55 protein-coding genes and 3 tRNA genes (1 of these 58 only partly in view) are annotated in these 56,208 nt (G+C 61.0%); 29 read left to right on the forward strand and 29 right to left on the reverse strand.

Annotated elements, in window-relative coordinates:
* Positions 1–243 precede the first annotated feature (243 nt).
* From C0V97_RS00005 to C0V97_RS00015, 3 genes are read right to left on the reverse strand one after another with little or no spacing between them, the layout of a single operon-like run.
* Positions 244–912 (reverse strand): DUF799 domain-containing protein, encoded by a 669-nt coding sequence (locus tag C0V97_RS00005; RefSeq protein ID WP_127099496.1) that lies wholly within the window; start codon positions 910–912, stop codon positions 244–246.
* Positions 909–1,334 (reverse strand): DUF4810 domain-containing protein, encoded by a 426-nt coding sequence (locus C0V97_RS00010; protein ID WP_127099498.1) that lies wholly within the window; start codon positions 1,332–1,334, stop codon positions 909–911. The genes C0V97_RS00005 and C0V97_RS00010 overlap by 4 nt, the downstream gene beginning before the upstream one ends.
* A gap of 52 nt (positions 1,335–1,386) precedes the next feature.
* Entirely contained in the window at positions 1,387–2,049 is a 663-nt protein-coding gene (locus C0V97_RS00015) for a CsgG/HfaB family protein (protein WP_127099500.1), read from the reverse strand.
* A gap of 265 nt (positions 2,050–2,314) precedes the next feature.
* Between C0V97_RS00015 and C0V97_RS00020 the strand changes: the two genes are divergently transcribed.
* Together C0V97_RS00020 and C0V97_RS00025 are read left to right on the forward strand one after the other, a co-directional pair.
* Positions 2,315–3,421, forward strand: coding sequence for a DUF563 domain-containing protein (locus tag C0V97_RS00020; protein WP_127099502.1), 1,107 nt, complete (start codon positions 2,315–2,317; stop codon positions 3,419–3,421).
* 84 nt (positions 3,422–3,505) lie between these two features.
* Positions 3,506–4,459, forward strand: coding sequence for an SIS domain-containing protein (locus C0V97_RS00025; RefSeq protein WP_127099504.1), 954 nt, complete (start codon positions 3,506–3,508; stop codon positions 4,457–4,459).
* A 47-nt stretch (positions 4,460–4,506) separates the two neighbouring features.
* On the opposite strand, the gene C0V97_RS00030 is transcribed toward C0V97_RS00025, so the two are convergent.
* From C0V97_RS00030 to rfaD, 4 genes are read right to left on the reverse strand one after another with little or no spacing between them, the layout of a single operon-like run.
* Positions 4,507–5,493 carry a hypothetical protein gene (locus C0V97_RS00030; protein WP_127099506.1) on the reverse strand — a complete coding sequence of 329 codons (987 nt, stop codon included), beginning with the start codon at positions 5,491–5,493 and terminating at the stop codon, positions 4,507–4,509.
* On the reverse strand, positions 5,490–6,287 hold the full coding sequence (gene pgeF, locus C0V97_RS00035) for a peptidoglycan editing factor PgeF (protein WP_127099508.1): 798 nt from the start codon (positions 6,285–6,287) through the stop codon (positions 5,490–5,492). Before pgeF ends, C0V97_RS00030 begins: the two co-directional genes overlap by 4 nt.
* Positions 6,280–7,113, reverse strand: a complete 834-nt coding sequence (gene lgt, locus C0V97_RS00040) for a prolipoprotein diacylglyceryl transferase (protein WP_127099510.1) — start codon at positions 7,111–7,113, stop codon at positions 6,280–6,282. Before lgt ends, pgeF begins: the two co-directional genes overlap by 8 nt.
* An 8-nt stretch (positions 7,114–7,121) precedes the next feature.
* Positions 7,122–8,102 carry an ADP-glyceromanno-heptose 6-epimerase gene (rfaD, locus tag C0V97_RS00045; RefSeq protein ID WP_127099512.1) on the reverse strand — a complete coding sequence of 327 codons (981 nt, stop codon included), beginning with the start codon at positions 8,100–8,102 and terminating at the stop codon, positions 7,122–7,124.
* Between the two features lie 206 nt (positions 8,103–8,308).
* On the opposite strand from rfaD, the gene C0V97_RS00050 reads away from it, so the two are divergent.
* The 5 genes from C0V97_RS00050 (at position 8,309) to C0V97_RS00070 (ending at position 10,898) form a co-directional block, all read left to right on the forward strand.
* Positions 8,309–8,593, forward strand: coding sequence for an accessory factor UbiK family protein (locus C0V97_RS00050; RefSeq protein WP_127099514.1), 285 nt, complete (start codon positions 8,309–8,311; stop codon positions 8,591–8,593).
* Between the two features lie 159 nt (positions 8,594–8,752).
* Positions 8,753–9,259, forward strand: coding sequence for a YbjN domain-containing protein (locus C0V97_RS00055; RefSeq protein ID WP_127099516.1), 507 nt, complete (start codon positions 8,753–8,755; stop codon positions 9,257–9,259).
* Positions 9,256–10,050, forward strand: a complete 795-nt coding sequence (proC, locus tag C0V97_RS00060; protein WP_255424142.1) for a pyrroline-5-carboxylate reductase — start codon at positions 9,256–9,258, stop codon at positions 10,048–10,050. Before C0V97_RS00055 ends, proC begins: the two co-directional genes overlap by 4 nt.
* 87 nt (positions 10,051–10,137) lie before the next feature.
* Positions 10,138–10,776, forward strand: coding sequence for a TetR family transcriptional regulator (locus C0V97_RS00065; RefSeq protein WP_127099518.1), 639 nt, complete (start codon positions 10,138–10,140; stop codon positions 10,774–10,776).
* A 47-nt stretch (positions 10,777–10,823) separates the two neighbouring features.
* Positions 10,824–10,898 (forward strand) — tRNA-Gln (locus C0V97_RS00070).
* 518 nt (positions 10,899–11,416) lie between these two features.
* Here C0V97_RS00070 and C0V97_RS00075 read toward each other — a convergent pair.
* The 6 genes from C0V97_RS00075 to mnmE form a co-directional block, all read right to left on the reverse strand.
* Positions 11,417–11,492: transfer RNA gene (locus C0V97_RS00075), tRNA-Lys, on the reverse strand.
* 91 nt (positions 11,493–11,583) lie between these two features.
* Complete coding sequence (locus tag C0V97_RS00080; protein WP_127099520.1) at positions 11,584–12,465, reverse strand: ParB/RepB/Spo0J family partition protein; 882 nt, start codon at positions 12,463–12,465, stop codon at positions 11,584–11,586.
* Entirely contained in the window at positions 12,462–13,274 is an 813-nt protein-coding gene (locus tag C0V97_RS00085) for a ParA family protein (protein ID WP_127099522.1), read from the reverse strand. Before C0V97_RS00085 ends, C0V97_RS00080 begins: the two co-directional genes overlap by 4 nt.
* A complete protein-coding gene (gene rsmG / locus C0V97_RS00090; RefSeq protein ID WP_127099524.1) occupies positions 13,264–13,845 on the reverse strand; it encodes a 16S rRNA (guanine(527)-N(7))-methyltransferase RsmG in 582 nt (193 codons plus the stop codon). Before rsmG ends, C0V97_RS00085 begins: the two co-directional genes overlap by 11 nt.
* Positions 13,842–15,698, reverse strand: coding sequence for a tRNA uridine-5-carboxymethylaminomethyl(34) synthesis enzyme MnmG (gene mnmG / locus C0V97_RS00095; protein WP_127099526.1), 1,857 nt, complete (start codon positions 15,696–15,698; stop codon positions 13,842–13,844). The genes rsmG and mnmG overlap by 4 nt, the downstream gene beginning before the upstream one ends.
* Positions 15,699–15,705: 7 nt before the next feature.
* Complete coding sequence (mnmE, locus tag C0V97_RS00100; protein ID WP_127099528.1) at positions 15,706–17,010, reverse strand: tRNA uridine-5-carboxymethylaminomethyl(34) synthesis GTPase MnmE; 1,305 nt, start codon at positions 17,008–17,010, stop codon at positions 15,706–15,708.
* A 13-nt stretch (positions 17,011–17,023) separates the two neighbouring features.
* Between mnmE and C0V97_RS00105 the strand changes: the two genes are divergently transcribed.
* Positions 17,024–17,473: a methylated-DNA--[protein]-cysteine S-methyltransferase gene (locus C0V97_RS00105; protein WP_127099530.1), complete on the forward strand. Its 450-nt coding sequence runs from the start codon at positions 17,024–17,026 to the stop codon at positions 17,471–17,473.
* A 272-nt stretch (positions 17,474–17,745) separates the two neighbouring features.
* Here the strand turns inward: C0V97_RS00105 and rho are convergent, their stop codons facing one another.
* The 3 genes from rho to C0V97_RS00120 all read right to left on the reverse strand — a co-directional run bounded on the left by rho (position 17,746) and on the right by C0V97_RS00120 (position 20,795).
* Positions 17,746–19,041 carry a transcription termination factor Rho gene (gene rho, locus C0V97_RS00110; protein WP_127099532.1) on the reverse strand — a complete coding sequence of 432 codons (1,296 nt, stop codon included), beginning with the start codon at positions 19,039–19,041 and terminating at the stop codon, positions 17,746–17,748.
* Between the two features lie 243 nt (positions 19,042–19,284).
* Positions 19,285–19,812 carry a hypothetical protein gene (locus tag C0V97_RS00115; protein ID WP_127099534.1) on the reverse strand — a complete coding sequence of 176 codons (528 nt, stop codon included), beginning with the start codon at positions 19,810–19,812 and terminating at the stop codon, positions 19,285–19,287.
* On the reverse strand, positions 19,809–20,795 hold the full coding sequence (locus tag C0V97_RS00120) for a magnesium transporter CorA family protein (protein WP_127099536.1): 987 nt from the start codon (positions 20,793–20,795) through the stop codon (positions 19,809–19,811). Before C0V97_RS00120 ends, C0V97_RS00115 begins: the two co-directional genes overlap by 4 nt.
* A gap of 125 nt (positions 20,796–20,920) precedes the next feature.
* Between C0V97_RS00120 and trpB the strand changes: the two genes are divergently transcribed.
* A complete protein-coding gene (gene trpB, locus C0V97_RS00125) occupies positions 20,921–22,147 on the forward strand; it encodes a tryptophan synthase subunit beta (RefSeq protein WP_127099538.1) in 1,227 nt (408 codons plus the stop codon).
* On the forward strand, positions 22,144–22,959 hold the full coding sequence (gene trpA, locus C0V97_RS00130) for a tryptophan synthase subunit alpha (RefSeq protein ID WP_127099540.1): 816 nt from the start codon (positions 22,144–22,146) through the stop codon (positions 22,957–22,959). The genes trpB and trpA overlap by 4 nt, the downstream gene beginning before the upstream one ends.
* 97 nt (positions 22,960–23,056) lie before the next feature.
* Here the strand turns inward: trpA and C0V97_RS00135 are convergent, their stop codons facing one another.
* Positions 23,057–23,626, reverse strand: a complete 570-nt coding sequence (locus C0V97_RS00135) for an HdeD family acid-resistance protein (protein ID WP_127099542.1) — start codon at positions 23,624–23,626, stop codon at positions 23,057–23,059.
* A gap of 285 nt (positions 23,627–23,911) precedes the next feature.
* On the opposite strand from C0V97_RS00135, the gene C0V97_RS00140 reads away from it, so the two are divergent.
* Complete coding sequence (locus C0V97_RS00140) at positions 23,912–24,991, forward strand: lysophospholipid acyltransferase family protein (protein WP_370264737.1); 1,080 nt, start codon at positions 23,912–23,914, stop codon at positions 24,989–24,991.
* Here the strand turns inward: C0V97_RS00140 and C0V97_RS00145 are convergent.
* The gene (locus tag C0V97_RS00145) at positions 24,964–27,138 is read right to left on the reverse strand and encodes a TonB-dependent siderophore receptor (protein ID WP_127099546.1); all 2,175 of its coding nucleotides are present in this window, start codon (positions 27,136–27,138) and stop codon (positions 24,964–24,966) included. The two genes, C0V97_RS00140 and C0V97_RS00145, sit on opposite strands and share 28 nt — an antisense overlap.
* 288 nt (positions 27,139–27,426) lie before the next feature.
* On the opposite strand from C0V97_RS00145, the gene C0V97_RS00150 reads away from it, so the two are divergent.
* Positions 27,427–28,053, forward strand: coding sequence for a preprotein translocase subunit YajC (locus C0V97_RS00150; protein ID WP_127099548.1), 627 nt, complete (start codon positions 27,427–27,429; stop codon positions 28,051–28,053).
* 248 nt (positions 28,054–28,301) lie between these two features.
* On the opposite strand, the gene C0V97_RS18230 is transcribed toward C0V97_RS00150, so the two are convergent.
* A complete protein-coding gene (locus tag C0V97_RS18230) occupies positions 28,302–28,472 on the reverse strand; it encodes a hypothetical protein (protein WP_158625306.1) in 171 nt (56 codons plus the stop codon).
* Positions 28,469–29,614, reverse strand: coding sequence for an Mrp/NBP35 family ATP-binding protein (locus C0V97_RS00155; RefSeq protein WP_127099550.1), 1,146 nt, complete (start codon positions 29,612–29,614; stop codon positions 28,469–28,471). Before C0V97_RS00155 ends, C0V97_RS18230 begins: the two co-directional genes overlap by 4 nt.
* A gap of 142 nt (positions 29,615–29,756) precedes the next feature.
* Between C0V97_RS00155 and C0V97_RS00160 the strand changes: the two genes are divergently transcribed.
* From C0V97_RS00160 to mdoH, 6 genes are all read left to right on the forward strand, one after another.
* Positions 29,757–30,956: an OpgC family protein gene (locus tag C0V97_RS00160; RefSeq protein WP_127099552.1), complete on the forward strand. Its 1,200-nt coding sequence runs from the start codon at positions 29,757–29,759 to the stop codon at positions 30,954–30,956.
* Between the two features lie 19 nt (positions 30,957–30,975).
* The gene (locus tag C0V97_RS00165; protein ID WP_127099554.1) at positions 30,976–32,526 is read left to right on the forward strand and encodes a Do family serine endopeptidase; all 1,551 of its coding nucleotides are present in this window, start codon (positions 30,976–30,978) and stop codon (positions 32,524–32,526) included.
* A 3-nt stretch (positions 32,527–32,529) separates the two neighbouring features.
* Positions 32,530–33,585 (forward strand): aromatic acid exporter family protein, encoded by a 1,056-nt coding sequence (locus C0V97_RS00170; RefSeq protein ID WP_127099556.1) that lies wholly within the window; start codon positions 32,530–32,532, stop codon positions 33,583–33,585.
* A 166-nt stretch (positions 33,586–33,751) separates the two neighbouring features.
* Positions 33,752–35,215: a mannitol dehydrogenase family protein gene (locus C0V97_RS00175; protein WP_127099558.1), complete on the forward strand. Its 1,464-nt coding sequence runs from the start codon at positions 33,752–33,754 to the stop codon at positions 35,213–35,215.
* A gap of 135 nt (positions 35,216–35,350) precedes the next feature.
* Positions 35,351–36,874, forward strand: a complete 1,524-nt coding sequence (locus C0V97_RS00180; RefSeq protein ID WP_127099560.1) for a glucan biosynthesis protein — start codon at positions 35,351–35,353, stop codon at positions 36,872–36,874.
* Positions 36,850–39,027, forward strand: a complete 2,178-nt coding sequence (gene mdoH / locus C0V97_RS00185; RefSeq protein ID WP_127099562.1) for a glucans biosynthesis glucosyltransferase MdoH — start codon at positions 36,850–36,852, stop codon at positions 39,025–39,027. The genes C0V97_RS00180 and mdoH overlap by 25 nt, the downstream gene beginning before the upstream one ends.
* A gap of 194 nt (positions 39,028–39,221) precedes the next feature.
* Here the strand turns inward: mdoH and C0V97_RS00190 are convergent, their stop codons facing one another.
* A complete protein-coding gene (locus C0V97_RS00190) occupies positions 39,222–39,752 on the reverse strand; it encodes a DUF2501 domain-containing protein (RefSeq protein WP_127099564.1) in 531 nt (176 codons plus the stop codon).
* A 238-nt stretch (positions 39,753–39,990) separates the two neighbouring features.
* On the opposite strand from C0V97_RS00190, the gene C0V97_RS00195 reads away from it, so the two are divergent.
* A complete protein-coding gene (locus C0V97_RS00195) occupies positions 39,991–42,078 on the forward strand; it encodes a S9 family peptidase (RefSeq protein ID WP_127099566.1) in 2,088 nt (695 codons plus the stop codon).
* A gap of 64 nt (positions 42,079–42,142) precedes the next feature.
* On the opposite strand, the gene C0V97_RS00200 is transcribed toward C0V97_RS00195, so the two are convergent.
* Positions 42,143–42,535 (reverse strand): hypothetical protein, encoded by a 393-nt coding sequence (locus C0V97_RS00200; protein WP_127099568.1) that lies wholly within the window; start codon positions 42,533–42,535, stop codon positions 42,143–42,145.
* A 167-nt stretch (positions 42,536–42,702) separates the two neighbouring features.
* On the opposite strand from C0V97_RS00200, the gene ykgO reads away from it, so the two are divergent.
* The 3 genes from ykgO to C0V97_RS00215 all read left to right on the forward strand — a co-directional run bounded on the left by ykgO (position 42,703) and on the right by C0V97_RS00215 (position 43,856).
* The gene (ykgO, locus tag C0V97_RS00205; RefSeq protein ID WP_025886195.1) at positions 42,703–42,828 is read left to right on the forward strand and encodes a type B 50S ribosomal protein L36; all 126 of its coding nucleotides are present in this window, start codon (positions 42,703–42,705) and stop codon (positions 42,826–42,828) included.
* A gap of 40 nt (positions 42,829–42,868) precedes the next feature.
* The gene (locus C0V97_RS00210) at positions 42,869–43,531 is read left to right on the forward strand and encodes a tetratricopeptide repeat protein (RefSeq protein WP_233581865.1); all 663 of its coding nucleotides are present in this window, start codon (positions 42,869–42,871) and stop codon (positions 43,529–43,531) included.
* Between the two features lie 70 nt (positions 43,532–43,601).
* A complete protein-coding gene (locus tag C0V97_RS00215; RefSeq protein ID WP_127099572.1) occupies positions 43,602–43,856 on the forward strand; it encodes a hypothetical protein in 255 nt (84 codons plus the stop codon).
* 142 nt (positions 43,857–43,998) lie between these two features.
* Here C0V97_RS00215 and C0V97_RS00220 read toward each other — a convergent pair whose 3' ends face one another.
* A complete protein-coding gene (locus tag C0V97_RS00220; protein WP_127099574.1) occupies positions 43,999–46,233 on the reverse strand; it encodes a primosomal protein N' in 2,235 nt (744 codons plus the stop codon).
* 56 nt (positions 46,234–46,289) lie between these two features.
* Here C0V97_RS00220 and C0V97_RS00225 point away from each other — a divergent pair, with 56 nt between their 5' ends.
* Positions 46,290–47,225, forward strand: coding sequence for a tyrosine recombinase XerC (locus C0V97_RS00225; RefSeq protein ID WP_127099576.1), 936 nt, complete (start codon positions 46,290–46,292; stop codon positions 47,223–47,225).
* A 2-nt stretch (positions 47,226–47,227) separates the two neighbouring features.
* Positions 47,228–48,154: a retroviral-like aspartic protease family protein gene (locus C0V97_RS00230; RefSeq protein ID WP_233581828.1), complete on the forward strand. Its 927-nt coding sequence runs from the start codon at positions 47,228–47,230 to the stop codon at positions 48,152–48,154.
* A 54-nt stretch (positions 48,155–48,208) separates the two neighbouring features.
* Here the strand turns inward: C0V97_RS00230 and C0V97_RS00235 are convergent.
* Positions 48,209–48,284, reverse strand: a tRNA-Ala gene (locus tag C0V97_RS00235).
* A gap of 134 nt (positions 48,285–48,418) precedes the next feature.
* On the opposite strand from C0V97_RS00235, the gene C0V97_RS00240 reads away from it, so the two are divergent.
* Positions 48,419–48,727 (forward strand): YggT family protein, encoded by a 309-nt coding sequence (locus tag C0V97_RS00240; protein ID WP_336762771.1) that lies wholly within the window; start codon positions 48,419–48,421, stop codon positions 48,725–48,727.
* Between the two features lie 144 nt (positions 48,728–48,871).
* Here C0V97_RS00240 and C0V97_RS00245 read toward each other — a convergent pair whose 3' ends face one another.
* The 3 genes from C0V97_RS00245 to C0V97_RS00255 all read right to left on the reverse strand — a co-directional run bounded on the left by C0V97_RS00245 (position 48,872) and on the right by C0V97_RS00255 (position 51,447).
* On the reverse strand, positions 48,872–49,648 hold the full coding sequence (locus C0V97_RS00245; protein WP_158625308.1) for an IclR family transcriptional regulator: 777 nt from the start codon (positions 49,646–49,648) through the stop codon (positions 48,872–48,874).
* Positions 49,649–49,841: 193 nt separating this feature from the next.
* Complete coding sequence (locus tag C0V97_RS00250) at positions 49,842–50,657, reverse strand: glutaminyl-peptide cyclotransferase (RefSeq protein ID WP_127099580.1); 816 nt, start codon at positions 50,655–50,657, stop codon at positions 49,842–49,844.
* A gap of 100 nt (positions 50,658–50,757) precedes the next feature.
* Positions 50,758–51,447: a TetR/AcrR family transcriptional regulator gene (locus C0V97_RS00255; RefSeq protein ID WP_233581829.1), complete on the reverse strand. Its 690-nt coding sequence runs from the start codon at positions 51,445–51,447 to the stop codon at positions 50,758–50,760.
* Positions 51,448–51,703: 256 nt separating this feature from the next.
* Here C0V97_RS00255 and fbaA point away from each other — a divergent pair, with 256 nt between their 5' ends.
* The 4 genes from fbaA (at position 51,704) to speE (ending at position 54,739) form a co-directional block, all read left to right on the forward strand.
* Positions 51,704–52,813, forward strand: a complete 1,110-nt coding sequence (gene fbaA, locus C0V97_RS00260) for a class II fructose-bisphosphate aldolase (protein ID WP_127099582.1) — start codon at positions 51,704–51,706, stop codon at positions 52,811–52,813.
* Positions 52,814–52,818: 5 nt separating this feature from the next.
* A complete protein-coding gene (locus C0V97_RS00265; protein ID WP_127099584.1) occupies positions 52,819–53,136 on the forward strand; it encodes a hypothetical protein in 318 nt (105 codons plus the stop codon).
* 173 nt (positions 53,137–53,309) lie between these two features.
* Complete coding sequence (speD, locus tag C0V97_RS00270) at positions 53,310–53,786, forward strand: adenosylmethionine decarboxylase (RefSeq protein WP_127099586.1); 477 nt, start codon at positions 53,310–53,312, stop codon at positions 53,784–53,786.
* 83 nt (positions 53,787–53,869) lie between these two features.
* Entirely contained in the window at positions 53,870–54,739 is an 870-nt protein-coding gene (gene speE, locus C0V97_RS00275; RefSeq protein ID WP_127099588.1) for a polyamine aminopropyltransferase, read from the forward strand.
* A gap of 259 nt (positions 54,740–54,998) precedes the next feature.
* Here the strand turns inward: speE and C0V97_RS00280 are convergent, their stop codons facing one another.
* Together C0V97_RS00280 and C0V97_RS00285 are read right to left on the reverse strand one after the other, a co-directional pair.
* On the reverse strand, positions 54,999–55,307 hold the full coding sequence (locus C0V97_RS00280) for a hypothetical protein (protein ID WP_233581830.1): 309 nt from the start codon (positions 55,305–55,307) through the stop codon (positions 54,999–55,001).
* Positions 55,304–56,208: the 3' portion of an SDR family oxidoreductase gene (locus C0V97_RS00285; protein ID WP_127099590.1), read on the reverse strand. The gene runs 46 nt beyond the window's last position; the window shows 905 of its 951 coding nt (coding positions 47–951); the start codon falls outside the window, past its right edge — the gene reads right to left on this strand; it ends in the stop codon at positions 55,304–55,306. The genes C0V97_RS00280 and C0V97_RS00285 overlap by 4 nt, the downstream gene beginning before the upstream one ends.

The following is a 56,208-nucleotide window of genomic DNA, read 5'->3' on the forward strand; positions in this document are numbered from 1 at the left end:
AGGGTATCTGCYCGCCCGTCCCGATACCGCCATACCCGTCCCCCCCCGTCTACACTCCATTCCTTGAAGAAAGGACCGCCAATCGCCTTGAGTGCGGAGCGAATATCAGCGGGCGGGAAACTCCCCGTACCATTTTCGGCTTTGGGGTCGACCTTCTGCAGGAGAATAGATCTACTCATGATCGAGCCTCCCCCCAAAAAAAACCCCCGCCCCTGATACCGGGGTGAGGGGGTTCCAGCTGTGTCAGTCAGTACCATATTTCACCGAACGCGGCCCATAAAGCAGACCATCGGGCGGCCCGACCTTCAGAAGACGGTTGGCTGCTGTGCCGGCTTCGACAAAACTCTCATCCGTCAGGCTATCAACAACCTGATTGATAGCCGCATTAACGAGCACACCGATCAGACCACCAGCTCCGGAATTCTGATTCTTCTCAGCGCTCGAAGCCGTTCCGGTTCCAGTCCAGAGCACTGAGCCGGTCTTCAGATCTACGAGCTTCGCACTGGCTGTCACGACGGTATTGCTGTTGATCACGTGATAGACCGAGCCGTAATCGGTGATGGTGGTGTACAGCACGGCATCGGCGCCATAAATCGTACGCAGCTTTTCAGCAGGGACCTGAATGATTTCATCAGGAACACTCAATCCGTTCTGTCGGAATGTCTCGGTCTCGAGCGTTACGGGAATGACGTAATAACCGCCCTCGGCCAGCGGCAGTGACATCTGCGACAGCAGACCATTGGTAGCCTTGATATCGGGCGTATGATTGACCGGCGGCAAAACGAGAATGGTACGCGGCTTCGCAGCCTTGAAAGCGGTGTAATCGGGAGCTTTGACCTGTGAGGCACAGGCTGTAACGGCAAAGCAGAGCGCCAGCGCGGCAAAACGACCCATCAAAGAAAAAGTCTTCATGACGACACCTTCGTATTTTGAGGCGCACTGACATTCTGAGTCTGGGGCGAATTGGAAGACGAGCCTGGGGCCTGACCGAGATTCTTCAGCAGGAAGTCCATATAGGTGGTGGCTTCAGGAAAAAGCGTCTTTTCCTGAGTGAATTCCTGCTGCGCCAGATCGGTCTTGCCCTCTGCGGCATAAAGCAGGCCGAGATGGGCATGAAAGCCGGGCGGAACCGAGAGCCCCTTGGCGCGCGCCTTCTCCATGTCTTTTTCCATGACGGTAATTTGGGCCAGCGGATCGGTCTTGCCCTGAAGGTAGAGATATTGCTGAGCCTGAAAATTCTGCCAGCTATAGAGCGGCGGCGTTGACTGCCCGGAGCAGGCAGCCAGAACTCCTGGCAGCGCTATGCCTGCCAGAATTCTTGCGTAACGAGACATGGTTTGGAAATCCATTTATTGGTTTTGTAAGTGGGATCGAAGTCACAGAGAGTCAGTGAATCTGACCCGAATCGACCTCCTGTGCGAAATGATTCACCGCGTCCTGAATGGCCAGGTCGAGCACCTTGCCATTGAGCGTCGAGTCATAGCTCGCTGTACTGCCGAACCCGATCACCTCGCGATCGGAGAGGCTGTATTCGGCCGAACCCTCGCTCGTCGCAACAATCTGCGACGTCAGGGGATTGACGATCTGAAGGCTCACCTTGGCATAGGCAATCTGGCTATGGCCGCGCCCCGCAATGCCAAAAAGCTGCATATCCCCGACTTCCTTGCGACCGAAAGCAGTCACATCCCCAGTCACCAGATACTGCGCGCCCTGAATGGATTGACCCTGCTTGAGAAATCCAGCCTCCTGTTTCCCCTCGGCCAGATTATCGCGATCCATCACTGAAAACCGGCCTGATTGCTGCAGGCGCGTCAGCAAGATGGTTCGTGCCTGGTTACCCAGACGATCGATCCCATCCGAGAAGATACCGTTCATGTAATTAGAACGATTGGCAAATTTTCCTGCGGCAATCGGGACGCGCGGCCCATTATAAGCTGTCTGCGCAACCTGAACCGGCGGCACGGGCAGAGTACGGGAAGACTCGGTGGCGCAGGCACTCAGTAACAGAGTGGATGCGAGAATACCGTGTAGTGCAAAAATGATGCGCATCAGCCCTAGCCCTCATATCGTTATTGAAAGGTCAATAATCGAACATTCGGCACAGTTCTTCCCATAATCGACATGATCATGAAATAGTGAAATGGCCGATATAAGCGTCTGGTCTGAAAAGAAGTCTCCCTGAACTCTCAGTGAACAGATCATGACGGCTCCGTTATGCATCGGGGACCCTGAAGCCACGATGATTTGTATTGTCTCCACTATGTGACAGGCGCTGAATGTGTTGTCTCCATGAAGCAATCTGGCCCCCGATGACATGTCGACCCATTCTGAAAAGTCCTGTGGCGACGTCATCGGGCGGTCGCTCGTCATACCGGCAAAACCGAGCTCGACCGTTCATGAGAGTGCAATCCTGCGCCACAACTCGCTCTATACGATGGCAGGGATCCTGATCGCCCCGTCCACCTATTGCGCCGGAGAGACTATCGCGGGTGCCTTCAATTTCCACGTTTTCGCCCCCAGTATTATCGCGCTGGAGTCACCTGCGCGGGAGATCCCGGAATTCCCCGAGGGCGCGCGCTGCTTCTGGCTCGGCTATTTCCACGACCACTTCGGTCATTTCCTGACGAGTACGCTGCAGCGCCTCTGGCGATTGCGCCATCATCGGCATAGACCGGACTGGTATATCGCGCCCAATTACAGGCCAATGGACGACGAAAACAGCTTCATCAACGTCTTTCTCGACAATATGGGCATTGACCGAACGCGCATCATTGCGCCGCCAGAAAACACGCTCCTTCATCAGGTCGAGATCCCCGAGCCCGCCTTTGTCGAAAACGCCCATTGTCATGCGCTCTGGGCGCCATTCATGCGTGATCTCGGACGCCGCATTCTGGGAAGAAGCCGTCTTCCCCCCAAAGGGAACCCTGTCTTTCTCTCCCGGAGCCACGCAGGCGCGACGACACGGCGCTATGAAGGCGACGATATCCTGTGCGCACTCCTCTCTCCCATTGGAGTCGAGATCTGCCAGCCGGAGACATTATCGGTCAAAGATCAGCTCGCCTTGTGGGAGAGCCACACCGTCTTCATCGGGTTTTCAGGGTCAGCGTTCATGAATGCCGCCTTTTTCGAAAACAAGACGGTCATCATACTGAACCACGACACCTACATCTTTGGTACACAGCGGATGATCGACGCCGTGTGCCACCATCATGCCCTTTATCTCGATGTCTCCGCCTTTCTGCGCGCCGATGATGTCGAGCCAAACCACTACCGCATCACCGATCCAGCTGGGCTGGCACATCACGTCGTCATGGCGTGGCGGCGCGAAGCGCAGGCTTGTCGACCCGATGTCCAGGGCATTTGCGCGCTTCCGACGCTCCCAGATCAGCGTCGCCCCATCGCAACATCCGGTCTGGCTTGACCAGAAGCCCCGCTCTGCCTGACAGATTGACATATCGGGGTGATGACAAATCAGCGTGCCCCTCCATCGGAAAGGAACAACGCCATGAACGCAACCGAACGCGGCATAAGAGAGCAGTTCCCGCTCTGGGCGAAGGCCGATCTCGACGGGGCAAGGCCCTCAGCCGATAAAGTGCAGGTGGTCGTTGGCTGTGGTACTTCCGTGCATATTGCAGACTCCATCGCAGTCTGCCTGAACGCTCATGGTCATCAGAGCCGCGCGGTGCCAGGCAATGAATGGACACGCCGCCCGCATGATTATGTGCCCGAAGCGGTGGCCGCTGAAATCATCGCGCTTTCACGGAGCGGCGAGTCGACCGAAACCGTGGCCGCTGCCAGGGCAAGCCAGTCGGCCGGTCAGCGCGTGACCGCCATCACGTGTGCGGGGGGCAGCGCACTTTGCGACCATGCCGATAGCGTGATCGCTGCCGAGACCCATGCAGAAGAAGGCATTGTCATGACGGCATCGGCCAGTCTGATGCTTCTTCTGGGGATGCGCTACGCCGGAATTGCGCTCGGATCCCCCACGATCGAGGCCGCGCGTCGCCTGCTTGAGGCCGCCGACAGCACCCTGCCTGAACTGATCGACGGGCGTACGCATTTCGTGTTTCTCGGGGGTGGCGCTTTCTACGGTGTGGCACGTGAAGGGGCCCTGAAAATGCAGGAAATGAGCCTGAGCCAGAGCGAAGCGCACCATCCTCTGGAATATCGTCACGGGCCGATCAGCCTGATCGACGAGCGCTCCCTGGTCATCATGATGTATCATCCGGACACGCTTGAGGAAGAGGGCCTGCTGGCGCGTGACCTGCTGTCTAAAGGCGCGAAAGTACTGGGGCTGGGGGGCCCGGGCACAATCAGCCTTCCTGTCGAGGGGGAACCCGGCACTGGGCCGCTGGTCTGCCTGCCGGTTCTGCAGCTCCTGGGCGAATATGTGGCGCGTAGCAAGAATCTCGACACGCTGGCCCCACGCCATTTGACCAAGGTCGTAACCATCGGCTGAGCGAGCCCCCCTCAGGGGCGTCTGCCATCGAGAGACGCCCGCTACCCTCAGCCCTGCCGGGCCGCGATCCTGCTTTTCGCGCTGCCACTCCCCTGCTCCGGCGGTAACGGCTTGTGGTCGCGTCCGGAGTAGTTGGTGATGATCTGATGCACGGCTCCCGCCGCCTCCGATGCGGCAACCATCGCGACATCGCCCCAGGGGCCGTCGAGGGAGTGCGCATCGATATCATGAAGCTGGGTCGCCGCCCCGGCTTCCTTGCCGTCAGCCGCGACAGTGCGCCAGACGATCTCGATATGCTGCAATGGGTGCCCCGTATTGCCCGCAGGGCCATCGCTCAGCGTCACGATTCCCTCAACAGTGTAATCGGCCGCCTTCGGGTCGCGGTCCAATTTGTCATGCTGGTCCGGAAAACTGGCGACGAAAGAGCGTGCGAGTGTGACATTGCCATCACCCGGGGCCCCACGCACACCCTTGAAAAACACCTTGGCCGGGCGGCGTTTGAGGCTATGCGGGTCGGCCTGCATCATGGCTGCCTGGATACCGGTCAATACGGTGCTGATCTGCGGGGCAGAGGATGAGGCCAGGGATTCCAGGAGCTTCGGCTCGCCCTGCGCCCAGGCCGAGGCAGGAACCGGCGCAGCATCCCAATGTCCACGTGGTTCGCCGGAAGGCATCATGACCTCGTAATGCGGTGTGACCTGGTCTCCCTGCATCGTGGCCGAAAGGCGCAGCCACCAGTCCCCCGGTTTGGCTGGTTGAGCCACAGCAGGAAGCGACTGCTCAACGAGTTGTGACGCTACATCCTTCGCCCATAATGCCGAGGCAGCATTGTCCAGCAGCGAGGCGGATGGCGTCGGCACGGCGAGGCGGGGCGGCGGCGTGGTCAACGCAAGACGACGCCCCTCCGGCCCCGGATCACCGAAGGGATGCGGCATGTCGACGCAACCGCCAAGCAGCATCACAGAACCCAGAAGACCGAGTCCGATGCGCCAGGAGTGCCTTGGCGAGAAATGCCGAGGAAAAAGAGAGATCATCCGCCAAGTCTCCCTGCACGTATGGCCGAGATCTGATGCCCGATCGCCCCACCTCCGGCGAGAGTACGCCGCCTGTGGCTGAAGAAGCGCGCCACATCGGGCAACGTATCCAGTCCGAGGCGTGAAATCCGGCGCAGACCCGCACGGCGCAACCTGTGCAGGCAGTAGCCGGACAGATCGAACTGATAATGCCCGGGCCGCACACCCGCAGTGAAAAACTCTCCTGCTCCGGAAGAAGCGGTGAGCACGGATGCGCGCATTTCTGCCCCGACCTCGTAGCTGTTCTGGGCGATGCAGGGGCCGACACAGGCGATGATCTCTCCCGCACCCAGACGCGCCATCGCCTCGATCGTGGCTTCGAGCACACCGCCCACCGCGCCGCGCCACCCGGCATGGGCTGCGCCCACCACGCGCCCATCGGTGCTCGCGAAAAGAACCGGACCGCAATCGGCGGTGATCACGCCCAGTGCCAGATCCTCGCGATCGCTTACCAGCGCATCGGCTTTCGGCCCGCGCCCGGTCTGCCATACCGGCGTATCGCGGGTCATCACCACCACGTCGGCGGAGTGGGTCTGTGTCAGGCCCAGAAGCGCCCCGGAACCGACCCCCAGAAACCCGGCCACCCGGCCGCGATTCTGGGCAATATTCACTGCATCATCGGCCGAAGCGAGCGAGCAGTTCAGCGTATCGTACGGTGCAGGGGATACCCCGCCTCTGCGCGTGAAAAACCCATGGCGCAAAAAGGCGAGAGGGTCCGACTGCAAGACCCAGCCACGGGGTGCCTGATCAGCCATAAAACCTGTCTCCCTGAAGGCTATGCGGATGGCGTATGCCGAAAGCCATGAGCCAGAGCCCGGCCAGCGCCATGGGAATGCACAACACCTGCCCCATGGTCACACCGAAAGGCAGGAAACCGATGAATGCGTCTGGCTCGCGGAACAACTCGCAGAAGCTGCGCGCCATCGCATAGCCGAAAAGAAAAAGACCCGACAGGAAACCGTAGCGCACCCGCACCCAGGGACGGCTTGCCGCCACCAGCATGACACTGAGCAGCAGCAGGCCCTCGGTCAGGGCTTCGTAGAGCTGAGAGGGATGCCGGGCTATCGGACCGCCCGTGGGGAAAACCATGGCCCAGGGCAGCCAGTCCGGTGCCGGGCGTCCCCAGAGTTCCCCATTGATGAAATTCGCACAGCGCCCAAGACCGAGTCCAAGCGGCACGACGATGGTGATGCGATCAGAGAAGGAGAGAAAACTGAGCCCGTTCCGCCAGGTGAACCAGGCCAGCGCGAGTATCACGCCAAGCGCCCCGCCATGGAAGGACATCCCCCCCTGCCAGACCTGCAGGATGGAGAGCGGGTGCGTCAGGTAAAAGCCGGGTTTGTAAAAGAGGATATAACCGAGCCGCCCTCCCAGCACGACGCCAAGCATGGCCCAGAAGGCAAAATCATCCACCTGCTCTCGTGTGGCGGCCTGGGGCGCAAGCGCGCAAAGTCGGACGGCGATTTTCCACCCGATGAGGATCGAAAGAATATAGGCGAGCGCGTACCAGTGGATGGCCAGCGGCCCGAGATGAAGCGCGATCGGGTCGAATTGCGGCAGGATGATCGGATGGGCGGCCATGCGGGTCTTTACAGATAGGGGTCGGGCGTCGCGAGAAAGTCGCGCACATAGCGGGTGATACCCGCCTCGAGCGTTGTGAAAGGCTTGTCATACCCCGCTTCGCGCAGGCGCGTCATGTCGGCGCAGGTATAGGACTGGTACTGGCCCTGAAGGGCCTCGGGCATGTCGATGAATTCGATACGGCGCGGCACACCGGCCGCATCGCACACGGCATTGGCCAGATCGACATAGCTGCGTGCCGTGCCGGTACCGCAATTGAACAACCCGCTGACCTGCTTGTGGTCATAAAGCCAGAGCATGATGTCGATCAGATCGCCCACCCAGATGAAGTCGCGCGCCTGCGCGCCGTCATCGAGATCGGGACGGTCGGAGCGGAACAGCCTTGCCGGACCGCCACGCATCACCTCGTCATACTTGACCTTCACGACCGAGATCATCGAGCCCTTGTGGTACTCGTTCGGCCCGTAGACATTGAAGAACTTGAGCCCCGCCCATTGCCGGGGCATCGGATCACCGGATTCGAGGCGCTTGAAAAGGTGCTGGTCGAAGACATGCTTGGACCAGCCATACAGGTTCATCGGCTTCAGCGTCGCAAGGGAATCGGGCGCGTCCGAAAACAATTCAGGCCTGTCCGCCGCCCCATAGGTCGCCGCCGATGAGGCATAGAAGAACGGCACGTCACGCTGGGCGCACCAGTCAAGCAGGGACTCCGACAATGCGACATTGGTCTGCCATACCAGATCACCATCACGCGCGGTCGTGCTGCTGATCGCGCCCATATGGAACACGGCCTTGATGTCCGTGCTATTCGCCAGATAGGAGTCGAGCGCATCCGGGCTGATCAGGAGATCGGGCGCATGCTTGGCAAGATTGCGCCATTTTCCCTGGTCGCGAAGGCGGTCCACAACCGCGACAGCCTCACCACGCGCCTTGAGCGCAGCGACCAGGCACGAACCAATAAATCCGGCGCCGCCGGTGACGATCATCATGGAACCTGTATAAGACGCCGCAACGCAACCTCCAAGCCACACCAGCCGGAGAAAAACGCGGCTCCGGCATCCCGACAGACCAGAGCCGCGTTGCAGCCGACAGGTGTGAGAGTCAGTCTGGGGCGACCCTACGCTCCTCTGGCCGCGCCGGGGGCATTATCACCGCCTGCCACACAGCGGGCGACAGGACAGACAAGGATACCACCATGGCAGACCGGCCCCGTTTTTTCGATGATCTCGCAGGCGTTGCCGGGGGCGCATTCTCGGCCCTGACCGGTCTGCGTGAAGAGCTTCATGCCATGGTGCGCGCCCGCATCGATGAGGCCCTTTCCTCGCTCGATCTCGTACGTCGTGACGAGTTGGATGTGGCACGCGAACTCGCGACGCGCGCGCGCATGGCGCAGGAAGATGCCGATGCCCGTCTGGCCCGTATCGAGGAGCGCCTGGCCGATCTGGAAAAGGCCGTGACCGCTCCCACAGCGCACGGCTGATCATGAGGGATGCCAGCATCCTTGCAACGGAGGCCGGGCATCCGTAACGTGACCTGATATGACGATTCGCGGCGCCGATAACCGCGGATTTTCATATCGTTGCAGACATCCTGATACGCGTCGCCAAGCCACGCGCATCACCGGCCCAGGGAGTCCCGAATGCCTGCTCTATCCTTCTCCTCCTCCTCGCATCAGGATACCAACCCGCTCGACGTCATGGAGCAGATCGTCTGCGGCCATGACTGGGCGTTCGACCGCCGGACCGATTCGGAAATGGCGGCCGAAGCACCGGGCAAATGGTGCGATTACGGACTCTATTTTTCGTGGTCGCGCGAGATTGCCGCCATGAACTTTACCTGCACCTTCGACCTGCGGGCTCCCGCCAATCGCCGCAAGGCCTTGTACGAACTGATTGCGCTTGCCAATGAACGCCTCTGGATCGGGCATTTCAGCCTCGACCTCGAGACGGGAACACCGGTCTTTCGGCATTCCGTCCTGCTGCGCGGCGCGACAAGCCTTGCCGCAGAAAGCATGGAAGACATGATCGATATCGCTATTACGGAATGCGAGCGGTTCTATCCCGCGTTCCAGTTCACCCTCTGGAGTGGCAAATCCCCCGCTGAAGCGCTGGAAGCCGCCATGCTCGATTGTGCAGGTGAAGCGTGAGCCTGCCCTCTCTTCTGCTGGTTGGCTGTGGCAAGATGGGCGGCGCCTTGTGGCAGGGATGGCTGGAGCAGGGGCTTGCCCCCTCCATCATCCTTGACCGCCGTTGCGATGCCCCTCCTGCCCCGCATCGTGTCGTGCGCACCGCCGGTGAAATTCCGAGCGATTTCAAACCGGCTATCATCATCCTGGCCGTCAAGCCGGCGGGTATGGAAGAGGCCCTCGCGTCGCTTCGCCCCGTTCTGGACGGTGCTATCGTGATTTCGATGCTGGCGGCCAGAACGGTCGAAAGCCTTCGTGCTGCATGCGGAGACGCCCAGAGCCGCATCGTGCGCGCCATGCCCAACACCCCGGCCGCCATTGGCAAGGGCGTCACCGGCGTTTGCAGTTCTGATCTGGATGACGCCCAGCGCGCCCTGTGCACAAGCCTGCTCTCTGCTGTGGGCGATGTCGCCTGGGTGGACAACGAGGAACAGCTTGAGGCGCTCACACCGATCTCGGGTTGCGGGCCAGCCTATGTATTCCTGCTGGCCGAGTTGCTGGAGAAAGAAGCGCTACGCGTCGGGTTACCCCCCGAGACGGCACGGCTGATTGCGCGCGGCACCGTTTCGGGCGCGGGAGCGCTTCTTGCTGCCTCCGGTGAGGAGAGTGAAACGCTGCGCAAGAACGTGACGAGCCCCAACGGTGTTACGGCCAAGGCGCTTGAAGTCCTCATGGCGCCGCATGCGTGGCCGGCCACCATGAGTGAGGCCATCGACAATGCCATGAAGCGGTCACGGGAAATGGCCTCCTGAGTCGAAAACCCTGCCATATTCCTGTCATTCGATTGTCACGACACGCCCATAGGGTATTATCGCGCCCAGAATGACAGGAACGGTTTTATGACGGATATCGATCGCGAGGAATTTGATCTGGCTTTGCTGGAGGCAGGCTTCGGCCTTGCCGCAGAAAAGGGCTGGCAGCGTTTCTCTCTGGTCGAGGCCGCTCAGCGCGCGGGCTTGCCTATCGATGAAGTTCGCGCCCGCTTTCCCTTCCGTCACAGCTTCCTGTTCCGCCTTGGCCGTCTGGCCGATGAATCGGCCTTCCGCGATGACGGGCTGAGCGGCTCGGTGCGCGAACGCGTCTTCGATCTGTTCATGCGACGCTTCGATGTGTTCCAGCAATATCGCGAGGGAATCCGGGCCGTCTTGCAGGCCCTGCCGACAGACCCGGCACTGACGCTGCTTCTGGGCGCCGCCACGCTCGACACCATGCGCTGGATGGCAGAGGTCGCGGGCGTGGAATGCAGCGGCTTTTCTGGCACGATCAGACTGAATGCCCTGGCAGGCGTATGGGGATTTGCCCTGCGCGCCTGGGAAAAGGATGAAAGCGCCGATCTCTCCCAGACCATGGCTGCGCTCGATCAGGCTCTGGACAAGGCAGAACGCTACGGCGCGCTCAAGCCCTCGTCGGGCCGCCTGATGGAAGAGGCCGAAAGCCGCACGGGCATTGCAGATCATCCGCTCGAACTCGAAACATAATGGCTTTACGTCTGCCAGCTTGCAGACTAAAAAGCCCCTCAGCGCGATGGGATGTAGCCAAGCGGTAAGGCAGCGGATTTTGATTCCGCCATTCGGAGGTTCGATCCCTCCCATCCCAGCCAGCGCATCGTTTTCCTAAAAATCAGACGACCTCCGTTCCCCTGTACGGCCTTGTCCCGTTTGCCACGGGCTTTTACGTGGCTTGGCCTCACACTGGCCGTGAAAGGTCTAGGCTGCGCGTCAGAGCGTCAGAGCGTCAGAGCGTCAGAGCGTCAGAGCGTCAGAGCGTCAGAGCGTCAGAGCGTCAGAGCGTCAGAGCGTCAGAGCGTCAGAGCGTCAGAGCGTCAGAGCGTCAGAGCGTCAGAGCGTCAGAGCGTCAGAGCGTCAGAGCGTCAGAGCGCATCGTTGAGCACTCGGCGACGGTCAAGTCTACCTCCCATGAAGGGAGTATAATCAACTGCGTTCGCGCCCTCCCATATCGGCGGAGAGAAGTACCACAGGAAACTTGCCGACCAAGCCTCCCCGTCGACGCGTCGCGCGTTCGCGACACACAGGCGGCCCCAATCAGGCGACTCGCGCAGGGAACGGCGCAAGAAGCGTAATCTCATTCGAATTTTCAGGAAGGGTACCGGCGGGGCAATGGTGGGCACACAAGGGCTCGAACCTTGGACCCGCTGATTAAGAGTCAGCTGCTCTACCAACTGAGCTATGTGCCCATAGCCCCGCTCCGGTGAGAGGGCTTCTAACAAGAGGCGGAACAGGCATCAAGAGGAAAAATGCACTATTCCGCATACGTAATCAAATCCTCTATTTCTCGGGCGAAAGCAGACGCATAAGCGTATCGAACTGATCGAGACTGCGATAATCCAGACGCAGCGAACCACCCTTGCCGTTGAACTCGATCTTCACCTTGAGACCCAGCCGCGTTGCCAGATCGCGCTCCAGGCGCACGAGCTCGTTGTCTCGCGGCGGCTTGGCCTCTTCCTGCTCCGTCCTGGGCGTTTGACGGGCCAGGGCTTCCGTCTGACGCACGTTCAGACCACGGGCGATCACGATATCCGCCGCCGCGCAGGGGTCAGGATGGGCCAGAAGAGCGCGTGCATGACCGGCACTCAGCAGCCCGTCGCGCACTTTCTGGCGCACGGCCTCCGGCAGGTTCAACAGACGCAGGATATTGCCGATATGCGGGCGCGACTTGCCCACTGCCCCGGCAAGCTCTTCCTGCGTCAGAGCATAATCGGTCAGAAGCCGCTGAAGTCCCTCTGCTTCTTCGATCGCGTTCAGATCGGCGCGCTGCAAATTCTCGACAAGGGCGGCGGCCATGGCATCGGCGTCATCAAGCATCCGCACATGCACAGGGACTTCATGCAGCCCCGCGCGTTGCGAGGCGCGCCAGCGCCGCTCGCCTGCGATAATCTGATAGCGCCCCTTCTGCTCCGGATCCGGACGCACAAGGATAGGCTGCAACACCCCCCGACTGCGGATCGAATCCGCAAGTTCGTTCAGCCGCCCCTCATCCATATCGACACGGGGCTGGAACGGTCCAGGCGCCAGAAGATCGACCCCGAGCAGGGACGGATTAGGGGCAGCTTCGTGAGACGGGCCGGGGGTACGCGGCAGTTCAATGGCCTGATCCCCCAGAAGGGCGGCGAGACCACGGCCCAGGCGAGGCGCCGGTTTCTTGCTCATGATGAGATCCCTTCCTGATGGGCAATGCCCAGGCGGGCTGCCACTTCCTGCGCGAGAGCCAGATAGGCCTGCGCCCCGCTGCTGCGACGGTCATACTCGAGAACCGAGTACCCATGGCTCTGCGCCTCGGAAATCTTGATATTGCGTGGGATCAGCGTTTCGAGCACCTGCTCGCCAAAGAAATTGCGCGCATCTGCCGCAACCAGCTCGGACAGATTGTTGCGTCGGTCATACATGGTCAGGATAATCCCCGCGACATGCAGATCCGCATTGAAGGCGCGACGCACGCGATCGACCGTACGGACAATCTGGCTGATCCCCTCGAGCGCGAAGAACTCGCATTGCAGCGGGATCAATACCGCATCTGAAGCAACCAGCGCGTTCAGCGTCAGCAGACCAAGGCTGGGCGGGCAATCGATCAGGATAACGTCATACCGATCCGAGAGCGCCTCGAGCGTGTCACGGATACGGAATTCGCGCCGGTCGCTGCCAATCAGTTCGAGTTCCGCCCCGGCCAGATCGGTATTCGCCACGATGATGTCGAGATTCGCCGTCCCGGTCGGGCGCGGCAGTTTCTCTGGCGGGGCCTCCTGCATCAGGGCGGCATAGCTACCGATCTGACGAGCATTGTAATCGACCCCCAGACCGGTCGACGCATTCCCCTGCGGGTCGATATCGACCAGCAGGACGCGCTGCGAACTGGCAAGCGCTGCGGCCAGATTGATCGCTGTTGTGGTCTTGCCCACACCCCCCTTCTGGTTGGTGACGGCGAGGATACGGGCCTTCTTGCCCGTGTCGTTATTCGACACGTTTGATATCGCTTATCTCGATGATGGCGCCCCCTGAGGCGGCGCGATTGTCCAGAATTCTGTGCTGCATGTGCCAGCACCGCTCGGCTTCGGTCAACTCGTCGGGCAGATTTTTTCCCTTGAGAAACAGGGCTTTTCCCTCCGGAAGCAGAAAGGGCGTGCTCCATTCCAGCAATTGTGAAAGCGAGGCCAGAGCACGCGCGGTCACGTAGGCGGCTGGCGGCACCTCGGCCTGCTCGATGCGTTTGGGCACCACCTGCGCCCTCACGCCACAGGCGCGTGCTGCCTCGCGCAGAAAAGCACATTTGCGCTGATCGGATTCGACCATCACCATCTCGGCATCGCAGGCGATACCAATCATGAGCGCCGGGAATCCGCCGCCCGACCCGAGATCGATCACCCTCGCTCCCTGAGCGATAAAAGGAACGAGGCGCAGAGAATCCTCGATATGCCGCTCCCAGAGATGGGGCATGTCACGGGGGCTGACTAGATTAATGCGGGCGTTCCATTTTTCCAGAAGCGCTGCAAAAACCTCCAGCCGTTCTCTTGTTTCACGTGAAACCGCACTCATGCCGCAGCCCTCACATGCGCCAGCAAGGCAATCATGGCGGCAGGCGTCACACCCGGGACGCGCTGAGCTGCTGCGAAATTCTCAGGCCTTGCGAGAGACAGGCGTTCTTTCATCTCGCTGCTCAGCCCCCCAATCCGCGCGTAGTCAAGGTCGGCAGGAAGGGCAATCTGCGCCTCATTGGCCAACTGCCTGATCTCGCGCTCCTGACGCTGAAGATAACCGCCATAGCGCGCCTCTGTCTCGACATGGCGACGAATACGCAATGGCAGCGCGCCAAACCAAGGTGCCAGTCTAAACGCCGCTGACTCATCGGCCTGACCAGCCAGCACATCCAGAAGCGAGCGACGTCGCCCGTCCTGCGATACCGTGATACCCTGCGCCGCCAGATCCTGAGGTGCGTGAAGTGCCTCGCGTGCCTGATCCATGGCGCGCTCGATCGCCGCCTGATCCTGATCGAGTTTTGCCGCACGCTCGGCGCCAACGCAGCCCATCGCCACACCAATCCCCGTGAGACGCAAATCGGCATTATCGGCCCGCAGGCTTAGGCGATACTCGGCGCGCGAGGTAAACATGCGGTAAGGCTCGGAAACACCCTGCAAGGTCAGGTCATCCAGCATCACGCCGAGATAGGCCTGATCGCGCCCAAGCACGAGCGGCGCGCTCCCCGCTGTAAAACGCGCGGCATTCAACCCTGCCAGCAAGCCTTGGGCGCCTGCCTCCTCATAACCGGTGGTACCGTTGATCTGACCGGCCAGATACAACCCGGCCAGCGCATTCAGCGCCAGGCTCGGCGACAGTTCACGTGGATCGACATAGTCATATTCGACCGCATAACCCGGCGTCACGATCCGCGCTTTCTCGAGCCCCGGAATCGAGGCGATCATCATCGCCTGGATGTCGGCAGGAAGGCTCGTCGAGATGCCGTTCGGATAGACCAGATCACCGCCGGGATTACCCAGCAGACCCTCGGGCTCGAGGAAGATCTGATGCCCTTCCTTCTCGCCGAAACGCACGATCTTGTCCTCGATCGACGGGCAATAGCGCGGTCCTTTCCCGGCAATCGCGCCGCCATAAAGCGCAGAGAGCGCCAGATTGTCGCGGATGATCCGATGCGTCTCTGGCGTCGTGCTCGTGATGCGGCACGAGATCTGCTCGGTGGTGATGCGCTGCGTGAGGCGACTGAACGGCTCGGGCAGCGCATCACCCTTGTCCTCTGCCAGCGACTCCCAGTCTATGCTCTCACGCGCCAATCGGGCTGGTGTCCCCGTCTTGAGACGCCCCATACGCAGCCCGAGCGCTTCCAGACGCGCACCCAGAAGCGCTGCCGGTCGCTCACCGATACGCCCGGCCTGTTCCTGTCTGTGCCCGATATGGATCACGCCCCGCAGGAACGTCCCGCTGGTGACGACCACGGCCCCACAATGAATGACACGCCCATCGGCACACACCACGCCAGTGACGCGCTTGTCTTCAACCACGAGATCGGCCACCTCACCCGCCTCGATGGCAAGGTTCGGCGTTTCGGCCAGAAGCGCCTGAATGGCATTGCGGTAAAGATATCGATCTGCCTGGGCCCGAGGCCCATGGACCGCCGGACCTTTCGAGCGATTCAAGAGCTTGAAGTGAATCCCGGCACGATCGGCGGCGCGCCCCATCAGTCCATCGAGCGCGTCGATTTCACGCACCAGATGTCCCTTGCCTATGCCTCCGATGGCCGGGTTGCACGACATGGCCCCGATCATTTCCGGCTTCTGGGTCAGCAGGAGTGTCCGCGCGCCAAAACGTGCCGAGGCAGCTGCCGCCTCGCTTCCCGCATGCCCCCCACCGATGACGACAACATCAAACTCGCTCACACGCGCCTCATTTTCCAATACAGAATTGTCCGAATATCACATCCAGCAAGGACTCGACATCAACTTGTCCCGTCAGGCGGCCCAGCGCCCGCATGGCCAGACGCAGCGCTTCTCCCCGTACTTCCGGCCAGGATGCCTGACGCGCCTGGTCGAGATGAAACAGGGCCTCCTCGATACCTGCGCGATGGCGCGCGCGCGTAAGCGGCGCCCCCACGCCGGAGACGAGGGTCTTGATGCGCGCAGCCAGGGCCGCCTCGAAGGCGGGCATCCCCTCGCCCGTCTTAACGCTGAGCCCCAGCGTACCCTCCGGCGCCGGGCTCACATCGGTCTTGTTGCCGATCAATAAAGCGTCCGCTCTGAGAGGGGCTTCGCCCTCTCCCGCCATGACATGCACGACGAGGTCGGCATGTTCCACGTGAAACATCGCACGCTTGATGCCTTCGGCCTCGATCTCATCCTCAGTCTCCCGCAGCCCCGCCGTATCGACCAGACGCAGGCGCACCCCGTGAAACAGCCAGTCGATGGCGATTACGTCACGCGTGGTCCCGGCGCGATGCGTGACGATCGCCGCGTCATACCCCGCGAGATGGTTCAGCAGGCTCGACTTGCCCACATTGGGCGCGCCCGCAATCACCACCGTCAGGCCTCGACGCACAATCTCACCCCGCTTGTCAGACAGATGTGCCTGCAAGGCATCGCGCAATGCATCGAGCCGACGCGTCAGGGCTTGCTCGACCTCTTCCGGCAGATCTTCATCCGGAAAATCGATCAGCGCTTCCTGATGGGCGAGCAAGGTCTTGAGCGTTTCACTCCATCCCTCATAAACGCGGCTCAACGCGCCATCCGCCTGCGCCAGCGCCTGTTGACGCTGGCTGTCACTCTCGGCCTCTACCAGATCGGCAATCGCCTCAGCCTGAAGCAGGTCGAGCCTCCCGGCCTGAACCGCTCGCCGCGTGAACTCACCTGCCTCGGCCGGTCGCGCCCCCAGCGCGGTCAGCGCCAGCGCCACACGATCGATCACGGCCGGACCCGCATGAAGATGCAACTCGAACCCATCCTCCCCGGTATAGGAGCGCGGTCCAGGCAGCCAAAGCACCATTGCATCGTCCAGATGCTCACCCTCGTGATGCAGGGCGCGAAGCCCCGCATGACGCGGTTGTGGCACCCGTCCACCGCACAGGGCTGCAAGCACCTCTTGAGCGCCGGGGCCACTTGCGCGCATGATGGCGATCGCCGCCCGCCCGGCACCCGTCGCCAGAGCGAAGATTACCTCACCCTTGCGTCCCGCCCGGCTTTCCGTCGCGTCAACCATGTGAATTCCTTCTATGCCCCAGCTCTCTTTTCATTCTCCCCTCGGCCCCCTGACCCTTAGTGAAGACGAGGGCGCTATTGTTGCCCTCGACTGGGGATGGGGCCGCGATCAGGAAAAGACGCCCCTTCTTACTCGCGCCCACACGATGCTGGAACGCTATTTCGACGGCGAAGCGGAAAGTTTCGATCTGCCCCTCGCCCCTTGGGGCACCCCCTATCGCAAGACCGTCTGGGCCGCCCTGCGCGATGTGCCCTACGGCCAGACAATCAGCTATGCCGACCTCGCTGCCAAGGCCGGAGGCTCGGCCCGCTCCATTGGGGGCGCCATGGCCCACAACCCCATCCCCATCCTGATCCCCTGCCACCGCGTTCTCGGCAAGACCCATCTGGGCGGCTATTCAGGCGAAGGCGGCCTGGACGACAAGCGCTATCTCCTGAAACTGGAAGGCGTCACGCTCTCATAAACCGGAGAGGTTCTGCGGGGCGGAGCCCCATGAAGGGAGGTTCTTGCAGCTGGAAACCTCCGCGGGGCGCTGCCCCGCTCCCCGGAAAGGGGCGCGCCCCTTTCATCCCGGTTCATCCCGGTTTAGTCAAACAGGTTTCCAAAGGACGACCGTCCTTTGGCGGGGTATGGGGCGGAGCCCCATGATGACGACCTCCATCATCGAGATCGGCCCATAAAAAAAACCGCCGGAAGCGTGGGCCTCCGGCGGTTTTTCATGATCCGGAAAGCGGATCAGTTGTTCATGGCGTCGAAGAAGTCCTGGTTCGTCTTGCTGTATTTCAACTTGTCGAGCAGGAAGTCCATCGCGTCCATCGTGCCCATGGGCGAGAGGATGCGACGCAGCACCCACATCTTCGAGAGCGAAGCACGATCCACGAGGAGCTCTTCCTTACGCGTACCCGACTTGGTGATGTCGATGGCGGGGAAGGTACGCTTGTCAGCCAGCTTGCGATCGAGGATGAGTTCGGAGTTACCCGTGCCCTTGAACTCTTCGAAGATCACCTCGTCCATACGGCTGCCCGTGTCGATGAGCGCGGTGGCGATGATGGTGAGCGAACCGCCCTCCTCAATGTTACGTGCCGCGCCGAAGAAGCGCTTGGGGCGCTGCAGGGCATTGGCATCCACACCGCCGGTCAGCACCTTGCCCGACGACGGGACAACAGTGTTGTAAGCGCGCGCCAGACGGGTGATCGAGTCGAGCAGGATCACGACGTCACGCTTGTGCTCGACCAGCCGCTTGGCCTTTTCGAGCACCATTTCAGTTACCTGCACGTGGCGGGTCGCGGGCTCATCGAAGGTGGAGGACACGACCTCGCCGCGTACCGAGCGGGCCATGTCCGTCACTTCCTCGGGGCGCTCATCGATCAGAAGAACGATCAGGAACACATCGGGATGGTTGGCGGAGATGGACGAAGCGATACTTTGCAGCATCACGGTCTTACCGGTGCGCGGCGGGGCCACGATCAGGGCGCGCTGGCCCATGCCGATAGGGGCCACGAGATCGATCACGCGCGGTGTATAATCGCGCTGATCCTTCTTGCCCTTGCCGGTTGGCTGAGGCTCCGGTGCACCCACCTGCTCGACTTCCATACGCAGGCGACGCTCGGGATAGAGCGGCGTCAGATTGTCGAAGTTGATGCGCTGACGAACCGAGTCCGGTTCTTCGAAGTTGATCGAGTTGACCTTGAGCAGCGAGAAGTAGCGCTCGCCATCGCGCGGGGCGCGAATCTGACCCTCAACCGTGTCACCTGGGCGCAGCCCGAAACGACGCACCTGAGCGGGGGAGATATAGATATCGTCAGGGCCAGGGAGGTAATTGGCTTCAGGCGAACGAAGAAAGCCGAAGCCGTCTGGCAGGATCTCCAGAGTGCCTTCGCCGTAAATGGCCTGCTCATTATCCGCCAGGGTCTTGAGAATGGCGAACATGATGTCCTGCTTGCGCATCGACGATGCGTTTTCGATCTGCAGTTCTTCAGCATAGGCCAGCAGATCGGCAGGGGTTTTTTTCTTGAGTTCAGCAAGATGCATGAAAAGCGCCTTAGATGGGCTATAGTCTACTGCCGGGGAGACGGAAGCCGTATCCGTGACAGATGATCGGTCGCGAAAGAATGCCCCGTCAGATGGGCCGCAGAACGGGCCCGACGATGAGCGAAGACGAAAGGTCTTGAGAAAGGCCGCAGCGTACGGAAAACGTACGGCTCTTGCGGCCCAATCTAATGAGAAATAACGGTTTCTGTCAATAGTCCCGATCTATACCGCGGCAAGGCCCTCTCAACCGCGCCAGGGCTTCATCATATATTGCCCTGTAGTCGCGCCCGTTTCGGCCAAACCCGGGATCAGGAACAGCAGCGGCGATGCTGGCACATGCTCGGCATAGGCACCGGAAATCAGATTGGGCGCACACTGCCCCTCCAGCCGGAGCGGCGTTGGGAGGGCAATATCGATCTGGCAGGAAACCGGCCCTGGCCCCTGCGGCGCCTGGGTCAGCTTGCCAGAAAGCGGTGCAGCCTGAAGGGGGCGGTTATCGGCATCGAGCGCGATGAACTCCCCCCTGAGCGTCGCGCCTTCCAGATGATAGCCAATCAGCACGCGGGTGGGCTGCCTGCCTGCATAGCCCGGAGCCTGACGAAATCCGAGCGGAAAGGCGCTGCCCCCCTCGTAACGGAGCGGCTCCCTAGCGAGGCGATCCAGCACGGCCTGCGCCTGTTGCGTATCAGGCTGGGACGCAGGACGCGCCAGAGCCTGAGAAGCGACGCAGGTAAAGGAGAGAAGGGAGAGAGAAAGAACGAGCCGGTTCACTTTGAACGATCTCCAAACCATCCGCGGCGCCAGAAAATGAACAGAGGCAGAAGCACCGAGGCAAGCATCAGGCATAACGCATAGAAATAGCCGTAATGCCACTCGAGTTCCGGCATGATCTTGAAATTCATGCCGTAAATACCGGCAAGCAGCGTAGGCGTGATCCCGACGAAACTGACCACCGTCAGCAGCTTCATGCCGTCATTCTGATCGATACTGATGAAGCCCAGCGTCGCATCGAGCAGAAATTGTACCTTCACCGTCATCTGCGCCACGTAATCATTCAGTGAGGCCACGTCACGCCCGAGAATGCGCAGACGCGCCTGAAGCGAATCACGGAACTCGAAATACCGCGCATCGCCCAGATACATGCCGATGCGATCCACCCCGAGCAGGCTCTCGCGTATCGACGATGTCAGATCACCGCTTGCCCCCAGCTCGCGCAGGGTCTGGCGAAGCACATCGGCATTACGCACATGGCGCCTTGGACGCGTACTGGTGAAAACCGTGCGGGAGATGGTGGCCAGGGTATGACCGGCGCTTTCGAGAATATCCGCCAGTCGGTTCACCACGGTTTCCAGCAGATGGATGACCAGCTCCGGCACATCGGATAATGCAAAATCGACATCATTGGCCGCGAGATCGCGACTCATGGTTTCGAAGGCCGTGTAGTTTGCATAGCGCAGGGTAATGAACCAGCGCTCGGATACAACCATACCTACAGGATAGGCGGTCAGGGCATCATTGATCATCCGCACGAGCGGTGTGGACAGATAGATCACATCCCCCTTGCGGTAGTGGCGGGACGAACTCTCGATTTCCTCGAGCGCTTCACGACGCGGAAGCGAGATTCCACTCACGGCCTCGGCGAGGCGTATCTCGTCCTCCGTCGGGTCAACAAGATCCAACCAGGCGACATCCTGAGCATCATCGGCGGCCAGAATTTCATGAACGGGGCGCCCCACCGGATGCGCAAGAAACATCGTGATTTCCTTCCCCTCGCGGGGTGCTTCTCCCCTGCGGGTCGGGAATGGACGTCATGCCGCCCCTCTGGTATCGCAGAAACCCGCTCGCCATGTCGATCCATGCCCCGGACAGGAGATGCCCCATGAGTTCTGAAGTTCCGTCCCGTCTCAACAGCCTGCGCAATGGTCCCGACCAGCGTGGTCGCTTCGGCAGCTTCGGCGGCCAGTTCGTAGCGGAAACGCTCATGCCGCTGGTGCAGGATCTGGCAGAAGCCTATCAGGCCGCCAAGGCCGACCCCGAGTTCCGGCGCGAGCTCGATTACTACTTCCGCGATTATGTGGGACGTCCCAGCCCGCTCTGGCATGCGAAGCGTCTGGGCGAGGCACTTGGGGGCGCGAAGATCTACCTCAAGCGCGAAGAGCTCAACCACACCGGTTCGCACAAGCTCAACAACGTGATGGGCCAGATTCTGCTGGCGCGCCGCATGGGCAAGACGCGCATCGTAGCGGAGACCGGGGCAGGCCAGCATGGCGTGGCGACGGCTACGGTCTGCGCCTTGTTCGGCATGAAGTGCACCATCTACATGGGTGCGGTCGATGTCGAACGGCAAAAGCCCAATGTGTTTCGCATGCATCTGCTCGGTGCTGAAGTGCACCCCGTCACGGCAGGCTCCGGCACACTCAAGGACGCCATGAACGAGGCCATGCGCGATTGGGTAGCCAATGTGCATGACACCTATTTCCTCGTGGGCACCGTCGCGGGTCCGCATCCCTATCCGGAGATGGTGCGGGACTTCCAGTCGATTATCGGCATCGAGACGCGCGAGCAGATGATGGCGGTCGAAAATCGCCTCCCGGACGTGCTGGTGGCCGCTATCGGCGGCGGCTCCAATGCCATGGGCCTGTTCCACCCCTTTCTCGATGATGAGTCCGTGCGCATGATCGGCGTCGAGGCGGCAGGTCATGGGCTCGATAGTGGCTTTACGGCGGCCTCGATCTCCCGCGGCCGCTCGGGCGTGCTTCATGGCAACCGCACCTATCTTCTTCAGGATGAGTTCGGCCAGATTGCCGAGGCGCATTCCATCAGCGCAGGGCTCGACTATCCGGGCATCGGGCCCGAGCATTCCTGGCTGAACGATATCGGCCGCGTGGAATATGTGGGCGTGACAGACAAGGAGGCGCTCGACGCCTTTCAACTCCTGACCCGCACCGAAGGCATCATCCCCGCTCTCGAATGCGCCCATGGCCTGGCGCATGTGATGAAGATCGCGCCAGACATGGCCGCGGATCAGATCATCGTGCTCAATCTGTCGGGCCGCGGAGACAAGGATATCTTCACCGTCGCCGAGCATCTGGGAGTATCACTGTGAGTCGTATCAAGGCCCGTTTCGAAGCGCTCAAGGCCCAGTCGCGGGGTGCGCTCATTCCTTATCTGCAAGCCTTCGACCCCGACCTCGAAACCTCGCTCGCCCTGCTGAAAGGCATGCCCGCGGCGGGGGCCGATCTGATCGAAATCGGTGTCCCCTTCTCCGACCCCTCAGCCGATGGCCCCACCATCCAGCAGGCCGCCCTGCGCGGCCTGAAGGCCGGCGCCACTCTGGCTGGCGTTCTCGACATGGTACGCGCCTTTCGCAAGAACGATAACGAGACCCCCATCATCCTCATGGGCTATCTCAACCCGATCGACAGCTATGGTCCTGCCCGTTTCTGCACCGATGCTGCCGAGGCCGGTGTGGACGGGCTGATCATCGTCGACCTCCCCAAGGAGGAAAGCGACCTGCTGGCTGAGGATGCGCAGCGATGCGGGCTCGACATCATCCAGCTCGTGGCACCCAACACCCCGGATTCACGCCTTCCCCTGCTTCTCGATGACGCTTCCGGATTCATTTATTATGTGAGCATCACCGGCATTACCGGCACACGAACGGCTAGCGCCGATGAACTGGCTGCAGCCCTGCCGCGCCTGCGCGCCGTCAGCCCCCTGCCGGTCGCGATCGGTTTTGGCATTCGCACCCCGGAACAGGCAGCGCAGGCCGCCTCGGTGGGCGATGCCGCCGTCGTAGCGTCAGCTCTAATCGCTACACTGGCGACCACACTGGAGGACGGCAAGGCGACAGCCATGACCGTTCCAAAGGTTCTCGGCCAACTGGCTGAGATCGCTAACGCCGTGCAGGCACGATAAGCAGGCCTTCGAGGATCGCATAAATGAAAAAGGGCCGCCCGGAGATCACCCGGTGCGGCCCTTTTAATGAGCGTCAGGCTCTGACGCTCCGCTCTTCTCAGCGCCCGTTGCGCTTGAGCGACAGCCCGAATGAGAGAGCCGAGATACCGCCAAAGATCAGTTCGATGGCAATGAAGGTACCGATAAGCCACAGCCCCGACCAGGGCAGGGTCACGAAGATGAAAATGCCGGTCAGCAATGCGACAACGGCGCTTAGAACCATGGTCCACCAATTGGCGACATGGCGATGTCCAGCCGCCCAGAGCCCGCGCATCACACCTGATGCCATGAGGCAACCCGCCAGAAACGCGGTCAGAAACAGAGAGCCGGTCTCAGGCTCCTGGATCAACAGAATACCCCCCAACACATAGAGAAATCCCATCAGCGCCGTGATCCAGAAACGCGATCCCGGTACGTCACGATGAGCAAAACTCTGGGCCAGATAAGCGACGCCCGAAAAGATCAGCAGCATGCCGATGACCACGATACTGGCGAGGGTCGTGACCACCGTATCAAGAAAGGCGAAGGCGCCGAGCACGATCAGCACAATCCCGATACCGATAAACCAGTTGGGCTTGAGTTGCGGATCGATGGGCGGGAGACCGGGAATATTGCCAAAACCAGACATGTTGTTGCTTTCCTCTCTTTGTCAGTCACTACGCGTCACGAGGTCCTGCGGGCGCATGGGAGGCTTGTGAACATTATGTTATCCTGCCCCCATTCCGTGAGTCTTTCGGGCTGATCAAGTGGGTTGTTTCACGTGAAACACCGAGGGGATCTGGAATTCGCGACGCAGATCGCGACCCAGCTCACACGATGCTGCGCACAAAAATCCAGTTCTGATCAGTTCGCCCTGCCAACAGATTGTCCCGAATGATTGTCACAATTGATTCCTGACAGTATTGATCGGGTCATGAGCGCAGATCACGTCCCAAACCGGCGCGCCGGATTTCTGTCCCGACGAGGCACAACCCCCTCATCGAGGCCTGAGATGCGTGCTCATACCAAAGAGGTCCTTCCTTCCTTGCACGAAACGGCAAAACCCGGTTTCTGGGGTCGCAAGGTCGAATTCCTCAACGCTGCAACGCGTCTGGTTGGCGTCATCATCTGGGTGCCGCTCTCGGTTGGTTTTGAAGCCCTGCTCCTCCCTATTCCGGGCGTCCTCAAGATCCGCTGGACCAGGGTCATCTGGGGTGTGCTCTGCAGATTACTGGATCTCGACATCAAGGTAATCGGTCACCCCGTCGGCACTGTCGGCGGGCAAAAAGGTCGCGACCGTGGGGAGCGCCCGGTGATCTATGTCGCCAATCACTCGTCGTGGCTCGATATTCCCGTTCTGGGCACCAAGATCTACTCGGTTTTCGTCGCCAAGGGCGATATCGAGCGGTGGCCCATCATGGGACTCGTTTCCAAGATCGGGCGCACGATCTTTGTCAGCCGCAATCGCAGCACCACCGGGCGCGAGCGCGACCAGATGATCACACGGCTCGCAACCGGCGATAACCTCATTCTCTTTCCCGAAGGGACGTCATCGGACGGGTCACGCGTGCTCCCCTTCATGTCCACCTTCTTCGCCATAGCCAAATTGCCGCGCCTGCCCAAAAACGCGCCACCTATAGACATGCCGAGCTACCCTCCCGGACTGACGCCCCTCATTCAACCGATCTCGCTCGTGTATGATCGGCTTGAAGGCCTGCCTGTAAACCGCACAAGGCGCGCCATATTCGCCTGGTACGGGGACATGGATCTGGGGCCGCATGTCTGGCAGTTTTTGAAAAGGCGCAGCAAGCGTGCGACCATTCTGCTCCATGCGCCACTCGCCCCCGAGGACTTTCCCAGTCGCAAGGCTCTGGCCAATGCCGCCTGGACTGCTGTTGCCCATGGCGCAGCGGCTCTGCGCCAGAATGACGAGTCGATAGAGGGCTGGCACCCTCTGCGACACAGAGACAAGGCCGCTGCAGCCAATCAGAAATCGATTTCGGTCGTGGCGTGATAAGTCCGGGGTAGTCCGGCAACGGCCGAATTCGTGGCCCCCGCTCCGCCATCGGACGAACTCGGATAGACAGATGCCCAATATCGGGCATCCGTGACATTGCTCACGCCAAAGCGCAGAACCATCGGAACACGGTAAAGATGAAAGCCGTAGCGTGCACCCAGATCAAGCGTCGTGAAGGCTGCCGCAAACTGGCGATTCTCATTGTCGGCAGCCCGCCTGCCGACATGGTGCACACTGGCATTGACCGCCCCGCCCCGCATCCAGTTCGGATGATAATCGAGCAACAGACTGACCTGCACGGGTGCCACCCCGACCACCTGCTTATGCGATGTCAGCGCAGATCCTGTCTCCCCCACCTGGGCATCCAGCCAGGTTATCCCACCAATCATACTCACAGATTTCAGAACCCGACCGGCAATCTGGCCCTCAACCCCATAATTGCGCTGCTGCCCCGCCTCACGATACAGCGCGCTCGACGGATCAGTGAACGCATAGCCACGCGTCATACGAAAACCCGCTGCGCTGAGCATCAGGCCGGGAACCGGCCGGTACTTGGCTCCGAGTTCATATTCTTCTGAACGCAGCGGGGCGAGCACCTCATTGGCATTGGCGCTTGAGGCAGGCGCCACAGGCCCGGCCTGTACGGAACGCCCCCAGGTCCCGTAGAAACTCGTCCGGTCGTCGAGCTTGTAGATCAGGCTCACCATCGGGGTAAAAACCGCCGAAGCGTCATAGGCAGCCGTTCTCACCCCTGCCTTGTTTGCACTCGTCGTATCAAGCCAGCTCCAGGCCAACGTTCCCATGACCGAGACCTGCTTCGTCAGCGCAATCGTATCGCCTGCCATCAAGGATTGCGTCTGAAGGAATGCCGATTGATACCGCCCGGAGAAATAGGGCTGACTCCCCCTGAACACGAGCGGCGCCCCGACCCGGGCCGTGCCCAGAACCTGGCTCGCCCCTTGCGTGGGATTGTAATTACCCATGCTGTACCCGTTCGAGCCCAGCACCACCTGATGCGCGAACGGACCCGTTCTGAACGCCCCATTAAGATAGGCCGTGTTCGACCATACCTTGAAATCATTCGCGGTCGCGGCCGCCGCAATCGTGCTGCGATAATGGCCAAGCGAGTCCGTCAGTTGATTGGTCACCCCGAAAACATTGCGCCAGGCATCCTGATACAGGCCGCCCAAACTCAGTGACCAGTCAGCGTTGAATTGGTGGATGACCTTCGCAAGCACCGTATTGGTCGCCGCGTTATAACCGGCAAAATCCTGACCATAGCCGCGCTTTGAAAGATCGGGCGCCGATGGCAACGCAATGCCGGTGGCATAGGAGAACCCTCCCGCATAACCGCGCTGGGCATAGCTGTACTGACTGGCATCCACCTGTATGCGGGTCTTCTCGTCAAGCCTGAGATCAAAGGCCCCGGCAATCAATCCGCGTCGCAAATGGGTCCCGGGCGCATAGGTCGCGCCGGACTGGTTGAGCATCGTCACCCGGTAGCCGAACCATTTGCCGCGTCCAGCCCGACCGGAGGCATCGAGCGATTCAAGCGGCGCTCCGGTCGAGTCCACCCCGAAAACCAGATGCTCGCGCCTCTGATCGGTTGGACGGCTGAGCGTATAGTCGAAAGTCCCCGCCGGGTTTTGCGGCCCGTAAAGCGCGCCGGAAAGCCCGTTGAGCACCTGAAGAGAGTCGAACATCTCCGCCGCATAAGGGGTCGTGATCACCATGTTCAGCCCGTCCATGCGCGAATTCGCGATGACATCGGCTTCAAAGCCGCGCGACTGCGGGCGGCTGGTATTGGGGTCGCCCCGCATTTCGAGCTGTACCGAGGGCAGATACTGGGCAAGGTCATTCGCGTTGCGCGATTGCTGGTTCACGATCACGTCGTGCGGCACTGCCATGACCGAAAACGGCGTTTCGAGCAATGAGCGTGTCCCGAGCGGGCCGAGCGCCGCATCGTGCCTGCCGTACTCTGCAGCCATTCCTGCCGCCTGTCGTCCCTTGACCCGAACCTCTTCCACCTGGCGCGCAGCGGGTTGCCCAGGCAAGGGAGCCCCCCATGACCGGACCGGGAAGAAAAGCAGCGCGGATACGACGAGGCTGTAACGCCGGGAGCGATCATGAGAGCGACAGGTCATGCTTCGTTTCCACAGCAAAACGGGCGAGATGTCACCCCCCCTGTAGCCTGCGCCCAGTCGCGTCAGCCTTGAGCCGTCCCCTTATCGAGATCGCAGGAACATGAGCCATCGAGAGAATGCATGGCAGTCGCGATATGGTTTCGAGCGCCCCCCTTTTCAGGAGGGGGAACATAGGGCAGCCTGACAAGGTCTGTCTCTCATGCCACGGAGACGGAACAACCGGACATTGTGGCCCGGCTGACACCCAAGAAGGACAAGAACGCTCCCATGGTTTCGAGGACAACGCGCATGACCCGTCGTTTGCTGCGCCCCGCATTGACTGCCCTTCTTCTGACGGCGCCAGCATTCACCCTTTCCGCCCACCCGGCCTCAGCCCAGGCGGTAATCACCGGCAATCAGAGCATGACGGCGACCGTAGAAAGCGTCGATCCCGAAGCCCGCTCGGTTCTGCTCCGCGACAAGAAGGGCAGCCTGCTCACGATTACCATCCCCAAAGGCGCGAAGGATCTGCCGCATCTCGACGCCGGCGATCGTATCTCGATGCGATTCTTCCAGACCATGGCCGCCGATATCGCCAAGCCCGACTCCCCCCTGCCCGAGTCGACCGTCTCCTCGGCCAAAGGCTATGCGAAGCGCCACCCCCATGGCACGCTGATCTCGTTCCAGCGCCAGCGGGTCCGCGTCATCGCCGTCGATGCCGCCGCTCACAAGGTGACGTTCGTGGACCATTCGGACATCACGCGCACCGTGACGATCACGCAAAAAGCCCTGTTCCCCCTGCTCAGCACACTGAAAATGGGTGACGAGGTCGATGTAACCACGATGGATGCCGTCTCGTTCTCAGTTCTGAACCGTACCGTCAATGGTGCCGTATCGGTAACAGAAGACCAGGGCACGCAACCCGCGAGTCACTGAGAGCAGAACGCAGGGCTCTGCCCTGCCCCTATGGGGCTCCGATCCCCGGTTCCTCCAAACAGGTGTCCAGAGGACGACGGTCCTCTGGCGGGGTGCGGGGCAGAGCCCCGCGCATGGCCGTTCTTACAGGGCGCTGCCCTGCACCCGCGAAGGGACAGGCCCCTTCGATCCCCGCTTACCTCAATCAGGTTCTCAAGGGACGACTGTCCTCTGGCGAGGTACGGGGCAAAGCCCCGCAAACCTGCCTGCTATTTTGTCTTGGCAGCGGGCTGCCAGAGCGTATCCGGCGGAGGGAGATGAGGCGAGTTGTCGATCACCCCGTATCCATCGGCCGCATACCCATGATGAGCCACCTTGCGAGGGCCACACCCGGTCAGCGCAACACTCAGCGCGAGAGCGGCGAGAACCGCGAATTTCATGCTCCCGGCTCCAGACGCAGACTATCCGCCACGGCGCGGGCAAGACGGGTATAGGCCTGCGCGGCTTCGCTCTCCGGGGCGGACAGAATGATGGGCGTCCCGGCATCGGCACTCATGCGAATATCGGCCAGAAGCGGAATTTCACCCAGGAAGGGCACATTGGCCTTTTCGGCCTCGGCGCGCGCGCCACCGTGACCGAAAAGTTCGGTTCGGTGGTTACAGTTGGGGCAGCAGAAATAGGACATGTTCTCGACCACGCCCAGAAGCGGCACGTTCATGCGTTCGAACATGGTGAGACCACGTCGTGCATCCAGCAGAGCAATGTCCTGAGGGGTGGAGACGATCACCGCGCCGCGCAGGCTGAGTTTCTGGGCGATAGTCAACTGGGCGTCCCCCGTGCCCGGGGGCATGTCGATCACGAGCACATCCAAAGCGGGCCAGGCCACATCGGCCAGAAACTGGCCGATCGCGCCCATCACCATGGGGCCACGCCAGATCATGGCCTGCTGCTCATCCACGAGAAAGCCAATGGACATGGCATGCATGCCCCAGGCCTCTACGGGGATGATCTTGCCGTTCTCGAGCGCGGGTTTGGCGGAATGGCCGAGCATGCGCGGGAGGGAAGGACCATAGATATCGGCATCGAGCATGCCGGTGCGCAGGCCGAGCTTGGCCAAACCGGCCGCGAGATTCACGGCCGTGGTCGACTTCCCCACACCGCCCTTGCCCGAGGCCACGGCGATGATGGCGCGCACCTGAGGAAGCGCCTTGCCATCGGGGCGTGTCGGCTGTGGATGGCCGGGGCTGTTGGCGGGCTGCTCCAGATGGAAGGGGCGATGGCCCTGGGGCTGGGGTGCAGCCCTGCCGGGAGCGCGATGGGCTGTAAGGATGATCGTCGCGCGTGAAATGCCTGGCAGGCTGGCAAGCGCGGCCTCGGCGCGGAGGCGAAGCGGCTCGATGCGTGCCGCGTCCTCGCGGGAGGTCGCAAGGGACACATGAGCGTGACCATCACGCACGGCAACACCCTCAAGCGAAGCAAAGCTCAGGACGTTCGAGGTGCCTGCCTCGTCCTTGACCAGCCGCAGGGTCTCGAGAATCCTGCGCTGGTCTTCTTCATTGGCGGGTTTTTCAAAATCGGTCATGGTTGTCCTCTGGCGGCGGAGCCGGTCCTGGTTTCTGTCGTTTAACATGGCGGGAAGTGGATCGCGCAAGCGTCTGCGCGTATGAGCAGGGCGATGCCGGGGCGCTGAACCCGGCCCATCTGGGCAGGAAAGCAGGACAGGAATGAGCGAGGCCGGAACCGACGCCGCCCCCAAACGCAAGAAACGCGACCATCGTATCGACGCCCTGCGCGGAATTGCGCTGTTGATGATGCTGGCCGATCATGCTCCGCAGGATGTGCTCAACCGCTTCACCCTGCGCAATTTCGGCTTCGCCGATGCAGCAGAAATCTTCGTGCTGCTCGCCGGTTATGCCTCCTGGCTGGCCTATGGACGGCTCATTCTGCGCGGACCCCCTACTGGGGGCTGGGCCATGGGAGTGGAGCGTATCGTCCGACGATGCTGGCGCCTCTATCTGTTCCAGATGGTCATGCTGCTGGTATCGGTCCTGACCATTCGCCAATGGCGCCATTACTCGCCGGTGCCGGTCGATTTTCTCGAGCCGGAACTGGCCCATGGCCATGAGTGGATCTGGCGCGTCCTGAGCCTTCAGGCATTACCCAACAACCTCAATATCCTGCCGCTCTATATCGTCCTGCTTCTCGCTTTTCCCGTTCTGGTCTTTTTATGGAAGCTGTCGCCCTGGCTGCTGGCGGGGGCCAGCCTTGCGCTCTGGGGACTGGTCAACAGCGATCCCACGCTGAACCTGCCCAACTGGCTCGATCCGGATGGCTGGTACTTCAACCCGTTCGCCTGGCAGTTCATCTTCACCCTCGGCATGCTCGCCGCCATCATGGCAGGCAAACGCGAGGGCAATCTGCCGGGACCGCTCTGGGCGCGTGTCGTCGCCGGGGCGTATCTGGTTTTTGGTGCCTTGCAGTGCTTTCCCTATGAAAGCTGGGATTTGCCCAGTCTGCGGCCTCTGGGGGACATGCCCCCGGCAGACAAATCCGATCTGGCCATCTGGCGCTGGACCGATGCTCTGGCAATTCTGCTTCTGGTCCAGTCTTCGGTCACTGCCACACGGCTTTCCGAGACGCGGGTCGGGCAGGCGCTTGCCCTGCTCGGACGCCACTCGCTCGAGGTGTTCAGCTTCGGCACGATCCTCGACCTGTTCGCCCGTCTGGTCATGAACAGTTTCGGCGATGGCTGGATCATCCAGATCCTGGTCAATGTCCTGGGCTTTGCCGGGGTATATGGCGTGGCCGTGTGGCTCGACCGCCATCGCCGTCAAGCCGCGCTGATGGCAGGCGAGACGCGCAAGGAAGCCCGCGAAGAAGCAAAGAAAGATCGTAGCGCGGAGATAGGTGACGCAAACCCCTGATTTGCGTTAGCGTAAGCACATGAAACATCGCCTCGTTCTCGCCGCCCTGATGGGCGGCTGGGTATCCGCCACCGCCTCCGCTTTTGCCCAGCCTGCCCCGACGGCACCGGGCCCCGCCCCGGCTGTGCCGGCCACTGGGGTTGTGACGAGCGCGCGCAGCGTCCATGCCGCACCGGACTCACTGGCGGATCTTGCTGCCAGCCTGCTGCCAGCCGTGGTGAACATCTCGATCTCTGCCACGCTGAAGCCAGGTGAGGACGAGGATGATGATGACGGCCCGGATGCAAGCCCCGATGACGGACCGCAAGTGCCGCAATTCCCCCCCGGCTCGCCCATGGAAAAGTTCTTCCATGACTACATGAATCGCCAGCCCTCTTCCTCGGAGCCCCCGCGCAAGATGCAGGCTCTGGGTTCGGGATTCATCATCTCACCCGACGGGTACATCGTCACGAACAACCACGTCATCAAGGATGCCGACAAGGTGTCGGTCACGCTGCAGGATGGCACGGTGCTGCCCGCAAAGATTGTAGGGCGTGACAGCCGGACCGATCTGGCCGTCATCAAGATCGAAAGCAAATCGGCCTTCCCGACAGTACCGTTCGGCGACAGCGACAAGGCGCGCGTGGGCGATCGCGTACTGGCCATCGGCAATCCGTTCGGCCTGTCGGGCACGGTCACGAGCGGTATTGTTTCGTCGCGCGGCCGCGATATCAATCACGGCCTGTATGACGACTATATCCAGACCGATGCCTCCATCAATCGGGGCAATTCCGGCGGCCCGCTCTTCAATCTCGATGGACAGGTCATTGGCATCAACACCGCCATCTACAGTTCGAGTGGCGGCTCCATCGGCATTGGCTTCGCCATACCGGCCAATGATGCGCGCGGTGTGATCGATCAGTTGCGTCGCGACGGCCATGTGTCGCGGGGCTGGATTGGCGTGCGCGTCCAGAACGTGACCCATGAGATCGCCGACAGCATCGGGCTCAAGCCCGAAAAAGGCGCAATGATCGCCGGGATCGACCCCAAGGGCCCCGCCGCCAGCGCCAAGCTTCAGACGGGCGATGTCATCGTCGCGCTCGATGGCAAGCCGATTGATGGTCACGCACTTCCACGCCTGGTCGCCGAAATCACACCGGGCACGAAGACGGTGTTCGGGATCTGGCGCAAGGGCAAGACGCTCGATGTCACGCTGGTGGTCAAGCCCTCACCCGAGGCGCCGGACATGCCCCCGACCGATGCCAAGCCGAAAGGCCCCAGCAAGCTGGCCCTGGCCGATCTGGGGGTGACCTTCTCGGCCATTGATGACGACACGCGCAGCAAATACAGTCTTTCTGACTCGCAGCGTGGCGTGGTGGTGACCGATGTGACCCGTGACGGCCCGGCCGATACGCGTGGGCTGCAGCCTGGCGATGTCGTGACTGAGGTTCAGCAGGTGGGCGTCAATTCCCCCGATGCACTGTCCAAGGAGCTGGCGCGCGCCCGTCAGCAGAAGAAACATACCGTTCTCCTGCTCGTTCAGGGTCAAGACGGGCTGCGCTGGGTGCCGCTGCCACTATCAGGGGAGTAAGCCATGCCGTTCGCCTCACTGTTTCGAGCGCGGGCCGATGGTGAGGCGCCCTGGCGGCAAATGGTCCGCACCCTCGTTGCCGTGGCCCTGTGCTGGATCATCGGTGAGGCAACGGGTCTCGATGAAACGATCTGGGCGCTCATCACGGCCCTGATCGTCACCCAGTCGAGCATCGATCAGACATTCGCAACAGCACGGGATCAGATCATCGGCACGCTTGTCGGTGCCGTGGTGGGGACGCTGGCCATTACCGCGCGTCTGGTACTTGGATTTTACTGGCCTATTTTCTGCATCGCGCTTCTGCCACTTGCCTATATGGCCGCCGTACGTCCCTCGCTCCGCTTTGCCGGGGTGACGCTGATGATCGTCTATCTTTTGCCCTCGCATGGCAGCAATCCGTACTGGCCCCTTACCGAGAGACTGACCGCCATTTTCCTGGGCGTGATCGTCTCTCTGGTCGTCTCCTTCGTGGTGCTGCATGCCAGCGCCAGACGCCGCGGTTTTCTCACTGCCGGACGCATGTTCCGTGAAATGGACGAGCTGCTCCAGGCGGCTCTGGGGCGGCAGGAAATGTGGAGCGAGCTCGAAGCGCGCAATGATCATTGCGCGCGCAATCTGCTCGTGATCAATGAATGCGTGGCGGAAGCCTATCGGGAAAACTGGGGCCTTCTCGAAAAGCGCCACCCGATCCTTACCGTGCTGCCCGCCCTGATGCGCCGCATGCTGAGCGACACCATGCTCGTGGCGCGCGCCATCAATGCGGGCAAGGACCGGGGTGGGTTCTCGGGTGTGTCGGGTCTGCATACAGGGCTGAGCCATGCCTATCGCTCACTGGCGCGACGCTGCGAAATTCATGCCGCAGGCAAGGCGCATGACAAGCCCTATCGCCCGGGCCGCGAGGACGTGCTGAGCGCCCTGCCCACTCTGGGACAGGACGCGCTGCCTGAAATGCACTTTGTCATCGCGCTTCTGAGGCAGGATTTGCGCCGCGCTACGGATGTCCTGATGAGCACACCCGAGAGCCGCGCCAAGGATCTGCGTGATATGATCGGGAAATAGCGACAACACGCGCCAAGGATGAACTTGTGATCGTTCCGGCACGTTGCACCGCATGAAATACGCCTATGATGGGCGCGTGGTGGTTTTTGACGCGGGGCATCCAATCTGGTTTTTCTGTCCTGCCAGCCAACGGCGCCTAGTACGTTAAGAAGAGGGATTTAAGCTTATGATCACCCGTGAGACCCTGCAGCACCTGCCAGAAGGCGTGGCCGCTCCGTCTTATGATCTCAAGGATATCAAGCCTGGAATCCTGCATTTCGGCGTGGGCAATTTTTTCCGCGCCCATGAAGCCTATTACATCAACAAGGTTCTCGGTCTGGTCGGCCAGCATCACTGGGGCATCGTCGGCGTTGGCCTGACCTCGGGTGAGCGCTCGAAGCAGAAAGCGGACGACTTCAAGCGTCAGGACTGCCTTTTCTCCCTGACCGAAACAGCCCCTTCAGGCGAGAGCAAGCGCAGCGTGATCGGAGCTCTGCGCGACTATCTGCTGGCGCCGGAGAAGCCCGAAGCCGTGCTGAACTATCTGTCCGACCCGGCCATCAAGATTGTCTCGATGACGATCACCGAGGGCGGCTATAATATCGACGAGCATTCCGGCGAATTCGACGTCGAAAACGATGCTGTCCAGCGCGATCTGGCCAACCCGGAATCTCCCAGCACCATCTTCGGCTACGTGGTGGAAGGGCTGCGCCGTCGCCGCGATGCCGGCAATCGCGCGTTCACCATCATGTCCTGCGACAATCTGCGCCATAACGGAAACGTCGCGCGCAAGGCTTTCCTCGGCTACGCGCATGCGCGTGATCCCGAGCTTGCAAGCTGGATCGAGGCCAATGCGACCTTCCCGAATGCCATGGTTGATCGCATCACCCCGACCGTCTCTTCCGCCATTGCGGAACGCCTGAACCGCGAGAGCGGGCTGGACGATCTGCTGCCGCTCGTCGCCGAGGATTTCACCCAGTGGGTGGTTGAGGACGAGTTCGCCGATGGTCGCCCCGCTCTGGAAAAAGTGGGCGTTCAGATGGTCGAGGATGTGACCGATTACGAGTTCATGAAGATCCGCATGCTCAATGCATCGCATATCTTCCTGGCCTTCTCGGGTCTGCTACTCGGCTATGATCATATCGATGAATCGATCAATGATCCCGAGCTGCGCAAGCTGGTGGAATCCTATCTCGATACCGACGTGATCCCGACGCTCAAGGCCGCTCCGGGTGAAGATCTCGAGAAGTACAAGGAGTCGGTGATTTCACGCTTCTCCAATCCGGCCATGGCAGATCAGAACCTGCGTATCGGCAGCGATGGCGCCTCCAAGGTGCAGGTCTTCTGGACAGCCACGATCCAGAACCTGATCAAGGCAAAGCTGCCGCTCGATCGCGTCGCCTATGGTCTAGCAGCCTATCTTGAGATGCTGCGCGGCAAGAACGAGCAGGGCGGTACCTTCGACCCGATCGAGCCGACCTTCACTGACGAAACCTGGGCTCTGGCCAGAAACGAGGATTTTGCGGAGGCGCTTAAGCTTCCGGCCTTCGATGGCTGGCGCAAACTGAACCATGAGGCTCTTGACAAAAAAGTGAACGAACTTCGGGTAATCATCCGGGAAAAAGGGGTGAAAGCCGCCCTCCCCAACTGAAAAGGATGCGCGAAAGCCGCACTCATGACAGATTTCTAAGGCAGGCGAGTTTTCCTGTGTCCCAAAGTAACTTATGGGCGTTAGGAAAATCAGACATCGCCCGGCATTTAGCCGGGTCTGCTGGAGATAGTCATAGTGCTGCGTCGCGACCTCGTTAAATTCGGTGCTGGCCTCTCTGTACTGGGGGCCAGCAAAATAGCCCGGGCAGCCCAAGCGGCCGCGCCCAAACCCACGCCGTTCGACAACAATACCGTGCGTCAGATTGCACAGAACCTGTCGAAATCCGCCTATAAGGCGCCGCAGCAAACTCTCCCCAGCGCGATCGATAACATGAATTTCGATCAGTTCCGCGGCATCGCCTACAAGGAAGATCGGGCGCTCTGGCACGGCCAGAATCTCGCCTTCGATGTCGAGTTCTTTCCTCGCGGCTTCCTGTATCGCCCACGGATCAACATGAACGAGGTCATTGATGGGCAATCAAGCCCAATCGTGTACGACCCCGACATGTTCACCTATCCTGACCCGATGCTGCGTGTGACCGACGATCTCGGTTTCTCGGGCCTGCGCCTGCGCAATGCCATCAACACACCCAATGTGATGGAAGAATGCGCCGTGTTCCTTGGCGCATCGTATTTCCGCGCCGTAGCCAAAGGCCAGAATTACGGCTTGTCCGCCCGCGGCTTCGCCAACGGGACGGGCGACCCGAAAGGGGAAGAGTTCGCCCTGTTTCGCGAGTTCTGGCTTGAAAAACCCAAGCCCGGCGTCGACTCCGTGGTTATTCATGCCCTGATGGACAGCCCTTCGGTCGTGGGCGCTTTCCGCTTCACCATCCGCCCGGGTGCCACCACGGTATTTGACGTGCAGTCGAGCTTCTATCCGCGTACTGACATCACCGAAGGCGGCGTGGCGGCTCTCACCGGCATGTTCTATTTCGACGCCAATAACCGCAACCATGTCGATGACTGGCGTCCCGGCGCACATGACAGCGAGGCGCTCCAGATGTGGACTGGTACAGGCGCCCAGCTCTATCGCCCGCTGAACAACCCGGTCGATCTCCAGTTTTCGGCCTTCCAGGACGCCAGCCCCCACGGTTTCGGCCTGATGCAGCGCCGTCGTGCCTTCCATGATTTCGAGGATCTGGCGCTGAACTACGAAAAGCGTCCCTCGCTCTGGATCGAGCCTATCGGAGACTGGGGTGAGGGCGCGGTCGATCTCGTCGAGATCCCGACCCCGAACGAAGTGAACGATAACATCGTCTCGTTCTGGCGCCCCAAGCAGACCATGCAGGCCGGGCATGAATATGCCTACACCTACCGCATGTACTGGGGTTGGGACACGCCCTGGCCGACAGATCTGGCACGTATCGGTGCAACCCGCGTGGGCGGCGTAACGGACCACGCCGATGGCCGCATGTTCGTGATCGATTTCACGGGCAAGCCTTTCGAGAATCTTCCGCCCAATGCGGCCTTCCACCTCGTGCCCCAGGCCTCCACGGGTACGATCAAGAATGTGGTGGTCGAGCCCAATCCCAATATCAAGGGCTGGCGCACCACGTTCGAATTCTATCCGGGCAGCGCCAAGCTGGCCGAGCTGACCTGTCAGCTCGCCACTGACCAGGGCCCGATTTCCGAAAAATGGATGTATCGTTGGACGCCGTGAGCAGCCTTCCCCGCAAATTCGCCCCCTTCGACGTCCTTCCGGCTGAATCGCCCCTCGCGATGCCGACGCAGAACCTGCGTCAGCGTCCCGAGACTTTCGGACGTGAACGCCATCCCCCGACCACGCCAGCCTTCCTGTGGCTGCGCCGCCTCTTCGTTATCGGTGGCGCGATACTGCTGACGGGATGGGGCGCCTTCGAGATGAACCGCGTGCTCAACTCGATGGGCGTCTCGACACTCGGCATCATCGTGCTCGCGCTCTTCGTCATTTTGGGCGCCTGGATCTCGCTGTCTTTCACTTCGTCGCTGGCAGGGTTCGTTTCCGTGCTGCGCCATGGTGGTTTGGGCCTCGGTATTTCACGCGATGCCCCCCTCCCCGCGCTCATGAGCCGCACCGCCGTGCTCATGCCCACCTATAACGAGGACCCTGACCGTGTCCTCGTCGGGCTGCGCGCCATTCATGACTCCCTTGTGGCGACAGGACGTATCGACGCATTCGACTTCTTCATGCTGTCCGACACGACCGATCCGGATGTCTGGATTCGCGAAGAGCGCGCCTATCTCGCTTTCGTCGAGGCCGTGAACGGGCAGGGACGTATTTTCTACCGTCGTCGCCCCAAGAACATCGATCGCAAATCCGGCAATCTGGAAGAATGGGTCAAGCGCTTCGGTGGCGCCTATCAGCAGATGCTGACCCTCGACGCCGACTCCGTGATGGATGGCGGGCTGATCGTGCGCACGGTCTCGGCCATGGAGCGCCACGAAAAGGTGGCGCTCATCCAGACCCTGCCCGTCATCATCGGCGGCAAGACGCTTTTTGCCCGCATGCAGCAATTTGCCGGTCGTGTTTACGGGCCGCTCATTGCCCATGGCATCGCCTGGTGGCACGGCTCTGAAGGCAATTACTGGGGCCATAACGCCGTCATTCGCACGCGCGCTTTTGCAGAACAGGCCGGGCTGCCCCATCTGCCGGGGCGCAAGCCCTTCGGCGGCGGCATTCTGAGCCACGATTTCGTCGAGGCCGCCCTCATGCGTCGCGGCGGCTGGGCCATCCACATGATTCCGGGCCTGTTCGGCTCCTATGAGGAAAGCCCGCCCTCGCTCACAGACGTCGCCATTCGCGACCGTCGCTGGTGCCAGGGTAATCTGCAACACGGCAAGATCGTGCTGTCGCGCGGGCTGCACTGGGTCAGCCGCATGCATATGATGGTCGGGATCGGCGCCTATATCACCTCGCCGCTCTGGCTTCTGTTCCTGCTGTTCGGCATCCTGATCTCGCTGCAGGCCCATTTCGACCGGCCCGAATATTTCGGCGATACCAAGACGCTGTATCCGCACTGGCCCCAGGTCGACCCGGTACAGGCTAAATACGTGTTCATCGGCACCATGGCCGTGCTTCTCGCTCCCAAGGGCCTTGCGCTTATCGCCACGCTGTTTGACCGCGCGATGCTGCGCAGTTGTGGCGGGTTTCTGCGCCTGGTTGCCTCGATCGCGCTTGAGACTCTCATTGGCGGCCTGATTGCGCCCATTGCCATGCTGATCCACACATCAGGCGTCATCTCGATCCTTCGAGGTCGCGATTCCGGCTGGAACGCCCAGAATCGCGATGACGGACGCGTCTCCCTCAAGGAGGTCGCGCATGGTTACTGGATCTATACGGCGTTCGGTCTGGTCATGGCCGCAGCGGCCTGGTCGGTATCGTTCTCCCTGTTCCTCTGGATGACGCCCGTCCTCATCGGTCTGGCCCTGGCCATCCCGCTTGCCGCCATGACAGCCAGCAGGGATGTCGGGCTCTGGCTGAAAAGCTGGGGGCTCCTGCTCATTCCCGAAGAGACGAATCTGCCCCCCATCCTGCAACTGGCCACAGAAAACGATCTGCGCCGTACGCAGGCTGAAGCCATGCCCAATCGCCCACCGGCCGAGGCCTTTGCCGCCCTGCGCAGCAACCCCGATCTTGCTGCCGAGCACAGACGTGCCCTGCCCGCACCGCGCCAAACCGGCGGCGCCATCGACGCTAACCTGCTCGTGGGTCTTCTCAAACTCCGTGAGTCATCATCAGTCGCCGAAGCGCTGGGCGCGCTGACGCGTCAGGAGAAGGCCGCTGTCCTGTGCAGCGCCGAAGGACTCGATCTCGTTCTGGGGCTGCCTTTTTAAAGCGCGCTCAGTCTCGGCTTCGCCAATGGGGGCGCCCCGATGGCTCCAGCTTGGCATCAGCAGGGTTTCCAGAGATCAACGGTGCTCTGGGGAGACAGGGCTCCATATGTCCCTCCCTTGCATTGCGCTCTGTCGAATCAAAAAAGGCTGGCTCCCTGGAGCCAGCCTTTTTCATTTGCCGATGGAAAGCAGTCTTATTTGAAATCCTGACCACGCTGGCCGATCTGGGCACAAAGCTGAGTGCGATGGCTGAGATCGAGGGTCGAGACATCGAAGGGCACGTTCGTGCTGGTCTGAAGCAGCCCCTGGCCGCCGAGCGAATAATACTGATCGCCCTTGACGTCAGGGCGCTTGGCAAGCTTGCGGCCAACAACGCGCAAGGTAGTGCCATGCACGAGGTGATTATGGACGCAGTAGCTGGCAAGGCCCGCCAGATTACCAGCTTTGGCGGAATCGAGCGAGGGAAGCCCGTAAGTATCGAGCACGCCAGGCGTCTTTGCCGTGGCGACCGTATTGCTTACGGCGGGACCGCCGACAGCCTGCATGACGCCAGATGTGGCCGCAGGAGCGCCATCACGCTGCACCGGTACAGAGCCGGCTGGCATGACAGTGGACATGGTGCCAGGCGGCACGGACGGCACCGGGGCCTGCTGGGCATGGGCGGTTGCGCCAGCATAGGCCAGGCTGCAAAGGGCCGTCAGGCCGAGACAGAGACGTGACACCATAAGATCAATCCTTTTTTCTGCTCTTCTTCAGGCCAAATGCCTCTGGCAGGGCCTGTTAAAACGCGCTCTCCCACTCGACGGAGCGGGGTGAAGGACGTGTCCTTTCGTAACATGTGAGCACGGCGCTGGTTTATTGCTGTATCGAAACTTCGCAGAAACAGGATGTTAGGGCGTTGAGGCCTAGCCTGTTCTGCCGCACTCTCTGTGCTGTGTTGTCTTCCCTTCAAGAGGCCCTGCCATGATCCCTCCCTCGCCACGGCGTGTCCCCCATACGATCACGCAGCTCGAGCGCGTCCGGCACGACGATTATGCCTGGATGAAGGACGAGAACTGGCAAAAGGTGCTGCGCGACCCAAGCCTGCTGCGCACCGATATTGCCGAGGCCCTGCGTGAGGAAAACACCTACACGGAGGAATGCCTGGGGAGCATGGCGCGCGAGCGCGAGATTCTGCTTAAGGAGATGATCGGGCGCATTCCACCTGCCGAGGATTCCGTGCCATGGCCCGATGGCACATGGCTGTATTTCTCGCGCTTCGCCAAGGATGCCCAGCATCCGGTCTATCTGCGTCGTCCCCGCCTGGGCGGAGACGAGCAGATCCTGCTCGATGTCGATGCCCTGGCGAAGTCTCATGCCTATTTCGCCCTGGCGGGGACACGTCATTCCGATGATCACCGCGTCTTCGTCTACGCCGCCGATACGCAGGGATCGGAAGTCTATCGGCTGCACAGCCTCGATCTTGAAACCGGGGCGGCCTTTGCCCCTGATGTCGAGAGCGCCTCAGGCAGCTTCATCATCTCGCCAGACAGTGCCTGGCTGTTCTGGATCTACCGTGACGATCATGGTCGTCCTTCGCGTGTCTATCGTCGCCCTCTGGCAGGCGGCGAGGATGTGCTGGTTTTCGATGAGCCAGATTCCGGGTTCTTCCTCAGTCTTTCGGTCACGGCCTCACGACAATGGATCCTGATCGAGCGTGGCGATCACGATACCAACGAAACTCTACTGATCCCCGCCAGCGATCCAACACAGTCCCCCCGCAGCGCCTCACCACTTGTCCGCGGGGAGCGCTATACCCTCACGCATTGGAATGACCGGTTCTTCATCCTCACCAACACCGAGGGAGCGATCGATTTCCAGTTCAAGCAGGCGCCAGATACCGCGCCGTCGCGCGAAAACTGGAAAGACTTTCTGCCCCATACGCCAGGGAGGTTCCTTCTGGGCGCCGCCGCAAGCCGCACCCATCTGGCCTGGGCGGAACGCGTGAACGGCAATATCGAGATCCATGTCATCGCTGCAAACGCGACAGGCGATATCCGCACCCAGACGCGCACCATCGGCATGGAAGAGGAGGCCTTCGACCTCACCCTGCTCGGCTTTCTTGAATATGACGCGGCCGTCCTGCGCTACATCTATGAATCACCGACCACACCGGCCCATTGGTACGATCTCGACATGGTATCGGGCGAGCAGGTTCTCCAGAAAATCCGCGAGATCCCTTCCGGGCATGATCCCGCGCTCTACGAAACGCACCGTATCTTTGCCTCGGCCTCGGACGGGGCAGAGGTACCGGTCACCATTCTCAAGAGGCGTGACACACCTTGTGACGGCACCGCTCCGCTCCTGCTCTACGGCTATGGCTCTTATGGCATCTCGATGGATTCGGGGTTCAGCACCTCGGTATTCAGTCTGGTCGATCGGGGATGGGTCTATGCCGTAGCCCATATCCGTGGCGGTTCCGAGAAGGGATGGGACTGGTTCCTGAAGGGGAGGGGCAAACACAAGCCCAACAGCTTCACCGATTTCGTCACCTGTGCCCGTACCCTTGTTCAGCTCGGATATGGGCAGGAAGGACGTATTGTCGCCCATGGAGGGTCGGCAGGCGGGTTGCTGATGGGAGCGGTGGTCAATCTTGCGCCCGAATTATTTGCCGGGATTGCCGCTCAGGTGCCTTTTGTCGATGTGCTGAACACCATGTCCGACGACACGCTGCCGCTCACCCCGCCCGAATGGCCGGAATGGGGTAACCCGTTGGAAGATCGCGACGCCTATGACCTGATCGCCAGCTACTCGCCCTATGACAATATCAGAGCCGTTCCCTACCCGCCGGTTCTGGCCATGGGGGGACTTTCCGACCCACGGGTGACCTATTGGGAGCCTGCAAAATGGATCGCGAAGCTGCGCGAGGTCGCATCGGGCGGGCCGTTCCTGTGCCGAATCAATATGGATGCCGGGCATGGCGGCTCGTCTGGCCGTTTCAAGCGCCTGGAAGAAGTCGCTTATGTCTATGGCTTCGCCCTGTGGGCCATGGCACAGCGACCGCTCGCCTGAACAAACATGGCCCTGATTCCGTGAGAGGTCTCAGGGCTTCACGCGAAGCCGCGCGGAGAGGTGCTCAGTCCTCGCCATCACCCTGAGGCCGGGGGCGTATGGCGGCGCAGAGTGGCGGCAGCTTGGGATTCGTCTCAGCGCGGGTGCGGCACATGGTCCGCGCATCGGCGCCGCAAACCTCGATCGTTTCCTCGAAATCGGATTCGAGTACATCGCGTGCCACAGCGGCGTCCTGATTGTTGCTGTCGCTGTCCTGATCCGCGACGATCTTCTGCGTCTTGTGCAACTCCTTGAGGGCCTCGACGCAGCTGTCACTGGCCGAATCCGGGTCAGTCTGCAGCACAGCCAGAATCCGGTTGAGTACCGAGGCCGGATCGTTTTTCGGGTGGGGCGCCGCTTGCGCCGAGAGGGGCAGACCAGCCAGCAGGACGGCGAGAACAGGCAGAGCTTTCTTCATGGAATCAGGATAATTGGCTTTTCATCCTTTGAAAACGTCCAAATGTCAGGGTTTCCGGGGCAGGAAGCCCAGCTTGGAGTTGACTCCCGGCATAGCGATGAGTATTCCGACGACCACTCACGGGCGCGACGCCCGTTCGTCTTGCATGGCCCGGGAAGCAAATTATCATGAAGATTCGTAACAGCCTCAAATCCGCCAAGATCCGCGACAAGGACTGCCGCGTCGTTCGCCGTCGTGGCCGCGTCTATGTCATCAACAAGAAGAACCCGCGCATGAAGGCTCGCCAGGGCTAATTCCCTGTTGATGCCAAAACGGAGCCTCAGCCCCGTTTTGATGCGTTACACGGCCTGTTTGCGGGCCGTCGTCAGGCCGTGTCTGCTTCTCAGCAGCGCGGCTTTTGTCGTTCTGGCGCCCTTCCCAGCCTTCCCGGCCCCTCCGCCCCATACGACATCGCTGCCCACTCCTCAGCCTCCGACGCATCCACCGCCGCAGGTCGCACCCCCGACCAAGTCGAAGCCCGACCCTCTGATTGAGGCCAGCAAGGCCTTGCGCAATGCCACCAAACCGGCCGAAGCCCGCGCCCTTGAGCGTCAGGTCGAGACATTGCGCCAGAGGGGCCTGACCGCCAGCACACGTCTGCTGCTCGAGAATGCCGATTCGAGCCTCAAGGCCCATGACTACCGCAAGGCAGAGGCTGCGCTCGACAACGCTCTGGTGCTGCAGCCTGACAAGGCGTTCATCCGGCGCGGTCGCGCCCGTGTGCGCTATGCTGCAGGCGATTTCGAGGGGGCCATCAGCGATCTGGGGGTGGCCCTGCATCTGGATCCGGATGATCCCCTCTCCTGGCAGCTTCTGTCGCAGATAGAGGAAGAGCGTCATAACATGCGTGCGGCCCTTCAGGCGGCTCAACAGGTGCTCGTTGTCGATCCTCTGGCCAGCGGCGCTGCCAAACGTGTGAAGACGCTGCAGGCTTCTCTGGATGGACGCGCGATTTAAAGCGCGTCACGATCTCAACTCTGCCTTGATTGCGCAGTTTGATGAGATGTCGAAGTCAAAGGAGAACATCATGTTCAAGAAGAACAAGGCCAAGGTCACTGAACTGACCGCGCCGGATGCCCCGAAAAAAGGGTGCTGCCTCAGCAAGATGTGCTGCTCGGCCAAGCCGCAGACCAAGGAAGCGATCATGGGCGGCCTGACCTTCCTCAGCATGTTCGGCCCCAGGAAACTGCGCCCGCATCTTCAGCATCTGCTCGCCGTGATTGCGATCGTCACCTTCGTGGTCAAGGCCATCAAGCCGAAGCGCGAAGAAAAGACGAACTGAGTTCTCCCCTCGGAGCTCCGCCCCGAACCCCGTCAAAGGGCCATCTCCCGTTGGGAGACCAGTTGACGGGATGAAAGGGGCAAGCCCCTTTCCGGGGTGCGGGGCAGCGCCCCGCAGCTTTCTGCCACCGGAAGACCCAACCTCAGAGAAACGAGATCGGATCAATATCGATGTCGATGCGCTCATGAGTCGAAAGCTTCACCCCCTCAAGCCACTGCCGGATGATCGGTTGAACGGCCACACTGCGCCTCGTGCGCAATAGCAGCCGACGACGATGACGCCCGCGTAGAATGGCCAATGGGGCTGGCGCAGGGCCAAGCACCTGCACACCGGGCAGATCGGGTGCCCGTGCGCCGAGGAGTCCGGACACGCGATCTGCCGCTTCAGCGGAATCGGCACTGACGATCAGAGCCGCCAGACGCCCGTAAGGCGGCCAGAAGCCGGGTTTTCTCTGAGCCGATTCCTGCTCCATGAAGGCAAGATAATCGTTCGACACGAGGGCTTTCATTACCGGGTGATCGCCGAGATAGCTTTGCAGCAAGACTGTGCCGGGTTTTTCCGCACGGCCTGCACGACCGGATACCTGATGCAGCAATTGCACCGTACGCTCGGCGGCACGCAAATCACCACCGCCTAGGCCGAGATCGGCATCGACCACCCCCACAAGGGTCAGGTCCGGGAAGTGCCAGCCCTTCGCGACGATCTGCGTGCCAATGACCAGATCGATCTCGCGTGCGCTGATACGACGTACGGCCTCTGCCGTGGCGGAAGGCGAGCCGAGTGTGTCCGAGGCCATGACCAGAATCCGGGCCTCGGGGAAATGCAGCCGGGCTTCCTCATGAACACGCTCAATACCCGGACCGACTGCGACGAGGCTGGATTCGGCCGCGCAGGAGGGGCAGGTTTCAGGTAGTCCCTCGACATGGCCACAATGATGGCAGGTCAGGATCTGACGTGCGCGATGTTCGACAAGCCAGGACGAGCAATTGGGGCATTCCATGCGATGGCCGCAGCTGCGGCACAAGGTCAGGGGAGCGTAGCCACGCCGGTTGAGAAACAGCATGGCCTGTTCCTCACGCTCGAAACTAGCGCGGATAGCGTCCACCAGGACCGGTGACAGAAACTGCCCACGCTCCGGTGGCGCACGGCGCATGTCGATCAGGCGTACATCCGGCAGAGTGGCATTGCCGTGTCGGGCATGGAGCACGACGTGACGATAACGCCCGTTCTCGACATTGGTCAGGGTCTCAAGACTCGGCGTCGCGGAAACGAGAATGGCCGGCACGTTCGAGAGCCTCGCCCGCACGATGGCCATGTCGCGCCCGTGATAGGTCACGCCTTCCTCCTGCTTGAAGGCGCTCTCATGTTCCTCATCCACGATGATCAGACCCAGATCGGGGAAAGGCAGAAACAGGGCTGAGCGTGCTCCGACCACGACCGCTGCCTGACCCTGGGCGATGGCATGCCATGTCTCGCGCCTTTTCTTTCCCCCCAGTTCGGAATGCCAGAGCGCAGGCTGAACGCCGAATCGCCGGGCAAAACGATCCGTCCATTGGGTCGAGAGGGCGATTTCAGGCAGGAGCACGAGACATTGCCTGCCTTCTGCCAGACAGGCCGCGACGGCCTCGAAATAGACCTCTGTCTTGCCGGAACCGGTCACACCCTCGAGCAGGGTCACGTTGAACGCGCGTGCCCGCACGCTGTCGGTCAGGGCTAGAGCCGCTTCCTGCTGATCATCTGAAAGACGGGGCGGATGAAACATGGGATCGGGCAAGGAAAAAAGTGGGGGCGCCAGAAGCGGGGCCTCGCGCAGGAGACCGGCAGCGGCCAATCCACGCAGCACACCGGCAGAAACCCCGGTTCTTTCGGTGATCGTGGCTGAGGAGAGGGCATCCTCTCCCACTGCATCGAGCACACGCTGACGCGCCTCGGTCATGCGCAGCGCTGATGGATCGCCCCCGCCCCTGACCCAGCCGAGCTGGACCCTGGTCGGCTGCGTATGGCGCGCGCGAATGGCCATGGCCAGAACCAGACCCGGCGGCGTGAGCGTATAGGCCGCCAGCCAGTCGATGAAGCGTCTGAGGTCGCGAGGCAGGGAGGGCATGTCCAGCCGCCCCAGAAGGGGTTTGAGCCGTGAAAGGGGAACAGAACGCGCCTCGATCGGAGCAAAATCGGCAGGCACGTCACTGTCCATGTCCCAGACACAGCCCGTTTCCTCGCGTCGTCCCAGAGGCACGCTCACGAGATCACCGGGGGAGACGCTGTTTTCCGGGGCGAGGTAGTCGAGCGGCGTGGCGAAGGGCAGAGGCAGCAGAACACTCACGCGCACCGTTCTCTCGCCATCTGCCGTCAGCTTCAGTAAGCTCGGTTCCGTCATGCTGCCCAAGCGCCCCCTTTTGTCCTGCCCTCTTAAACGAGACGAGGCCCGCCGTCATGCTGATGCATGACCATCTCGAAAACTGGCTGGACTGGCTGGCGCATGAAAAGCGCTCACGCCCCAACACGGTCCTTGCCTATCGCAATGACGTTGCCTGCGCTCTCGCCTTCCTGACAGAGCATCTGGGGCAGGAGCCGGATCTCGAGGCCTTCGCAAGATTGCGCACGAGCGATTTCCGGGCCTGGCTCGCTTTCGACACCGCCAGATCGGAAAATGGCCGGGGCACGGCCGATGGTCGGGCCCGATCACGCGCAAGACGCGTTTCAGCGCTACGCTCGTTTTCCCACTATCTGGCGACGCGCCATGGTCTGAGCGCGGGCGCTCTGCGCCAGATGAAGGCCCCGAAAGTGCGCAAGCGCCTGCCACGCCCGCTTTCCCGCGACATGGCACTCAGCGCTCCCGCCGAGATCGCGTCTCTGGCCGAGCATCCGCTCTGCGCTGCGCGGGATGAAGCGCTCTTCACTCTGCTCTACGGTGCCGGTCTGCGTATCGGCGAGGCTCTGGCTCTCGATATTCGCGATTGCGATCGCGCTGGCGAGGCGGGATTGCGCGTGACGGGCAAGGGCGGCAAGGAGCGGATCGTGCCTCTCCTGCCCAACGTGCTCAAGACGCTCATGCTGTGGCGCAATCAGCACCCCTGCCCGGCCCCGGACTCACCGCTTTTTGTCGGGCTGCGCGGCAAGAGGTTGCAGGCGGCAGTAGCACGCCGGGTCATGCAGGTCTGGCGCGAACAAAGCGGGCTGGATGCCAGCGCGACGCCCCATGCGCTGCGCCATTCCTTTGCAACGCATCTGCTGGAGGGCGGGGCCGATCTGCGCGCGATCCAGGAACTCCTTGGCCATGCCAGCCTTTCAACCACCCAGGCCTACACCCTGGCCGATGAACGCCATCTCCTTGCCGTATGGCAGGCCCATCCACGCGCAAGGAAATAAAAATGCTGCGTCCCGCTCTCGCGCTCCTCGTGGCCTTTGCCATGAGCTTGGCTGCCCCTCACGCAATAGCCGGTTCCTGCGCTCCTGAGCAGGTAGCGGATATCCCATTTCATAATGACGGGCTGTTTCTGAATGCACCGGTCATTCTCGATGGCAGACAGGCCCGGTTCATACTCGATACCGGCTCCGAAGGCAGCCTGATCACGCCAGAGGCGGCGGCCGCTTTGCGCCTGACGCCAGACCCGGCCCATGCCACCATGATTCAGGGGCCGAACGGACGGGGACAGCTCGCCCCGAACATGCTCATAAAGGCTCTGTCGCTGGGCACGATTCCTTTCGGGCAGCGCTCCATTCCCCTCGGCGCGCTTCCAGGCGTACCCGCCCTGACGCCGCCCGTCGCAGGGCTTATGGGTGTGGACCTGCTTGGTCAATTCGATGTCGAGTTCGATGTGAAGCAGCAACGCCTGTCACTTTGGCGACCCTCCGCCTCCGATGGTCGCTGCGCTCCCGCTCCTGCATGGCCCCGCGGGTACACAACCTTGCGGACACAGCGTGAGGGCACGCGACTGACGGTATCCTTCGTGCTGGATGGCCATGAAGGAACAGCGCTGATCGATAGTGGGGCGCGGTCTCATATCCTGTCGCGGCGCTTCGCCCATCTGATGGGAATTACCGACGAGATCTTGCGCAAGGATCAGGGTGGCGTCACCAGCGGGGTCGATCTCAATGCGCGCTGGTATCACTGGCATCATTTTCGTGCCCTGCACCTTCAGGAAGGAGCGCCAGGCTCGGGCAATCCAGTATGGAGGGACCCCGTCCTTACGGTCTCGGACATGCGCGACGGGGCTGACATGCTTCTCGGGGCAGACTGGTTCGCCCAGCATACGGTCTGGGTTTCGTTCAGCGCCGGACGGGTCTGGGTACGCTGACACCGAAACGATGTTTCATCCGGCAGATCATGGACCAAATTTCAGTGAGATCCGTGGTGGAGCTGAGGGGAATCGAACCCCTGACCTCCTCATTGCGAACGAGGCGCTCTCCCATCTGAGCTACAGCCCCACGGAACGGCTCGGAAGCTACACGGTTACACCGCAAAGTCAAGAATGTCCCACCGGACCCATGCGGGTTCAGTTGTGCGATCCCCCGCCCAGGCGCTAAAAGGAGCGCTCCGTTTTCATGCTGAGAGACGAGACTTGCTGATCATCACCCTCTACAACATCATTCTGATGCTGATCCAGCTCTTCACCTGGGCGCTGATCCTGTATTGCGTGATGAGCATGTTGCTGAGCTTCCGGATCCTCGATCCGAGCAATCGCTTCATCTATAACGTGGCCATCTTTCTGGGGCGGATCGTCGAGCCCGTCCTCAATCCTGTACGGTCGATCCTGCCGCAGTTCGGCGCCATGGATCTGAGCCCGCTCGTCGTTCTGTTGGGACTGCAATATCTGCTCGTCCCGGTACTGAACCGCCTGCTCATTGCATCGCTTCACGCGAACTTCTGAACAACGCGCCCAAACGAGCGGTGTCGAGCCGCCTGTCTGGGCGATGCCATTGCATCGCCTGACGGTCAGGCCTGCACAGGCTTTCTGAGTGCCTATGGCCCCGTCAATACCGCAATCCGGACCTGGCCCAACTGAAAGACCGGGCTAGTCCGCAACATCGCTCAGTTCATGCCAGCCCAGCTTCGCCGAGAGCATAGACGCTGTCTGGCGTACCTGCGGAGCCAGGCTTTTCATGCGCAGGAGCGGCATGTCACCTGCGCGCCCGGTCACGCTGATTGAGGCCACGATCTGGCCAGAAGCATCCCGAACAGGGGCTGCGACGCAGTGAATCCCGATCTCGTCATCCTCGAGATCAAAGACGCAATCTGTCGCACGATAGGCGCGCATGCGATTGACCCAGCTCGCAAGGCCAGAGGGCATGTGACGGTAGCTTGCCCTGTAGAGCCGCGCCCAGTCGGACTCGCTCTCATCCAGAATGAGCGCCCGACCCGTACCTGTGCGGGCAAGCGGCAGATGTTGTCCTGTCTGCGTGCGAATGCTCAGCGGTTTACGGCCTTCCAGACGCATCAGATAAATGACATGGCTATCCGAGCGGATGCCAAGATGGACCATCCGCCCCGTGATATCATTGAGGTTCTGAAGCAGCGGCGCCGCAAGGCCAAGCAAAGGCGAGGCGTTCTGCGCCTGAGAGGTGAGAGAAATGAGCTTCTCTCCAAGACCGTAGCGCCCCATCGATTTCAGGCGGAGCCATCCTTGCTGGAGCAGGGCTGACGTCAGGCGCTGGGTCGTGCTGCGTGTACACCCGATCTCGAGTGCCAGTTCGGAAAGCGTATCGACCCCGGCCTGCACAGCCAGAATGATGGACAGGCCACGCCCCAGTGTTTGTGTGCCCTGGGGCCAGTCTTTATCCGAATATGCCACGTGCCGCTCCATTTCGCTTGAACGGTGCCTTGGACTTCTAAAGGGCTTCTCGTTCGATCCAGAGTTTCAGAATGCTCCACAAGGGATGCGAAAAGCATCTCATAGCGTTATTCACGCCCGGATAAACCATTATTTGCATTTTTGGGTCACATCTATGTAATCAAGACCTGTATAGTTCTTATTTTGCAAATCACTATTTCTTGTGGTCCACGATCCGTATCTGGTACAGCTTCTGCCAATATTTTCCGGTGACGAAGAGGCGATCATTCTCGCGGTCATAGGCGATGCCATTCGCGACCGCATCAGGGTCGAGAGAATTGATCTTTTCTGCCAGAACACTCAGATCAACCCATGATTTGACTTTACCCGTTACGGGATCGATCCGTGCGATCTCGGGAGTCATCCATATATTCGCCCAGATCTCACCATGAATATATTCGAGTTCATTCAGTCGTTTGACCGGTATACCCGACGCAGTGACACATAATCTGGACAAGATATGAAATGTAATGGGGTCGAGATGCTTCAGACAAGCTGACCCGTCGGACATGATTAGCGAATGCGCGTCACGAGTCAGGCCCCATCCCTCGCCGGGATACTCGAATCTTCTTTGCATCACGATGCCAGGAAAGCTCCAGACGAACCCGACACCCCCGCGCCAGGTCAAGCTGACAAGCCGGTTCTGCCAGGACGTGATTCCCTCGCCGAAATATCCCTCGGGTAGGCTCTCCTGAGCCAGCACCTTGCCAGTCCTCAGGTCCACTTTCCTGATCACCGAGTGCCCGATCAGCCCCGTACTCTCGTAAAGGAACCCGCCTTCGTAAAAGAGCCCCTCGGTGAAGGCCTGTGGATCATGCGGGAAAACGGCCAGTATCTCGGCGGGCTCCACAGGGGGATCGACGGCATTGTCAACGGCGGCATCTGCCCGAGCAGACGTCAGAGGACCCAGACAGGCAAGGGCGGCAAGACATGCCACGAGCGGGCGTACCCGCAACCTAAGAAAAGACATGAGGCGGCGACCCAATTACCCTGATGAATACGCCTGCTATAGCCGGTCTTTTCTGCTTCTCACAATCGCATCATCTTGAGCATGGGTCTCGGCTTCTGCGTCAATCCGCCTTTCTGGCCTCGCATCCATAGATTGCGACGAAAGCCTGCCCCACACGCCCCGCGACCACGCGTATCTGGTCATCGCTGCAGTCGACCGGCAGTTCGAAACGCTTGCGTTGTACCAGGCGCGTCTGACAGAGCGCCATGAATTGCTCGGCGGCAAAAGTCGGGTCATCGGTGGCGATGGCGCCGCGTTCAATCCAGAACATGATCCATTTCGTCAGGGTGTCCAGCGTTCTGCCAAAGCCGAAGCGCCAGAACGTATCCGCGAGATCGGGAAAATGCGGCGCTTCGGAAACGATGATACGGTAAAGTCGCAACGGGCCTGGCTGAAGCAGGACACTGATAAAGCGCTCGGCAAGCTGCGTGAACGCCTCGACGCACGTAATGGCCGTCAGGTGGCTCTGACAGATGGCCGGTGCGAGTTTGCCACGGCTCAAATCTTCGATCACCGCACCGAAGAGGGCCGCCTTGTTCTCGAAATGGTTATACAGCGTGCCCTTCGAGACCTTCGCCCGGCAGGCGATCTGGGACATCGAGGCCCCTTCATATCCGGATTCCAGAAAGATCGCTTCGGCACCGTCGAGGATCTGACGCCTCTTGGCGTTGCTTGCGCCGCTCTCTTCACGCATATCCTCGTCAACGGGCACGTCCGGAGCGTTCAGGGTGATTTCTTGGCTCTTTTTCACGCGGCCCATCCATTGCTGTCTACATCCCGCCCCGTACCATTCTGGACGGGTTCATCGCCTCGCTCTCTTGTACCGGGAACGGGCTGAAACTGACCGAACCGGTCGATCAGCGCAAGGGTAATCTGGGCGAACTAGTCCAATCCTTCAGTCCTGCAACGAGAATGACTTCAATGTGTCCATGAAAGGTCTAGGCATTCCGGGTGCGGATCGCGATAAATTGGCCTTGACGACCCGTTATCAGAGACATGAGATCCTTATGACCCCTACAAACCCGAATGCGTCGCGCCCCAGCCGAGCCCTGCCCCCGGGAGTTGTCACAGGTGATGACTATCTCACCCTGATCGAGGCCTGCAAGGAAGGCGGCTACGCGCTTCCCGCCGTCAATGTTGTCGGCACAGACAGCGTCAATGCGGTGCTTGAAGCCGCAGCCAAGAACAATTCCGATGTGATCATCCAGTGCTCCAATGGCGGGGCGCGCTTTTATGCCGGTGAAGGCCTGGCCGACCAGCACCGGGCCCGCGTGCTCGGTGCCGCCGCCATGGCCCGTCATGTGCATCTGCTCGCCAAGGAATATGGCGTTTGCGTCATCCTCCATACCGATCATGCCGATCGCAAGCTCGTGCCCTGGGTCGAGGGTCTGCTCGAACTGAGCGAGGCAGAAGTTGCGGCAGGCCGTCCGCCGCTCTTCTCGTCGCACATGCTTGATCTTTCGGCTGAACCGCTTGAGGAAAATCTGGCTGAATGCGCGCGTTTGCTGCCCCGCATGGCCAAACTCGGCATCAGCCTCGAGATCGAACTCGGCGTGACCGGCGGCGAGGAAGACGGGATCGGCCACGACCTCGAAGATCACGAGGACAATGCGCATCTCTACACCCAGCCCGAGGATGTCCTGACCGCCTGGAACCGCCTTTCGCCGCTCGGTCATGTGACTGTCGCTGCCTCTTTCGGCAACGTGCACGGCGTCTACAAGCCTGGAAACGTTCAGCTTCGTCCGGAAATTCTGCTGCACTCGCAGGAGCACGTGGCCGAGAAACTGGGACTCGGGCCCAAGCCTCTTGCCCTCGTGTTCCATGGTGGCTCGGGCTCCGAAAAGGACAAGATCACGGCAGCTGTATCCTATGGCGTGTTCAAGATGAACATCGATACGGATGTGCAATTCGCCTTCGCCAACGGCGTGGGCCAGTACGTGCTGGAACACCCCAAGGCCTTCCTGCACCAGATCGATCCCGAGACCGACACGCCCTACAAGAAGTTCTATGACCCGCGCAAATGGCTGCGCGTGGGCGAGAAGAGCATCGTCGACCGCATGGAGGAGGCGTTCGCCGATCTCGGCTCCAGAGGCAGATCGATTGCTTCGAAGGGGTGACATTCGTGACCTGCGAGATCGTCCGGGCGTTCAGTGTCGTCCCGAGCCAGATCGAGATATTCGAAGCGACCTATGGGCCGGAAGGCCCATGGGTGCGGCTCTACCGCAATGTCCGCACCTATCTCGGCACACGCCTGATCGCCGATCTCGACAAGCATGGCGACTACATTGCCATCGATGAATGGCGCTCGCATCAGGCGTGGCTGGACTTCCAGAAAGATCATCCCGATGCGCTCGCAGCCCTTGATGCTGCCTGCTCTCCCCTCTTGCACGCCACCCGTTATATCGGGGCCTTCAGGGTGATCCAGCCCGCCCGGGCCTGATCCCCGTCTGAAGAGGCATACAGGCACAGGCCGACACCTAGTAACGTTATGAAGAAAATACGATGAATCGGCCAGAAAGTCCTTGCATCCGGGGGGCATGACCTTTAATCGGGCGGCCTTGGCCCAAGGGGGCATGTTGCCCAACAGGCTGTCTACTGGTTTAGAGGTACGTGATGAACGCACTTGCTCAACTGGGGATGGTATCGGGACTCCCGAGAGATAACCAGACTGTCGCATCGAACACATCTCATGAAGAGGTGTGCAAGGATTATTTCATTGAGCGTGATGGTGAACGCTTCGCCGGTCATCACCTGCTGATCGATTTCTGGGACGCCACGAATCTGGACGATCCCGCAGCAATCGACGCCACGCTTTGCGAGGCAGCGGTTACCGCAGGGGCAACAATCCTGCACAGCCACTTCCATCACTTCACGCCCAATGGCGGTGTGTCGGGCGTGATCGTGCTGGCCGAAAGCCACATTTCCATCCACACATGGCCCGAGCGCAATTTTGCCGCCGTTGACGTGTTCATGTGCGGCGCCTGCGACCCGAATCTGACGATTCCGGTCATGCAGCGTCTTTTCCAGGCCGGTCGCGTCGTCTCTGACGAAGTACGCCGTGGTCGTGAAAAGATCTCGCCTGCAGGCTGAGCGCGTTACGCTGCGCTCAAAAGCAGACAAGGCCGGGCCCGTTGCCCGGCCTTTTTTTTGATAAAATTGGGAGAGACCGCCTCATGTCTGAATCCTGGATCAACGAAACCCTCTACCCCGATTGGGGCCAGCGTTTTCGCGTCACGCGTGAGCTCGCACGCGTCAAGAGCGACTTTCAGGACATCGTCGTCTTTGAAAGCGACTTCCACGGCCGCGTGCTCGTTCTCGATGGCGTCATCCAGATCACCGAGCGCGATGAATTCGTCTATCAGGAAATGCTCACGCATGTCCCGCTCCTGACCCATCCCGACGCCAAGCGCGTACTGATCATCGGCGCAGGCGATGGTGGCGTGCTTCGCCGCGTGCTCCAGCACAAGACCGTTGAAAAGGCCGTCATGGTCGAGATCGACGGCGCGGTTATCGAGCTTTCCAAGCAGCATCTCCCCAACATCGCTGGCGACGCCTGGAACGACCCCCGCGCCGATGTCATCGTCGGTGACGGCATCGACTATGTCGCCAAGGCAGCAGACGGCTCTTTCGACGTGATTATCGTCGACTCGACCGATCCGATCGGCGTGGGCGAGGTGCTCTTCACTGATGCGTTCTACAAGGATTGCGCGCGCATCCTCTCCGCTCAGGGACTGATCGTGAACCAGTGCGGCGTGCCCTTCATGCAGGCGGATGAACTGCGTGAAACCAGTGCTCGCCGTGCCAATTTCTTCCCGCATGTATCTGCTTACGTCGCAGCCGTTCCGACCTATGTCGGTGGGTTCATGACGCTCGGCGTTGCGGCAAAGGGTGTGAACCCCACGAAGCAGACGGTTGACGACGTCCGCGCGCGCGCCGAGGCCGCCGGTATTCTGGGCACCACCCGCTACTGGACGCCGGAAATTCACGTAGGCAGCTTCAACCTGCCGCCTTACATCGCCGAAAACCTGCCCACGCAGGGCTGATCCGACTCATCCTTGCGGGTCTCTGCCTTGGACCTGCGAAGGGGCTTACCCCTTCCGATCCCCACCTTGACCCAAACAGGTGTCCAGAGGACGACCATCCTCTGGCGGGGTGTGGGGCAGAGCCCCGCATAAGGCCGATCCTGCAGGGCGCTGCCCTGCACCCGCGAAGGGACAGGCCCCTTCGATCCCAGCTTTGGCTCAAACAGCTATCCACAGGACGACTGTCCTGTGGCGGGGTGAGGAGCGGGTGCCCGAAGACCTAGTACCCTGATCCACTCAGCAGACGAATCACAAGGGTCTGCCACTCCTCCATGATATCGCCATGGCCCATGGCATGCCCGGCTCGGCGATACCAGTACCGGGCGTTATCCTGATCGCCTTCCTTGCGGTGGAGCCAGGCATGGACCCAGTTGCATTCGGCATCACGCTCATTGCTTTGAACGATTTCATGGGCTGCGGCCCAATCGGCGCGGCCGGCCCACCAGAGGGCGAGGAGGGCCGGAGAAAGGCCCTGAGGAGGAATGGTGTCTTCGAGGCTTTCCTTGAAAACGGAGAGGGTCATGCTCATGCGAGAGTCTCCCAATCAAACCGTACACCGGTCATGTTTTCAGAAGCCTGCCAGAGGTTTTGAGCGAGGGAAAGCCCCATGGCGACCGGAGGGAGGATCGCCGGGCCAGGGGGGCCACGCCGTTCCCCCGAACCCTGGGGACCGTAATACCCGCCATCCTGAGCCTGAGGCGACAGAGCCGCATGAAGCAGGGGCTCGGCACCAGAGGCAACGTCCTGCCCCATCAGGCGGAATAACCCATTCCCCAGGCGATCCTGAACGAGGCAGAGGGCTCGGCTGAAAGATGACTGCGAGAGACCGAGCGCGGCGCTGTTGGTAATGATCGCGCTGGTCGACCACCCGGGATGCGCAGCGCGCACATGCAGAGGGGCGTCCACGGCACGGGCACGGCGGTGCAGCTCAAGGCTGAAGAGCAGATTGGCAAGCTTGCTCTGCCGATAACGAGCAAAGCGTTTATAGCTTTCGGTCGCATTCAGGTCGTCAAGCGGGATTTCACCCTTCCACGCCGCCAGAGACGCCACTGTCACGATATGCGCCTGCCCGGCGATGAGCGAAGGCAGGAGGCGCCCCGTCAGGGCAAAGTGACCAAGATGGTTGGTGCCGAACTGAAGCTCGAATCCATCCTGGGTCGAGCGACGCTGGGGAGGCGCCATGACCCCGGCATTATTGACCAGAATATGGATGGGCTGCCCTTCCATGCGCTCTGTGAAGCGCGCAATCGAGGCGAGAGAGGCCAGATCGAGGCCCTCGAAGCGCAGCCGCGCCTGGGGAACGGCGCGCTCTATGGTGACGAGAGCCTCACGGCCTTTTTCAGCATTGCGACCGGTCACGATCACCTCGGCGCCATGACGCGCCAGCCCGAGCGCCGTGGCAAGACCGAGCCCACCGGTTGCGCCCGTGA

It is taken from the genome of Asaia sp. W19 (genome assembly GCF_003994335.1).
GTDB lineage: Bacteria > Pseudomonadota > Alphaproteobacteria > Acetobacterales > Acetobacteraceae > Asaia.

Bases quoted from the DNA above. Each gene is read 5' to 3' on its own strand.
- C0V97_RS00005 (WP_127099496.1), bottom strand. From the start codon at position 912: ATGAAGACTTTTTCTTTGATGGGTCGTTTTGCCGCGCTGGCGCTCTGC.
- C0V97_RS00010 (WP_127099498.1), bottom strand. From the start codon at position 1,334: ATGTCTCGTTACGCAAGAATTCTGGCAGGCATAGCGCTGCCAGGAGTT.
- C0V97_RS00015 (WP_127099500.1), bottom strand. From the start codon at position 2,049: ATGCGCATCATTTTTGCACTACACGGTATTCTCGCATCCACTCTGTTA.
- C0V97_RS00020 (WP_127099502.1), top strand. From the start codon at position 2,315: ATGTCGACCCATTCTGAAAAGTCCTGTGGCGACGTCATCGGGCGGTCG.
- C0V97_RS00025 (WP_127099504.1), top strand. From the start codon at position 3,506: ATGAACGCAACCGAACGCGGCATAAGAGAGCAGTTCCCGCTCTGGGCG.
- C0V97_RS00030 (WP_127099506.1), bottom strand. From the start codon at position 5,493: ATGATCTCTCTTTTTCCTCGGCATTTCTCGCCAAGGCACTCCTGGCGC.
- pgeF (WP_127099508.1), bottom strand. From the start codon at position 6,287: ATGGCTGATCAGGCACCCCGTGGCTGGGTCTTGCAGTCGGACCCTCTC.
- lgt (WP_127099510.1), bottom strand. From the start codon at position 7,113: ATGGCCGCCCATCCGATCATCCTGCCGCAATTCGACCCGATCGCGCTT.
- rfaD (WP_127099512.1), bottom strand. From the start codon at position 8,102: ATGATGATCGTCACCGGCGGCGCCGGATTTATTGGTTCGTGCCTGGTC.
- C0V97_RS00050 (WP_127099514.1), top strand. From the start codon at position 8,309: ATGGCAGACCGGCCCCGTTTTTTCGATGATCTCGCAGGCGTTGCCGGG.
- C0V97_RS00055 (WP_127099516.1), top strand. From the start codon at position 8,753: ATGCCTGCTCTATCCTTCTCCTCCTCCTCGCATCAGGATACCAACCCG.
- C0V97_RS00065 (WP_127099518.1), top strand. From the start codon at position 10,138: ATGACGGATATCGATCGCGAGGAATTTGATCTGGCTTTGCTGGAGGCA.
- C0V97_RS00080 (WP_127099520.1), bottom strand. From the start codon at position 12,465: ATGAGCAAGAAACCGGCGCCTCGCCTGGGCCGTGGTCTCGCCGCCCTT.
- rsmG (WP_127099524.1), bottom strand. From the start codon at position 13,845: ATGAGTGCGGTTTCACGTGAAACAAGAGAACGGCTGGAGGTTTTTGCA.
- mnmE (WP_127099528.1), bottom strand. From the start codon at position 17,010: ATGGTTGACGCGACGGAAAGCCGGGCGGGACGCAAGGGTGAGGTAATC.
- C0V97_RS00105 (WP_127099530.1), top strand. From the start codon at position 17,024: ATGCCCCAGCTCTCTTTTCATTCTCCCCTCGGCCCCCTGACCCTTAGT.
- rho (WP_127099532.1), bottom strand. From the start codon at position 19,041: ATGCATCTTGCTGAACTCAAGAAAAAAACCCCTGCCGATCTGCTGGCC.
- C0V97_RS00120 (WP_127099536.1), bottom strand. From the start codon at position 20,795: ATGTTTCTTGCGCATCCGGTGGGGCGCCCCGTTCATGAAATTCTGGCC.
- trpB (WP_127099538.1), top strand. From the start codon at position 20,921: ATGAGTTCTGAAGTTCCGTCCCGTCTCAACAGCCTGCGCAATGGTCCC.
- C0V97_RS00135 (WP_127099542.1), bottom strand. From the start codon at position 23,626: ATGTCTGGTTTTGGCAATATTCCCGGTCTCCCGCCCATCGATCCGCAA.
- C0V97_RS00140 (WP_370264737.1), top strand. From the start codon at position 23,912: ATGAGCGCAGATCACGTCCCAAACCGGCGCGCCGGATTTCTGTCCCGA.
- C0V97_RS00145 (WP_127099546.1), bottom strand. From the start codon at position 27,138: ATGACCTGTCGCTCTCATGATCGCTCCCGGCGTTACAGCCTCGTCGTA.
- C0V97_RS00150 (WP_127099548.1), top strand. From the start codon at position 27,427: ATGACCCGTCGTTTGCTGCGCCCCGCATTGACTGCCCTTCTTCTGACG.
- C0V97_RS18230 (WP_158625306.1), bottom strand. From the start codon at position 28,472: ATGAAATTCGCGGTTCTCGCCGCTCTCGCGCTGAGTGTTGCGCTGACC.
- C0V97_RS00155 (WP_127099550.1), bottom strand. From the start codon at position 29,614: ATGACCGATTTTGAAAAACCCGCCAATGAAGAAGACCAGCGCAGGATT.
- C0V97_RS00160 (WP_127099552.1), top strand. From the start codon at position 29,757: ATGAGCGAGGCCGGAACCGACGCCGCCCCCAAACGCAAGAAACGCGAC.
- C0V97_RS00165 (WP_127099554.1), top strand. From the start codon at position 30,976: ATGAAACATCGCCTCGTTCTCGCCGCCCTGATGGGCGGCTGGGTATCC.
- C0V97_RS00170 (WP_127099556.1), top strand. From the start codon at position 32,530: ATGCCGTTCGCCTCACTGTTTCGAGCGCGGGCCGATGGTGAGGCGCCC.
- C0V97_RS00175 (WP_127099558.1), top strand. From the start codon at position 33,752: ATGATCACCCGTGAGACCCTGCAGCACCTGCCAGAAGGCGTGGCCGCT.
- mdoH (WP_127099562.1), top strand. From the start codon at position 36,850: ATGGATGTATCGTTGGACGCCGTGAGCAGCCTTCCCCGCAAATTCGCC.
- C0V97_RS00190 (WP_127099564.1), bottom strand. From the start codon at position 39,752: ATGGTGTCACGTCTCTGTCTCGGCCTGACGGCCCTTTGCAGCCTGGCC.
- C0V97_RS00195 (WP_127099566.1), top strand. From the start codon at position 39,991: ATGATCCCTCCCTCGCCACGGCGTGTCCCCCATACGATCACGCAGCTC.
- C0V97_RS00200 (WP_127099568.1), bottom strand. From the start codon at position 42,535: ATGAAGAAAGCTCTGCCTGTTCTCGCCGTCCTGCTGGCTGGTCTGCCC.
- ykgO (WP_025886195.1), top strand. From the start codon at position 42,703: ATGAAGATTCGTAACAGCCTCAAATCCGCCAAGATCCGCGACAAGGAC.
- C0V97_RS00210 (WP_233581865.1), top strand. From the start codon at position 42,869: ATGCGTTACACGGCCTGTTTGCGGGCCGTCGTCAGGCCGTGTCTGCTT.
- C0V97_RS00215 (WP_127099572.1), top strand. From the start codon at position 43,602: ATGTTCAAGAAGAACAAGGCCAAGGTCACTGAACTGACCGCGCCGGAT.
- C0V97_RS00220 (WP_127099574.1), bottom strand. From the start codon at position 46,233: ATGACGGAACCGAGCTTACTGAAGCTGACGGCAGATGGCGAGAGAACG.
- C0V97_RS00225 (WP_127099576.1), top strand. From the start codon at position 46,290: ATGCTGATGCATGACCATCTCGAAAACTGGCTGGACTGGCTGGCGCAT.
- C0V97_RS00230 (WP_233581828.1), top strand. From the start codon at position 47,228: ATGCTGCGTCCCGCTCTCGCGCTCCTCGTGGCCTTTGCCATGAGCTTG.
- C0V97_RS00250 (WP_127099580.1), bottom strand. From the start codon at position 50,657: ATGTCTTTTCTTAGGTTGCGGGTACGCCCGCTCGTGGCATGTCTTGCC.
- fbaA (WP_127099582.1), top strand. From the start codon at position 51,704: ATGACCCCTACAAACCCGAATGCGTCGCGCCCCAGCCGAGCCCTGCCC.
- speD (WP_127099586.1), top strand. From the start codon at position 53,310: ATGAACGCACTTGCTCAACTGGGGATGGTATCGGGACTCCCGAGAGAT.
- speE (WP_127099588.1), top strand. From the start codon at position 53,870: ATGTCTGAATCCTGGATCAACGAAACCCTCTACCCCGATTGGGGCCAG.
- C0V97_RS00280 (WP_233581830.1), bottom strand. From the start codon at position 55,307: ATGAGCATGACCCTCTCCGTTTTCAAGGAAAGCCTCGAAGACACCATT.